At 64.7% G+C, this 56,326-nt stretch carries 52 protein-coding genes and 1 pseudogene (1 of these 53 running past the window's edge); 21 read left to right on the top strand and 32 right to left on the bottom strand.

What is annotated here, in order from left to right; all coding sequences use genetic code 11:
- The 13 genes from ACVIHF_RS39185 to urtA all read right to left on the bottom strand — a co-directional run.
- Nucleotides 1-257, bottom strand: partial view of an urease accessory protein UreE gene (locus ACVIHF_RS39185; protein ID WP_456793605.1) — the beginning only. 361 nt of this gene lie to the left of the window's left edge; 257 of the gene's 618 nt are visible here — the first part of the coding sequence; it begins with the start codon at nt 255-257; the stop codon falls past the left edge of the window.
- 7 nt (nt 258-264) lie between these two features.
- Nucleotides 265-564 (bottom strand): putative quinol monooxygenase, encoded by a 300-nt coding sequence (locus ACVIHF_RS39180; RefSeq protein ID WP_028342270.1) that lies wholly within the window; start codon nt 562-564, stop codon nt 265-267.
- A gap of 24 nt (nt 565-588) precedes the next feature.
- A complete protein-coding gene (locus ACVIHF_RS39175) occupies nt 589-888 on the bottom strand; it encodes a putative quinol monooxygenase (protein WP_024581875.1) in 300 nt (99 codons plus the stop codon).
- Nucleotides 889-999: 111 nt separating this feature from the next.
- Nucleotides 1,000-2,715, bottom strand: coding sequence for an urease subunit alpha (gene ureC, locus ACVIHF_RS39170; protein ID WP_310882008.1), 1,716 nt, complete (start codon nt 2,713-2,715; stop codon nt 1,000-1,002).
- Nucleotide 2,716: 1 nt separating this feature from the next.
- Nucleotides 2,717-3,271: an HD domain-containing protein gene (locus tag ACVIHF_RS39165; protein ID WP_456793604.1), complete on the bottom strand. Its 555-nt coding sequence runs from the start codon at nt 3,269-3,271 to the stop codon at nt 2,717-2,719.
- Between the two features lie 4 nt (nt 3,272-3,275).
- Complete coding sequence (locus ACVIHF_RS39160) at nt 3,276-3,581, bottom strand: urease subunit beta (protein ID WP_028334688.1); 306 nt, start codon at nt 3,579-3,581, stop codon at nt 3,276-3,278.
- A gap of 109 nt (nt 3,582-3,690) precedes the next feature.
- Nucleotides 3,691-3,993 (bottom strand): urease subunit gamma, encoded by a 303-nt coding sequence (locus ACVIHF_RS39155; RefSeq protein WP_028342275.1) that lies wholly within the window; start codon nt 3,991-3,993, stop codon nt 3,691-3,693.
- Between the two features lie 28 nt (nt 3,994-4,021).
- Nucleotides 4,022-4,858: an urease accessory protein UreD gene (locus ACVIHF_RS39150; RefSeq protein WP_456793603.1), complete on the bottom strand. Its 837-nt coding sequence runs from the start codon at nt 4,856-4,858 to the stop codon at nt 4,022-4,024.
- Nucleotides 4,859-4,906: 48 nt separating this feature from the next.
- The gene (urtE, locus tag ACVIHF_RS39145; RefSeq protein WP_018269603.1) at nt 4,907-5,602 is read right to left on the bottom strand and encodes an urea ABC transporter ATP-binding subunit UrtE; all 696 of its coding nucleotides are present in this window, start codon (nt 5,600-5,602) and stop codon (nt 4,907-4,909) included.
- A gap of 4 nt (nt 5,603-5,606) precedes the next feature.
- Nucleotides 5,607-6,368 carry an urea ABC transporter ATP-binding protein UrtD gene (gene urtD / locus ACVIHF_RS39140; protein WP_016842654.1) on the bottom strand — a complete coding sequence of 254 codons (762 nt, stop codon included), beginning with the start codon at nt 6,366-6,368 and terminating at the stop codon, nt 5,607-5,609.
- Nucleotides 6,369-6,372: 4 nt separating this feature from the next.
- Entirely contained in the window at nt 6,373-7,542 is a 1,170-nt protein-coding gene (gene urtC / locus ACVIHF_RS39135; protein WP_456793602.1) for an urea ABC transporter permease subunit UrtC, read from the bottom strand.
- Nucleotides 7,539-9,137, bottom strand: a complete 1,599-nt coding sequence (gene urtB / locus ACVIHF_RS39130; protein ID WP_375167117.1) for an urea ABC transporter permease subunit UrtB — start codon at nt 9,135-9,137, stop codon at nt 7,539-7,541. The genes urtC and urtB overlap by 4 nt, the downstream gene beginning before the upstream one ends.
- Nucleotides 9,138-9,281: 144 nt before the next feature.
- Nucleotides 9,282-10,577, bottom strand: coding sequence for an urea ABC transporter substrate-binding protein (gene urtA, locus ACVIHF_RS39125; protein ID WP_371852088.1), 1,296 nt, complete (start codon nt 10,575-10,577; stop codon nt 9,282-9,284).
- A gap of 523 nt (nt 10,578-11,100) precedes the next feature.
- Between urtA and ACVIHF_RS39120 the strand changes: the two genes are divergently transcribed.
- The 3 genes from ACVIHF_RS39120 to ACVIHF_RS39110 all read left to right on the top strand — a co-directional run bounded on the left by ACVIHF_RS39120 (nt 11,101) and on the right by ACVIHF_RS39110 (nt 13,383).
- Entirely contained in the window at nt 11,101-12,573 is a 1,473-nt protein-coding gene (locus tag ACVIHF_RS39120; protein WP_430641161.1) for a DEAD/DEAH box helicase, read from the top strand.
- Between the two features lie 24 nt (nt 12,574-12,597).
- Nucleotides 12,598-12,891 (top strand): translation initiation factor IF-1, encoded by a 294-nt coding sequence (gene infA / locus ACVIHF_RS39115; RefSeq protein ID WP_016842649.1) that lies wholly within the window; start codon nt 12,598-12,600, stop codon nt 12,889-12,891.
- Nucleotides 12,892-13,170: 279 nt separating this feature from the next.
- Nucleotides 13,171-13,383, top strand: a complete 213-nt coding sequence (locus ACVIHF_RS39110) for a cold-shock protein (protein WP_016842648.1) — start codon at nt 13,171-13,173, stop codon at nt 13,381-13,383.
- Between the two features lie 221 nt (nt 13,384-13,604).
- Here the strand turns inward: ACVIHF_RS39110 and ACVIHF_RS39105 are convergent, their stop codons facing one another.
- The 5 genes from ACVIHF_RS39105 to ACVIHF_RS39085 form a co-directional block, all read right to left on the bottom strand.
- Entirely contained in the window at nt 13,605-14,234 is a 630-nt protein-coding gene (locus ACVIHF_RS39105; RefSeq protein ID WP_225645084.1) for a TadE/TadG family type IV pilus assembly protein, read from the bottom strand.
- Between the two features lie 8 nt (nt 14,235-14,242).
- Nucleotides 14,243-14,812, bottom strand: a complete 570-nt coding sequence (locus tag ACVIHF_RS39100; protein WP_225161336.1) for a TadE/TadG family type IV pilus assembly protein — start codon at nt 14,810-14,812, stop codon at nt 14,243-14,245.
- A 171-nt stretch (nt 14,813-14,983) separates the two neighbouring features.
- Nucleotides 14,984-15,490 (bottom strand): pilus assembly protein N-terminal domain-containing protein, encoded by a 507-nt coding sequence (locus tag ACVIHF_RS39095; protein ID WP_456793601.1) that lies wholly within the window; start codon nt 15,488-15,490, stop codon nt 14,984-14,986.
- A 196-nt stretch (nt 15,491-15,686) separates the two neighbouring features.
- The gene (locus ACVIHF_RS39090) at nt 15,687-17,132 is read right to left on the bottom strand and encodes a hypothetical protein (protein WP_456793600.1); all 1,446 of its coding nucleotides are present in this window, start codon (nt 17,130-17,132) and stop codon (nt 15,687-15,689) included.
- A gap of 15 nt (nt 17,133-17,147) precedes the next feature.
- The gene (locus tag ACVIHF_RS39085) at nt 17,148-17,978 is read right to left on the bottom strand and encodes a sterol desaturase family protein (protein WP_026192176.1); all 831 of its coding nucleotides are present in this window, start codon (nt 17,976-17,978) and stop codon (nt 17,148-17,150) included.
- A 280-nt stretch (nt 17,979-18,258) separates the two neighbouring features.
- Between ACVIHF_RS39085 and ACVIHF_RS39080 the strand changes: the two genes are divergently transcribed.
- From ACVIHF_RS39080 to ACVIHF_RS39040, 9 genes are all read left to right on the top strand, one after another.
- Complete coding sequence (locus tag ACVIHF_RS39080) at nt 18,259-18,423, top strand: Flp family type IVb pilin (RefSeq protein ID WP_016842642.1); 165 nt, start codon at nt 18,259-18,261, stop codon at nt 18,421-18,423.
- 172 nt (nt 18,424-18,595) lie between these two features.
- Nucleotides 18,596-19,120 carry an A24 family peptidase gene (locus ACVIHF_RS39075; protein WP_310882015.1) on the top strand — a complete coding sequence of 175 codons (525 nt, stop codon included), beginning with the start codon at nt 18,596-18,598 and terminating at the stop codon, nt 19,118-19,120.
- Between the two features lie 127 nt (nt 19,121-19,247).
- On the top strand, nt 19,248-20,042 hold the full coding sequence (gene cpaB / locus ACVIHF_RS39070) for a Flp pilus assembly protein CpaB (RefSeq protein ID WP_225161339.1): 795 nt from the start codon (nt 19,248-19,250) through the stop codon (nt 20,040-20,042).
- Between the two features lie 2 nt (nt 20,043-20,044).
- On the top strand, nt 20,045-21,523 hold the full coding sequence (locus tag ACVIHF_RS39065; RefSeq protein WP_456794166.1) for a type II and III secretion system protein family protein: 1,479 nt from the start codon (nt 20,045-20,047) through the stop codon (nt 21,521-21,523).
- An 8-nt stretch (nt 21,524-21,531) separates the two neighbouring features.
- Complete coding sequence (locus ACVIHF_RS39060; protein ID WP_310882016.1) at nt 21,532-22,284, top strand: CpaD family pilus assembly protein; 753 nt, start codon at nt 21,532-21,534, stop codon at nt 22,282-22,284.
- On the top strand, nt 22,281-23,549 hold the full coding sequence (locus tag ACVIHF_RS39055) for an AAA family ATPase (RefSeq protein ID WP_018269598.1): 1,269 nt from the start codon (nt 22,281-22,283) through the stop codon (nt 23,547-23,549). Before ACVIHF_RS39060 ends, ACVIHF_RS39055 begins: the two co-directional genes overlap by 4 nt.
- A gap of 24 nt (nt 23,550-23,573) precedes the next feature.
- Nucleotides 23,574-25,037 carry a CpaF family protein gene (locus ACVIHF_RS39050; protein WP_310882017.1) on the top strand — a complete coding sequence of 488 codons (1,464 nt, stop codon included), beginning with the start codon at nt 23,574-23,576 and terminating at the stop codon, nt 25,035-25,037.
- Nucleotides 25,038-25,048: 11 nt separating this feature from the next.
- Nucleotides 25,049-26,026: a type II secretion system F family protein gene (locus ACVIHF_RS39045; RefSeq protein ID WP_092086635.1), complete on the top strand. Its 978-nt coding sequence runs from the start codon at nt 25,049-25,051 to the stop codon at nt 26,024-26,026.
- A gap of 9 nt (nt 26,027-26,035) precedes the next feature.
- Entirely contained in the window at nt 26,036-27,010 is a 975-nt protein-coding gene (locus ACVIHF_RS39040) for a type II secretion system F family protein (RefSeq protein ID WP_225161343.1), read from the top strand.
- Between the two features lie 174 nt (nt 27,011-27,184).
- Here ACVIHF_RS39040 and ACVIHF_RS39035 read toward each other — a convergent pair whose 3' ends face one another.
- On the bottom strand, nt 27,185-27,982 hold the full coding sequence (locus ACVIHF_RS39035; protein ID WP_310882018.1) for a tetratricopeptide repeat protein: 798 nt from the start codon (nt 27,980-27,982) through the stop codon (nt 27,185-27,187).
- Nucleotides 27,983-28,189: 207 nt separating this feature from the next.
- Between ACVIHF_RS39035 and ACVIHF_RS39030 the strand changes: the two genes are divergently transcribed.
- Both ACVIHF_RS39030 and ACVIHF_RS39025 read left to right on the top strand, forming a co-directional pair.
- Complete coding sequence (locus tag ACVIHF_RS39030) at nt 28,190-29,569, top strand: leucyl aminopeptidase family protein (RefSeq protein WP_456793599.1); 1,380 nt, start codon at nt 28,190-28,192, stop codon at nt 29,567-29,569.
- Complete coding sequence (locus ACVIHF_RS39025; RefSeq protein WP_456793598.1) at nt 29,562-30,404, top strand: C40 family peptidase; 843 nt, start codon at nt 29,562-29,564, stop codon at nt 30,402-30,404. The genes ACVIHF_RS39030 and ACVIHF_RS39025 overlap by 8 nt, the downstream gene beginning before the upstream one ends.
- Nucleotides 30,405-30,583: 179 nt before the next feature.
- Here the strand turns inward: ACVIHF_RS39025 and ACVIHF_RS39020 are convergent, their stop codons facing one another.
- From ACVIHF_RS39020 to ACVIHF_RS38995, 6 genes are all read right to left on the bottom strand, one after another.
- Nucleotides 30,584-32,209 carry an ABC transporter ATP-binding protein gene (locus tag ACVIHF_RS39020; protein ID WP_253604717.1) on the bottom strand — a complete coding sequence of 542 codons (1,626 nt, stop codon included), beginning with the start codon at nt 32,207-32,209 and terminating at the stop codon, nt 30,584-30,586.
- 3 nt (nt 32,210-32,212) lie between these two features.
- A complete protein-coding gene (locus ACVIHF_RS39015) occupies nt 32,213-33,397 on the bottom strand; it encodes an ABC transporter permease (RefSeq protein WP_253604719.1) in 1,185 nt (394 codons plus the stop codon).
- Nucleotides 33,397-34,506 (bottom strand): microcin C ABC transporter permease YejB, encoded by a 1,110-nt coding sequence (locus ACVIHF_RS39010; protein WP_016842625.1) that lies wholly within the window; start codon nt 34,504-34,506, stop codon nt 33,397-33,399. Before ACVIHF_RS39010 ends, ACVIHF_RS39015 begins: the two co-directional genes overlap by 1 nt.
- A gap of 3 nt (nt 34,507-34,509) precedes the next feature.
- Nucleotides 34,510-36,378, bottom strand: a complete 1,869-nt coding sequence (locus ACVIHF_RS39005; protein WP_310882067.1) for an extracellular solute-binding protein — start codon at nt 36,376-36,378, stop codon at nt 34,510-34,512.
- 17 nt (nt 36,379-36,395) lie between these two features.
- On the bottom strand, nt 36,396-38,252 hold the full coding sequence (locus tag ACVIHF_RS39000) for an extracellular solute-binding protein (RefSeq protein WP_253625059.1): 1,857 nt from the start codon (nt 38,250-38,252) through the stop codon (nt 36,396-36,398).
- Nucleotides 38,253-38,515: 263 nt separating this feature from the next.
- Nucleotides 38,516-39,064: a c-type cytochrome gene (locus ACVIHF_RS38995; RefSeq protein ID WP_028342300.1), complete on the bottom strand. Its 549-nt coding sequence runs from the start codon at nt 39,062-39,064 to the stop codon at nt 38,516-38,518.
- 200 nt (nt 39,065-39,264) lie between these two features.
- On the opposite strand from ACVIHF_RS38995, the gene ACVIHF_RS38990 reads away from it, so the two are divergent.
- Together ACVIHF_RS38990 and ACVIHF_RS38985 are read left to right on the top strand one after the other, a co-directional pair.
- Nucleotides 39,265-40,005 carry a 3-deoxy-manno-octulosonate cytidylyltransferase gene (locus ACVIHF_RS38990; protein WP_229190896.1) on the top strand — a complete coding sequence of 247 codons (741 nt, stop codon included), beginning with the start codon at nt 39,265-39,267 and terminating at the stop codon, nt 40,003-40,005.
- A 21-nt stretch (nt 40,006-40,026) separates the two neighbouring features.
- A complete protein-coding gene (locus ACVIHF_RS38985) occupies nt 40,027-40,887 on the top strand; it encodes a prephenate dehydratase (RefSeq protein WP_076824865.1) in 861 nt (286 codons plus the stop codon).
- A gap of 86 nt (nt 40,888-40,973) precedes the next feature.
- Here ACVIHF_RS38985 and ACVIHF_RS38980 read toward each other — a convergent pair whose 3' ends face one another.
- Complete coding sequence (locus ACVIHF_RS38980; RefSeq protein WP_310882022.1) at nt 40,974-41,993, bottom strand: LLM class flavin-dependent oxidoreductase; 1,020 nt, start codon at nt 41,991-41,993, stop codon at nt 40,974-40,976.
- Nucleotides 41,994-42,382: 389 nt separating this feature from the next.
- Between ACVIHF_RS38980 and metF the strand changes: the two genes are divergently transcribed.
- From metF to maiA, 3 genes are all read left to right on the top strand, one after another.
- Nucleotides 42,383-43,297 carry a methylenetetrahydrofolate reductase [NAD(P)H] gene (gene metF, locus ACVIHF_RS38975; RefSeq protein WP_016840922.1) on the top strand — a complete coding sequence of 305 codons (915 nt, stop codon included), beginning with the start codon at nt 42,383-42,385 and terminating at the stop codon, nt 43,295-43,297.
- 3 nt (nt 43,298-43,300) lie between these two features.
- Nucleotides 43,301-47,155: a methionine synthase gene (metH, locus tag ACVIHF_RS38970; RefSeq protein ID WP_456793597.1), complete on the top strand. Its 3,855-nt coding sequence runs from the start codon at nt 43,301-43,303 to the stop codon at nt 47,153-47,155.
- A gap of 381 nt (nt 47,156-47,536) precedes the next feature.
- Nucleotides 47,537-48,196, top strand: coding sequence for a maleylacetoacetate isomerase (gene maiA / locus ACVIHF_RS38965; RefSeq protein ID WP_253604724.1), 660 nt, complete (start codon nt 47,537-47,539; stop codon nt 48,194-48,196).
- A gap of 84 nt (nt 48,197-48,280) precedes the next feature.
- Here the strand turns inward: maiA and ACVIHF_RS38960 are convergent.
- From ACVIHF_RS38960 to ACVIHF_RS38935, 6 genes and pseudogenes are all read right to left on the bottom strand, one after another.
- Nucleotides 48,281-49,267: pseudogene (locus tag ACVIHF_RS38960) on the bottom strand (IS30 family transposase); the annotation flags it as partial.
- A 42-nt stretch (nt 49,268-49,309) separates the two neighbouring features.
- A complete protein-coding gene (locus ACVIHF_RS38955) occupies nt 49,310-50,344 on the bottom strand; it encodes an IS481 family transposase (protein WP_456793596.1) in 1,035 nt (344 codons plus the stop codon).
- Nucleotides 50,345-50,655: 311 nt separating this feature from the next.
- Nucleotides 50,656-51,744, bottom strand: coding sequence for a Cj0069 family protein (locus ACVIHF_RS38950; protein WP_456793595.1), 1,089 nt, complete (start codon nt 51,742-51,744; stop codon nt 50,656-50,658).
- A gap of 166 nt (nt 51,745-51,910) precedes the next feature.
- Nucleotides 51,911-52,981 carry a nickel/cobalt efflux transporter gene (locus ACVIHF_RS38945; protein ID WP_456793594.1) on the bottom strand — a complete coding sequence of 357 codons (1,071 nt, stop codon included), beginning with the start codon at nt 52,979-52,981 and terminating at the stop codon, nt 51,911-51,913.
- Between the two features lie 5 nt (nt 52,982-52,986).
- Entirely contained in the window at nt 52,987-53,265 is a 279-nt protein-coding gene (locus ACVIHF_RS38940) for a metal/formaldehyde-sensitive transcriptional repressor (RefSeq protein ID WP_016847064.1), read from the bottom strand.
- A gap of 96 nt (nt 53,266-53,361) precedes the next feature.
- Nucleotides 53,362-53,718, bottom strand: coding sequence for a hypothetical protein (locus ACVIHF_RS38935; RefSeq protein ID WP_225164498.1), 357 nt, complete (start codon nt 53,716-53,718; stop codon nt 53,362-53,364).
- Between the two features lie 343 nt (nt 53,719-54,061).
- On the opposite strand from ACVIHF_RS38935, the gene ACVIHF_RS38930 reads away from it, so the two are divergent.
- The gene (locus ACVIHF_RS38930) at nt 54,062-54,880 is read left to right on the top strand and encodes a chromate resistance protein ChrB domain-containing protein (RefSeq protein WP_225164497.1); all 819 of its coding nucleotides are present in this window, start codon (nt 54,062-54,064) and stop codon (nt 54,878-54,880) included.
- Nucleotides 54,877-56,268, top strand: coding sequence for a chromate efflux transporter (gene chrA / locus ACVIHF_RS38925; protein WP_456793593.1), 1,392 nt, complete (start codon nt 54,877-54,879; stop codon nt 56,266-56,268). Before ACVIHF_RS38930 ends, chrA begins: the two co-directional genes overlap by 4 nt.
- The last annotated feature ends 58 nt before the right edge of the window (nt 56,269-56,326 follow it).

The following is a 56,326-nucleotide window of genomic DNA, read 5'->3' as shown; positions in this document are numbered from 1 at the left end:
TGATGCGGATCGCTGCCGCGGATTTCCGCCAGCGGCTCGGGAGCTGCGACCACCTCGACGAGGCGGCCGTCCTCCAGCACCAGGGCATCGCCGCCGCGCAGCGCGACGGCGTTTTCGAGATCAAGCAGGAATTCGAGCCCGCGCGTCCCTGACATCACCATCCGCCGCCGGTGCCGGTCGTCGAAATCGAGCACGACGGTGTCGGCTGGCGCTTCCTTCCAGCGGTGCTGTCCCAGGAGCTTGGTGGCGCGGATCATCGATGCCTCAGAGCTTCTCGACCTTGGCGTCGCTGATGATCTCGATCACCGTCGGCCCGGTCTTCATGTTAGCGGAATATTCGCGCCATACCTTCATGTGCGGCGCCCTGGCATGGCCGTTGAGATCCTCGCGGCTCTCCCAGCGCTCGACCACCACATAGAGGTTGGGATCGTTGACGCTGACATTGCCGTCATAGGAGATGCAACCCTTCTCCTTGCGGGTCTCGACCGTGCAGGCCTTGTGCCCCTTGATGAAGTCGTCCTTGTTCTCCGGCTTCATCGGCGTGGTGGCGATGACATAGATCATGGATTATCTCCCTTCTTTTTCTCGTTAGCGGACGTCGACCTTCTCGGGCGTGATCACCTCGATCTTCGGCGGCGCGGCCATGCATTTCACCGCGACCCGGCCGAACGTCTTCATGTGCTCGGCGGTGCGATGCGGCACCAGCGCCTCCGCGTTCTCCCACTGCTCGACGAACACCATCTTGCTGTGGTCGGTGACGCTCTCATGCAAATCGTAAGCGATGTTGCCGGGCTCCTTGCGGGTTTCCTTGATGCAGGCCGTCGCCGCAGCGATGAATTCGGCGCGGGTCTCGGGCTTGATGGTCAGCGTAGCAACGACGTAAATCACGGAAATTCCTCCCGGTTTTCTCTTTTGGCGCGAGCCTTGTTTTGACGCGTTTTCTTTCCGCGAACCGGAAATCCACTTCGCTCGAAAACGCTCTGGTTACCGGGAGCGGTTTTAGAACATAAAATAGCGCTGTGCCATGGGTAGGACCTCGGCCGGCGCGCAGGTCAGCAGCTCGCCGTCTGCGCGTACCTCATAGGTCTCGGGGTCGACCTCGATCTCGGGCGTCGCGTCGTTGTGGATCATGCTCTTCTTGGAGATCTTGCCGCGGGTGTTCTGCACCGCGTAGAGTTTCTTGGCTGTGCCGAGCTTGCGGGCGAGACCGCCGCTCGCCGCGGCCTTCGAGGTGAACACCACCGAGGATGCAGTCAGCGATTTGCCGAAGGCCGCGAACATCGGCTGGTAATGCACCGGCTGCGGCGTCGGGATCGAGGCGTTGGGATCGCCCATCGGCGCCGCCACGATCGAGCCGCCCTTGATGATGCAATCCGGCTTGACGCCAAAAAACGCCGGCGACCACAGCACGAGGTCGGCCAGCTTGCCTTTCTCCACTGAACCGATCAGCTTCGACACGCCGTGCGCGATCGAGGGGTTTATGGTGTACTTTGCGATGTAGCGCTTGACGCGGAAATTGTCGTTGTCGTTGCCCTTGTCCTGCGGCAACGACCCGCGCTGCTTCTTCATCTTGTCCGCGGTTTGCCAGGTGCGGATGATGACCTCGCCGAGCCGGCCCATCGCCTGCGAGTCCGACGACATCATCGAGAGCGCGCCGAGATCGTGCAGGATGTCCTCGGCGGCGATGGTCTCCTTGCGGATCCGGCTCTCGGCGAAGGCGAGGTCTTCGGCGATCGACGGATCGAGGTGATGGCACACCATCAGCATGTCGAGATGCTCGTCGATCGTGTTGCGGGTGAACGGCCGGGTCGGATTGGTCGACGACGGCAGCACGTTCTTCAGGCCGGCAATCTTGATGATATCCGGCGCATGGCCGCCGCCGGCGCCCTCGGTGTGGAAGGCATGGATGGTGCGGCCCTTGAAGGCCTTCACAGTATCCTCGACGAAGCCGGATTCGTTCAGCGTGTCCGAATGCAGCATCACCTGGACGTCGTAGTCGTCGGCCACCGAGAGACAGGTGTCGATCGCCGACGGCGTCGTGCCCCAATCCTCGTGCAGCTTCAGCGCGCAGGCGCCGCCCTTGATCATCTCGACCAGCGCCGCCGGACGCGAGGCGTTGCCCTTGCCCGAAATGCCGAGATTGACCGGGAAGGCGTCGAACGACTGGATCATCCGCCCCATGTGCCACGGACCCGGCGTGCAGGTGGTGGCGAAGGTGCCGTGCGAGGGGCCGGTGCCGCCCCCTAACATCGAGGTGACGCCAGACATCAGCGCGTGCTCGATCTGCTGTGGGCAGATGAAATGGATGTGGCTGTCGAAACCGCCGGCGGTGAGGATCTTGCCTTCGCCGGCGATCACGTCGGTGCCGGGACCGATGACGATGGTGACATTGGGCTGGATGTCGGGATTACCGGCCTTGCCGATCGCCGCGATCATGCCCTCCTTGATCGCGACGTCGGCCTTCACGATGCCCCAGTGATCGACGATCAGCGCATTGGTGATCACGGTATCCGCCGCGCCCTGCGCGTTGGTCACCTGCGACTGCCCCATGCCGTCGCGGATCACCTTGCCGCCGCCGAACTTCACCTCCTCGCCATAGGTGGTGAGATCCTTCTCGACCTCGATGATCAGATCGGTGTCGGCAAGCCGAACCCTGTCACCGGTGGTTGGACCGAACATGTCGGCATAGACGGAACGCTTGATCTTCACGGACATGTCAGCCCCCAGTTTCAGTCAGCGCGGCCTTGGCGCGCGCAATCGTGTCGTCGAAAATGCGGTCGAGCCGCGGATTGATGCCCCGGCAACCGGCAACGACCTTGTCGGCCCAGGCCGCATAGTCGGCGAGATCATCGCGCTCGTCCTTGCTCGGATGCGGCACGATCCGCGCGCCGATATTGCTGATCTTGTCGGCGATCTTGATCAGCTTTGCACCGGGAGATTTGTGCGGAGCATCCTCGATCTGCTTTTGCCGGCGGGCAGGCTTTGGCAGGCTCATGTCATCGGTGCACTCGACAACGAGATCGGCAACGCGCGCGCTGAACTTCTGCGCGAGCTCCTCGCGCGTGGTCTCGGTGTCCTCGATGGTGTCGTGCAGCCAGCCGGCAGCCACCAGTTCGGCATCGGTGCCGTCAGTGACCTGCGCGAGCAGATTCGCGACCTCGGCGAGATGGTTGATGTAAGGCTCACTCCCCCGCCCCTTGCGCGCCATCCCGTTATGACGGTGCGCGGCAAGCTCGGCAGCTTCGGAGACCATGCGGACAGCGGGAAGCATGGCGCTACAGCTTCCCCTTCACCTCGGCGCGAAAGCCGTAGATCACGCGCTTGCCGGCGAGTGCGACGAGCTGGACGTCGCGGGTCTGGCCGGGTTCGAAGCGGACGGCGGTGCCGGCGGCGATGTCGAGGCGCATGCCGCGGGCCTTCTTGCGGTCGAATTTCAGCGCCGGATTGGTCTCGAAGAAATGGTAGTGCGAGCCGACCTGGATCGGGCGGTCGCCGGTGTTGGCGACCGAGAGCGTCACGGTCTTGCGGCCGGCATTGAGCTCGATCTCGCCGTCCTTGATGAAGAGTTCGCCGGGGATCATGTCCTTCTCCTCGTCATTCCGGGGCATGCGAAGCATGAACCCGGAATCTCTTGAAACAACCTCTGGATTCCGGGTTCGGCCTTCAGCCGCCCCGGAATGACGCTCGTGGCTATCGGATCGGCTCGTGCACGGTGACGAGCTTTGTCCCGTCGGGGAATGTCGCCTCGACCTGAATGTCGTGGATCATCTCCGGGATGCCATGCATCACCTGCGCGCGGGTCAGGACCTTGGCGCCGGCCTGCATCAGATCGGCGACGGTGCGGCCATCACGCGCGCCCTCGACGATGAAGTCGGTGATCAACGCGACGGCTTCGGGATGGTTCAGCTTGACGCCGCGCTCGAGCCGGCGGCGCGCCACCATGGCCGCCATCGATACCAGGAGCTTGTCCTTTTCGCGGGGAGACAAATTCATGCGAGCACTCTGATCGTTCTTGAAAGGTTTAGTTGAGCCACAGCCGCGGCAGCGGGACAGTGGAGGCGCGGCCGAGCACCATCATCATGTCGGCGCGCAGCCGGGCCGCATCTTGGGCACAGAAGCGGGCCATTGCAAAGCCATTCCAGGCGGAGATGCCGACTTCGCCGCCGAAGCTTTCCGACGCCTCGCGGATGCGCTCGACCAAGGCCTCGTCGCCCGGCACGATCAACGCCGTGCCGATCGCGCAGCCGCCGCCCGCGATCGCGGGTCGCGCGAGCTTCTCGCCGATCTCGCCGTCGAGGCGGATGGTCTCGGCAAACACCAGCCGGCCGCCGCGTCGCATCCGCCAGCGGTCGACGAACTCGCCGTGGCGCATGGTCTCGCCCATCGCGGCGCGGCCGAACACCACGATCTCGCAGAGCAGGAGCGAGGCACCCTCGGCGAAGTCGATGTCGAAGCCGCGGTGAATGCGGGCACGGTCGAACAGGATGGTTTCCTGCGGCAGCCAGGCAAGATGCGCGCCTGCGGCAACGGTCAGCGCGATGTCGAGCCGTGCCGCCGCTGCCGGTGCACGGTAGACTTTCTCAGCCGCCGCGGTGGTCAGCGTCAAACGCGCGCCCTCGCCGGCCGCGACCGCGATCTCGAAGCGGTCCCCGCCGCCAATGCCGCCGGCGGTGTTGACGAACATGGCCGAGAGACCGTCGTCCTCCGGCGATGGGAAGCGGACGCGCAGCGAGCCGGACTCATGCAGGTCGCCGCGGCGGGTGGCGCCGTCTTTCAGATGCACGCCGAACCTGACAGCACCCTGGGCGCGGTTTGCCGCAAACGTCGCCGCTGCCGCGCCTGCGATCCCGGTCCGCATTCCCCCGACGCTCCCTTCGCGCGCCACAACAGGCGGCTCACATCCTGTTCACAGCGCCATCTGGCGGCTGATCTCGGCGGGATCGAGGCTTGCGCGGTCGCAGGCATATTTCACCGCACCCCGGTCCATTACGGCAAAACTGTCGCCGAGTTCGCAGGCAAAGTCGAGATATTGTTCGACCAGCACGATCGCGATGTTGCCGAGGTTGCGCAGATAGGAGATGGCGCGGCCGATATCCTTGATGATCGAGGGTTGAATGCCCTCGGTCGGCTCGTCGAGCAGCAGGAGCTTCGGCCGCATCACCAGCGCCCGGCCGATCGCGAGCTGCTGCTGCTGGCCGCCGGAAAGGTCGCCGCCGCGGCGGCCCAGCATGGTCTCCAACACCGGAAACAGCGAGAACACGTCGTCGGGAATGTTGCGGTCTTCGCGCTTGAGCGGACCGAAGCCGGTCTTCAGGTTCTCTTCCACCGTCAGCAGCGGAAAGATCTCGCGGCCCTGCGGCACGAAGCCGATGCCGCGACGCGCCCGCTCATAGGGCTTTAGCGCGGTGATGTCCTTGCCGTCGAAATTGATCGTGCCGGAGGCGATCGGATACTGGCCGACCATCGCGCGCAGCAGCGAGGTCTTGCCGACGCCGTTGCGGCCGAGCACGCAGGTGACCTTGCCCGGCTCGGCGGTCAGCGACACGCCGCGCAGCGCCTGCGCCGCACCGTAATAGAGATTGATGTTGTCGATCTTCAGCATCGCGCTAGCGCCCCAGATACACTTCGACCACGCGCTCGTTCGACGACACCTGGTCGATCGAACCTTCGGCGAGCACCGAGCCCTCATGCAGGCAGGTCACCTTGACGCCGAGCTCGCGCACGAAGGTCATGTCATGCTCGACCACCATGATGGTGTGATTCCTGTTGATCTCCTTCAGGAGCTCCGCGGTCAGATGGGTCTCGACATCGGTCATGCCGGCGACCGGCTCGTCGACCAGCAGCACCTTCGGGTCCTGCGCCAGCAACATGCCGATCTCGAGCCACTGCTTCTGGCCGTGCGACAGACTGCCGGCGAGGCGGTTGCGCGCATCGGTCAGGCGGATGGTCTCGAGCACCTTGTCGATGCGCTCGGACTCAGCCTTGCTGCCGCGCCAGAACAGCGTGCCGCGCACGGAATGATCGACATTGAGCGCGAGCAGCAGATTGTCCTGCACGGTCTGGCTCTCGAACACCGTCGGCTTCTGGAATTTGCGGCCGATGCCGAGCTCGGCGATACGGGTCTCGTCGAGCCGGGTCAGGTCGACGGTGCCGTCGAACAGCACCGTGCCCTCGTCGGGTTTGGTCTTGCCCGTGATGATGTCCATCATCGTGGTCTTGCCGGCGCCGTTCGGGCCGATGATGGCGCGCATCTCGCCGGGCTCGAGCGCCAGCGACAGATTGTTGATGGCGTGAAAACCGTCGAACGAGACGTGCACGCCGTCGAGGTAGAGCATGGCCGAAGTGGCGCGGGTGTCCATGACGTTCATCTGCCTACTCCGCCGGGTTCGGTGCGCCGATGCCGTCTTCGCGCGCGGCACTCTCGGCGTCGGGTGAGTTGCGCCGCGCCTTCAGCGGCTCCCACCAGGCGTTGAAGGTACCGACGATGCCCTTGGGCAACAGCAGCGTGACCAGGATGAACAGCGCGCCCAGCATGAACAGCCAGTACGGCGCGAGCGGCCCCGAGGTGAAGAACGTCTTGGCATAATTGACGACGACGGCGCCGAGCGCCGCGCCGACCAGCGTGCCGCGGCCGCCGACCGCGACCCAGATCACCGCCTCGATCGAGTTGGCGGGCGCGAACTCGCTCGGATTGATGATGCCGACCTGCGGCACGTACAGCGCACCGGCGACGCCGGCCATGCACGCCGACAGCGTGAACACGAACAGCTTGTAGGATTCGACACGATAGCCAAGGAAGCGGGTCCGGCTTTCGGCGTCGCGCACCGCGATCAGGACCTTGCCGAGCTTCGAGGTCACGATCGCGCGGCAGATCAGGAACGCGATGATCAGCGCAAGGCAGCTCAGCAGGAACAGCGCCGCGCGGGTGCCTTCGGCCTGCACGTTGAAGCCGATGATGTCCTTGAAGTCGGTCAGCCCGTTATTGCCGCCGAAGCCGAAATCGTTGCGGAAGAACGCCAGCAGCAGCGCATAGGTCATCGCCTGCGTGATGATCGACAGATACACGCCGGTGACGCGCGAGCGGAAGGCGAGCCAGCCGAAGCAGAAGGCGAGCAGACCCGGCACCAGCAGCACCATCAGTGCGGCGAACCAGAACTGGTCGAAGCCGTACCAGTACCAGGGCAGCTTGCTCCAGTTCAGGAACACCATGAAGTCGGGCAGGATCGGATTGCCGTAGACGCCGCGGCTGCCGATCTGGCGCATCAGGTACATGCCCATCGCGTACCCGCCGAGCGCGAAGAACGCCCCGTGGCCGAGCGAGAGGATGCCGCAATAGCCCCAGATCAGATCGATCGAGAGCGCGAGGATGGCGTAGCAGACATATTTGCCCCACAACGCGACCAGATAGGTCGGCACCTGGAACATCGAGCCCTGCGGCAGCAGCAGGTTCGACAACGGGATCAGCACGCCGATCGCGGCGACGATCAGGACGAACGCGGTCGCGGCGCGATCGAGCGAACGGGTGAGGATGTGCGGCGTCATGCTTCCACCGCCCGACCCTTGAGCGCGAACAGGCCGCGCGGCCGCTTCTGGATGAACAGGATGATCAGCACCAGGATCGCGATCTTGCCGAGCACCGCGCCCGCGACAGGCTCGAGGAACTTGTTGGCGATGCCGAGCGTGAAGGCGCCGACCAGCGTGCCCCAGAGATTGCCGACGCCGCCGAACACCACGACCATGAAGCTGTCGATGATGTAGCTCTGGCCGAGATTCGGGCTGACATTGTCGATCTGCGACAGCGCCACGCCGGCAATGCCGGCGATCCCCGAGCCGAGACCGAAGGTCAGCGCGTCGACGCGCGAGGTGGCGATCCCCATCGAGGCCGCCATGCGGCGGTTCTGGGTCACCGCGCGCATCTCGAGGCCAAGCGCGGTGTAGCGCAGCATCGCCAGCAGGATGGCAAACACCGCGAGCGTGAAGCAGAGGATCCACAGCCGGTTATAGGTGATGGTGATCTGGCCGAGCTCAAAGGCACCGCTCATCCAGGAGGGATTGCCGACCTCGCGGTTGGTCGGGCCGAACGCGGTGCGCACCGCCTGCTGCAACACCAGCGACAGGCCCCAAGTCGCGAGCAGCGTCTCCAGCGGACGGCCGTAGAGGAAGCGGATGATGGTGCGCTCGATCACGACACCGATCAAGCCGGCGACCAGGAAGGCGAGCGGCACCGCGATCAGCAGCGAATAGTCGAACAGCGCAGGATAGCGGCTGCGGATCACCTCCTGCACCACGAAGGTGGTGTAGGCCCCGAGCATCACCATCTCGCCATGCGCCATGTTGATCACGCCCATCACGCCGAAGGTGATGGCAAGCCCAATCGCGGCGAGCAGCAGCACCGAGCCGAGTGATAGGCCGTACCAGGCATTCTGCACCATCGACCACATCGCCAGATTGCTCTGGATCGAGGACACCGCGCTTGCGGCCGCGTTGGCGACCAGCGGCGGCTGGTCGGCGCCGAGGCCGGTGAGCAGCGCCAGCGCCTCCTGATCGCCGCGCGCCTTGACCACGGCGACGGCGTCGAGCTTGTCGCTGTCGGATGCGTCCGACTTGAACAGGATGATGGCGGCGCGCGCCTCGGCGAAGGCCTGCTTGACCGACTTGACGTTCTCCTTGGCGAGCGCAGCCTCCACCGTCGGCAGCAAATTCTCCTCGTGGCTCTTGAACACCGACTGCGCGGCGGCGAGGCGTTTGGCCGGATCCGGCGACAGCAGCGTCAGGCCGCCGAGCGCAGCCTCCACGGTGCGGCGCAGGCGGTTGTTGAGGCGGACGGCGGCGGCGTTGTCAGGCAGCTTGTCGACGGCAGCACCCGTGGCGGCGTCGACGATCTTGCCGTCGGTCCGCGTGATGAAGACCTTCTTGCTGTCGGGATCGGCCGAGAGCCGGCCGTCCTGCAGCGCGCTGATGATGGGCGAGGCCAGCGCATTGCCCGAGGCGGCGACCTCACCGATCGCAGCCTCGGTGTCGGAGAACTCGTCATTGGCGAATTTGGCGACCGAATCCTCGAACGGACCAGCCAGCGCCGGCACAGCAAGGCAGCTCAGCAGCAGGATCGAGAGAAACAGCGCACGAAAACGATCAATACAATTGGCGAACACGTCAGTACCCCGGCAGGAGTGTGAGGAGAAGGCGGCGAGCTGTGCCGCCTTCTCCAGGTTCTTGGATGGTTGTGTTGTGTCGTCGATCAGGTCAGGAGCTCAGGAGCCCTGTTGTCAGGAGCCCTATTGTCAGGAGCCCTGGCCGCCGCACTTGTTGGTCTTGGTGTTGAAGTTGCCGCACTTCTTGCCGACCCAATCGCCGATCAGGTCCTTGGAGCCTTCGAGCTCCTTCGACCAGGCGTCGCCGGCCACCAGGCCCGGGGTCTTCCAGACCACGTCGAACTGGCCGTTGCCCTTGATCTCGCCGATGAACACCGGCTTGGTGATGTGGTGGTTCGGCAGCATCTGCGACACGCCGCCGGTCAGGTTCGGCGCCTCGATGCCGGGAAGCGCATCGATCACCTTGTCCGGATCGGTCGACTTCACCTTCTCGACCGCCTTCACCCACATGTTGAAGCCGATGTAGTGCGCTTCCATGGGATCGTTGGTCACGCGCTTCGGGTTCTTGGTGTAGGCCTGCCACTCCTTGATGAACTTCTCGTTCGCCGGGGTCTTGATCGACTCGAAGTAGTTCCAGGCGGCGAGATGGCCGAGCAGCGGCTTGGTGTCGATGCCGGCGAGCTCTTCCTCGCCGACCGAGAACGCGACCACCGGGATCTCGGTCGCCTTGATGCCCTGGTTGCCGAGCTCCTTGTAGAACGGAACGTTGGCGTCGCCGTTGATGGTGGAGACCACCGCGGTCTTCTTGCCGGCCGAGCCGAACTTCTTGATGTCGGCCACGATCGTCTGCCAGTCGGAGTGACCGAACGGCGTGTAGTTGATCATGATGTCGTCCTGGGCGACGCCCTTCGACTTCAGATAGGCTTCCAGGATCTTGTTGGTGGTGCGCGGATAGACGTAGTCGGTGCCGGCCAGCACCCAGCGCTTCACCTTCTCTTCCTTCATCAGATAGTCGACCGCCGGGATCGCCTGCTGGTTCGGCGCCGCGCCGGTGTAGAACACGTTGCGCTCGGACTCCTCGCCCTCATACTGTACCGGGTAGAACAGGATGTTGTTCAGCTCCTTGAACACCGGGAGCACGGATTTGCGCGACACCGAGGTCCAGCAGCCGAACACGACCGCGACCTTGTCCTTGGTGATCAGCTCGCGGGCCTTTTCGGCGAACAGCGGCCAGTTCGAAGCGGGGTCGACCACGACGGGCTCGAGCTTCTTGCCGAGCACGCCGCCCTTCTTGTTCTGCTCGTCGATCAGGAAAAGGATCGTGTCCTTCAGCGTGGTTTCGCTGATGGCCATGGTGCCCGACAGCGAGTGAAGGATGCCAACCTTGATGGTGTCGTCGGCCGCTTGCGCGGGCGCGAGGGACGAGGACGCAGCCAGACCCAAAACCAGGCCGGCCGTCGCCGCGAGCGCGCGGCGGCGGGTCATCGTCGTTATTTTGTGAGAAAGCTGAGTAAGCATGAAATGTCGTCTCCCTGACGCAGGCGTGGAACGCTGCGAACGGCCGCTTGGCCGCCTGCGGTTAAGGGAATCGCAAGAACTGTGCCACGGTGCGCAGCCCCTGTAAGCCGATGAACCGGTTAGATAATTTCATCGGTTCCGGGCAAATACGGAAGCCGACTGCTCAATCATTGAGCCGCCAACTTGACTGCCGAAAGAGCAATCAGATTATTTTGTAGGCAAAATCGCCGCCTTGGCTAAATTTCCGGCATCGATTTGTGACAGTTTGCGCGATGGTTCAGCGAACTCCGGGCACCAAAGACGGCAATCTCATCTTGAAACCGCCCAGTTCCTGGTCCATATCCTCGCCATGCCCGCGAGAGTCGCGGTGCCTTCGCGAGCTGCGTGTTCAAGCTGCCCCAAGCGGCTTCTGGCTCGCCTTTCAGCTAACCCAGCTTGACGCCCCAGACACGCGGGTGTCCCCGAATGCCTTCACACGCTTCCGGCCGATATGGGCCGGGACGACGACGGCTTTTATGGAAAGAACCACCTTTTGACCTCCTTTCAGGATTTCGGCCTCGCCGATCCCATCGCCCGCGCGCTCCGAGAAGAAAATTATCTCACGCCGACCCCCATCCAGGCCCAGACCATCCCGCTAGCCCTTGCCGGCCGCGACGTCGTCGGCATCGCCCAGACCGGCACCGGCAAGACCGCCTCCTTCGCGCTGCCAATCCTGCACCGGCTGCTGGAGAACCGCGTCCGCCCGCAGCCCAAGAGCTGCCGCGTGCTGGTGCTCTCGCCGACCCGTGAACTGTCCGGCCAGATCCTCGACAGTTTCAACACCTATGGCCGCCACATCCGGCTGTCCTCGACGCTCGCCATCGGCGGCGTGCCGATGGGCCGCCAGGTCCGTTCCCTGATGCAGGGCGTCGAGGTGCTGGTCGCCACCCCCGGCCGCCTGCTCGATCTCGTGCAGAGCAACGGCCTGAAGCTCAACCAGGTCGAGTTCCTGGTGCTCGATGAAGCCGACCGCATGCTCGACATGGGCTTCATCAACGACATCCGGAAAATCGTCGCCAAGCTGCCGATCCGGCGCCAGACGCTGTTCTTCTCGGCCACCATGCCCAAGGACATCGCCGAGCTCGCCGAGGCGATGCTGCGCGACCCGGCCCGCGTGGCGGTGACGCCGGTGGCCTCGACGGTGGATCGCATCGCCCAGCGCGCGATCCAGGTCGATTTCGCGGCCAAGCCGACGGTTCTCGCCCAGTTGCTGAAGCAGGAGCCGGTCAACCGCGCCCTGGTCTTCACCCGCACCAAGCACGGCGCCGACAAGGTGGTGAAAAGCCTTGCCAAGGCCGGCATCGAGGCCAATGCGATCCACGGCAACAAGTCGCAGAACCACCGCGAGCGCACGCTGGCGGCGTTCCGTTCCGGCGAGATCCGCACGCTGGTGGCGACCGATATCGCCGCCCGCGGCATCGACGTCGACGGCGTCAGCCACGTGGTGAATTTCGACCTGCCCAACATCCCGGAGACCTACGTCCACCGCATCGGCCGCACGGCACGCGCCGGCGCCGACGGCGTCGCGATCTCGCTGATCGCCGGTGCCGAGGAGATGGGCTATCTGCGCGATATCGAGCGGCTGATCCGGATTACCGTGCCGCGGGAAGACCGCCGCACGCAAGGCAGCTCCTCTGGCGGCCGCGAGGCCGCCGGGCCGGCGCAGGCCACCCACCCGCACCGGGGCGGCCGCTCTGCGCCCCGTGCGCATAATGTCCGTGGGAATGAGGCCGCTCCGGGCGCAAAAGGCCCTCGCCGCCGCCGCCGTCGAGGTGGTAATAATGGCGCGCCGCAGACGAGCCGGGGCGAGTCGCCGCGTCCGTCGCAGGCCGGCAACAGCGAAGGCATTCAGGGCGTCGCCTTCTTGCATCGCGAGAGCCGGCCGAATCCGCAATCCAACCGCAACAACCGACCGAAGCACTAGCCGTCGCTCGATCTGGAGAAACATATGGCTAAGGAAGAGCTGATCCAGTTCGAAGGACTGGTGACCGAAATCCTCCCCGACGCTCGTTACCGGGTGCAACTCGATGCCGGGCACGAGATCGTCGCCTACACCGCCGGCAAGATGAAGAAAAACCGCATCAAGACGCTGGCCGGCGACCGCGTTACGATCGAAATGTCGCCCTACGATCTCGAAAAGGGGCGCCTGATCTTCCGGCACAAGGACGAACGTCCGAGCGGCGCGCCCGGCGGCCCGCCGCGGGGCGGAGCCCAGCGCGGCGGCCAGTTCCGCCGCCGATAAGCGGGGTATTGCAACCGCTGCGGGCATGACGTCCTGATGTCCTGCGCACAATTGGCCGGCGGCTGCGCCGGCCAAAAAATCGCGCACGTCAGGATTGTTTTCAGGATTGTTTTGAAGCCTTCTATCGAATAATATCCTACCCATCGATTTTCGGCCGGACGACATTAGCCAATACCGGTACAGCCGGTTCAGACGCTGACGACCCTTCCAAAAATTCGATCTCACCACCCCGCCGATCAGCGGGTCTTGAACTTGTATATCTGAGAAGGGACTACCCACGTGAGCATGGGAACCGTGAAGTGGTTTAACGCGACCAAGGGCTACGGCTTCATCCAGCCGGATGAAGGCGGGAACGACGTGTTCGTGCACATCAGTGCAGTCGAGCGCGCCGGCCTTGGCACTCTGCGTGAAGGCCAGAAGATCTCCTACGAGATCGTGGCTGACCGCCGTTCCGGCAAATCCTCGGCCGACAATCTGCGCGCCGCCGGATAAGCCGATTTCCCGGGAGCGCGAAGCTCCAGGAAATTGTCGCTAAAGCATCAAGGGCCGCACCTTCGGGTGCGGCCCTTTTTGTCTGGATTGCCAACCGGCGTCCGCGTCGTTCGAAAGCTCTAGAGCTTTTCCCGTTCCGATGGAATCGGAACGGGGCTCTAGATTCTTGTTTTGACGCGTTTTCTCCACGCGAACCGGTATCCACTTCGCTCGAAAACGCTCTAATAGGTCGAGCAGGTCGTCGGCATCGTGGCAGACGTTGGGGCGTAGAACACGCAAACCGACTGCCGCGGCCTTGTGAAGGCGACATCGGTGAGATTGATGCCGCTCTTGGCCATCACATAGCCGACCGTCGGAACGTATTTGTAGCTGACTTCGCTGAAGATCAGATATGTGCCCGCAACCAGCAGCGCCGCCGGAACGACGCTGGTCACGACATCACCCTGGCTGCGGCTCGAGGCCGTCAATGTGGCCTGGGTGGCGCCCGTGGCCATCACCCCCGCCTTGCTCCACTGGATCCGCGCGACCTTCGAGGCATCGACGTAGATTTCCGACAACGTGACCTTGGTCGGCGTCGGATCGTACGGCGTCATGATGCCGACGCTGGCACTGAAGAAGTTCTGCAGGTCGGCATCCACCACCTGCGTCGACTGCGAGGTCAGGTCCGACGCGGCGCGCGCCATAAGCGTGACCTTGCGGTCGACCGCGACACCGGATGAAAACTCGACGGTGCCGAAGAACAGCACCAGCATCAGCGGCAGGACGAAAGCGAACTCGACGGCAGCAAGGCCCCGGCGGTCATTGCAGAGGGCCACGACGGAGCGCAGCAAGGCCGCTGCCTGGGTTTTCATGACGTTGCTCATGAGCATGTCGCCCCGGCGGTCCCGGATGGCTCGTTCTTGAATGTCGCGGTCGCGGTCAGCAGCCGCTTGCCATTGGCGAGGTTGGCGACATTGAAGCCAAGCTTGGTGACGAACAGCGGCCACTGATAGAACAGCCGGACCACCACGACGTCGCCGTCCTTGCCGGGACACCATTTCATGGCCGGAATGAATGCGTTGTTGGAATCGATTGGAGGCGCGATGTTGACGCTGCTGAAGCCCGTCGCAGCGGGATAGCTGCGCACGTCGACCGATATGCCGTTGGCGCAATCGAACAGCGGGTTGACCTGGCCGCAGACGAAGTCCTTGAACTGCTGCTGGGTATAGCTGGCGCCCTGCGCCTGACCGGTCATGATCATGCGCGCCGAATCCTGCGTCACCGTCTCCAGCACCTGGCTCGCAAAGAAGATCATCGCCACTTCGATGATCGCAAACAGCAGTCCGAAAAACAGCGGCGCGACCATCGCGAATTCGACCGCGGTCGCGCCACGGCGGTTTCTGCGAAAGCGATGGAGGAGGCGCGTGAAAGAATGAGCGGGTAGCGGCATCAACGACCCCGGATCAACATAGCGGCAACAACTACCCAAGACTCATTGTCGAAGTATTTCGCCGGATCGAGACAGGGCGACCCGATCCGTCAGGCTTTTCTTAACCATGTCGGATGAACCGCCCGCGGCCGGCGGCTGCCCCGGCGTGTGAAACGCCGGCGCGGACACGCGCTAGTTCTGCGGCTTCGCGACCGCGCCCGAGCCGGAGGCCTGGCTGTTGAGCGAGCCGGCCTGGTCCATGGTCGACTTGAAGTAGGTCTCGCCGTCGCCGAGGGTGATGCGGCGCTGGCAGACCGGCATGCAGCTGTAGGTCTCGCGATCGACGCCGCGATAGACGGTGACAAGCTGGTCGGTCGGACCTTCGACCTGGATCTGGCGATCCACCAGCACCTGGCCGGTGCGGTCGAGTGCGATGAAGTTGGTCGCGCCGTAGCCCTTGCCGGTCACGACGACAACGCCGCCATTCTGCAGGGTGACGTCGGCGATCAGCGGGTTGCCGACCACGATGGTGGAAATGCCGCCGGGCAGCTTGACGAGCTTGGCCTGATCGACATTGACCGCAATCCGGTCCGGATCCGGCGCGGCCGTTGCGAATGCGGGCCACAGCAGAACGGCTGCGGCCAGCGAGATGAATCCAATGCGCGCGACGGCGCCAATACGCTGGAATTGAAACGACATACCTTACCCCGGGACGTTAACAAGCCGGCAAAAGCGATACGCAGCGGACCGGCGCCCGACGCAGGCAAATCTGACGGCAATTCATTTAAGAAGAGCAAAAATCGACCGCTGAATTGCGCGGATGTCACGACTTCCGGAACGGATCGACCAACGGCCCGGTGATCCCGCGGAAAAACGCCCCCGCGGGGACCGCCGCCTAGCCGGCACCACGCACATGCACCACCACGCGATCGTCGGCGTAGAGGCGCTGCCATCCATCGATGTGATCGAGAAACTTGGAGGCGGGCGTTGCTGGATCGAGCATCACCGCATCGATTCTGTAGGTCTTGAGCAGGTCGAGGAAGCCGTTGACGTCCTTGAGCTGGAGCGCACGGTAATACGTCATCTCGAATTTCTCGCCGTAAAGCTCGGCACGGCCGTCGACGAACACCGGCACCTGGCGCCAGATCAGATAGCCGCCGAACTGCAGATCATTGAGCACGCGCTGCACGTTTTGCGCCTTCAGCGCGTCGACGGCGGCAGCGGGCGAATGGATCGTCGGCGGCGACATGTCCCGACGCGCCGCGATGAACCAGGTCGCGGCGCAGAGCACGGCGATCAGCATCACGGCCGGCGTGGCCTTCAGCCGGACCACGCTTGCGGCACGCAGGCCGAACTGGGTTGCCACCGGCGTCAGCACAGCCAGCGGCAACAGCAGGGCGAAGAGCTCGAGATTCCTGACATGGGATAGCGCCATGTGCAGCAGGCCCAGCGCCAGGGCGATCCGCGGCAGCGGCAGCTTCACCCCGCAATAGAGCGCCCCCCCGATCAGGCCGAGAATGGTCAGTTCGAATGCATCGACGTGGCTGAAACTCGCCGGCATCCACTCCGTGATGAGATGCAGCAGTTCACCGAGGCTGAGAATCTTCAGCGAGGCGAGGATCGTTCCCCAGCCATAGGGCGTCACGCAGCACGCGGCCAGCGCGCCGAGGCCGAATGCGGCCCAGCGCAGCGCCAGCGGCAATCTTTGCGCCGGCGCGGCGTTCCACAGCGCATCGAGCGCGAAGGCGCCGGCCAGCACCAGGCCAAACAGAAAGCCGCCATGCAGATTGGCCCAGAGCGCGATCAACGGCAGCAGCCAGAACGAGGGGGCCTCGCGGCGTTCGCTGGCGACCATCAGGCCGTTCGCCCAGACCATCATGATCGGCAGCGCAAGCACATGCGGACGGGCCAGCAGATGCGCGCATGTCAGCACCAGCGCCGCCAGCGCGATCAGGCTGGCGTAGATCGCCGGCAGCGCGCGGCTGAGGATGGCGGTGAGCAGCGCGAAGGTGGCGGCACCGCAAGCCGCGGCCAGCACCGCAGGCCCGGTCCACCCGGCAAGGTCGTAGGCCTTCGCGAACAGGACCTGCGCCAGCCACGACGACGACACCCAAGGCTCACCCGCTTTGGTGAAGGAATAGATATCGACCGACGGCAATGCGCGGTGGTCGAGGATCCACCGGCCGACGGCAATCTGCCAGTAGGTGTCGGAATCGGCGAGCAGCCTGTCGCCGACGACCAGCAGCAACGCATAGACGCCGCACGCCATCCAGAACCAGGCCGGGACTTCGGCGAACACCGAGGCCCGCGCCTGTGGGATGGTTGCGGTCTCAGCACTCATGCGCGCGCAGTCCGGTCAATGACGGAACGGATAGGCCAGCTGTCCGCCGATTTCGGCCGGCACGCCCTGCTCGGCGTCGACGCCGTAATCATCCGGAAGCTTGCCTTCGGGCATGCGGAATGTCCCGAACAGAATGTCCCAGAGCGGAAACGTGCCGGCGAAATTGGTGTCGCCACCCTCCTCGAGCGCGGTGTGATGCCAGCGATGAAACACCGGCGTGGCGATCACATATTTGAACGGGCCGAGCGTCCAGTTCAGGTTGGCGTGCACGAAGGCGGAATGGAATGTGGTGAAGGGACCGACCCACAGCATGATGTTCGGCGAGATGCCGGCCATCAGCAGGATCACGTCGACCGAGATCGTACCGATCAGCAGATTGACGGGATGGAAGCGCGCCGCCGAGATCCATTCGAGATCCTCGGAGGAATGATGAATGGCGTGGTACTTCCAGAAGCCGCCGCCGTGAAACATCCGGTGCAGCCAATACAGCATGAAGTCGGAGGCGACCAGGAAGATGATCGATTGCAGCCAGAGCGGCAGCTGCGCCAGCGGGCCGTGTCCGTTCTCGTAGAACGAGATCAGCTCGTCGGCACCGTGCACATCGAACACCGCGGCCGCGCCCACCACCAGCAGCCCGATCCGCAGCACGCGGGCGAATACCGGCACGAAGAACCAGTAGCAGATGTCCGTGACCAGCTCGCGCTTCTGCCACCACGGCTTGCCGGGATTGCAGGCCCAGAAGTGGGTCAGCACCGTGAAGAACAGCGCGAGGCCGATCGTGATCGGCACCACCCTCATCATCGTCTGGCCGAGCATCTCGATGACTTCGATCGGAAGGGTGGACATGGCAGCCTCATACTACGGAAGCCCCATGGGTATAGATGTGCGCTTAAGGAGCCGTGAATGGGCGCCGGACGCCGGGTCGCAGCAACAATCTGCAATTTGAGCGGACCGTTTAATGCCAAATTTACTGTGCGCAACATCAGCGGGTTCCCGCAGAGTTTATGCGATCAAATTAACTGCGCCGAAATCGTCCAACACTAGGGTGCCGCAATGGTCACGGTGCTGAGAACGCCGGCGAGACCAAATCTAGTTCGACCAGCCACGTGTACACAGGAGTGATTTTATGAAGAACCTCGTTTCGCGCTTCGTGAAGGACGAATCGGGCGCGACCGCCATCGAGTACGGCCTGATCGCCACCGGTATCGCCATCGCGATCATCGCTGCAGTCAACGGCGTCGGCACGAAGCTCTCGGGTACCTTCAACTCGATCTCGGGCTCGCTGAAGTAAGCCGGCTTCGACGAATTCGCATCAAAGGTCCCGGCAATCCCGGGACCTTTGCTATTTGTCGGGGGCCGATCGGCAGCCTCTGTTGAAGGTGCCGGCAATCCTTTTCCGATTGTTCACCATTGGCCGCTAGCGTCGGGTCTCGACCGCAGCTCCAGCTTGACGGCATGAATTCATGATCCTCGACATCGCACGCTTGATGCTGTTTCCGGCCCTGATGGCCTTTGCGGCGGCGAGCGATCTCCTGACCATGACGATCCCGAACCGGATTTCGCTGGCGCTGGTGGCGGGCTTCTTTGTCCTGGCGCCGCTGACCGGGATGGCCGTCCACGAGATCCTCACCCATGCCGGCGCAGGCGCGCTGGTTCTGGTGGTGGCGTTCGGCATGTTCGCGATGGGCTGGGTCGGCGGCGGAGACGCCAAGGTCGCGGCCGCCGCCAGCCTGTGGTTCGGGTTCGAGCACCTGCTGCCCTATCTGGTCTTTGCCTCGCTGTTTGGCGGTGCGCTGACCGTGCTCTTGCTGCAGCTGCGGCAATGGCCACTGCCCTACCCGCTCGCGTCCCAGGCCTGGCTCAGCCGCCTGCACGACAAGCAGACCGGAATTCCCTACGGCATCGCACTCGCCCTTGGGGCCCTCCTGATCTATCCCGAGACGGACTGGATCAAGACGATCGATCTCGCGCACTTCGCCATGCGCTGAGAAAGCAGCGGTAACCGCCCGTTAAGGCGATTTAGATACGCCTCATTAACCATGCTTTGACGAATAGCTGGTCAACTCCCATCACGGCGGCGGCAGCGTCGCGGCGTCATGTGGAAAGTGAAGCGTAATGGATAAGGCCCGCATTCTGGTCCTGGCAATTGCAGGCTGCGCCGGCCTTGCGGCGCTTTATTTGGCGAGCGGAAGCGACGACAAGCCGGCGGCTCCTCCGCCAGTTGCGCAGCTGCCGACCGTCGACATCCTGGTCGCGCGCTCGGACATCGGCCTCGGCCAGGCAGTGAAGGCCGAAGATCTGCAGTGGCAGACCTGGCCGGCGGCGACCGCCAGCGCCAGCTTCATGCGCAAGGACAGCCACGCCGACGCCATCAAGGACGTCACCGGCTCGATCGCGCGCGCCCCGTTCATCCAGGGCGAGCCGATCCGCGAGCAGAAGCTCGTCAAGGCCGACGGAAGCGGCTTCATGGCCGCGATCCTGCCGACCGGCATGCGGGCGGTATCGACTGAAATCTCTCCCGAGACCGGTGCCGGCGGCTTCATCCTGCCGAATGACCGGGTCGACGTCCTGCTGTCGAAGCGCGACAAGAATCCCGACCGCAACGGCGCCGACATCGTCAATTCCGAGGTCATCCTGACCAATATCCGCGTCCTTGCGATCGACCAGGCGCCGAAGGAGAAGGACGGCACCAACGCACTGATCGGCAAGACCGTGACGCTGGAGCTGAAGCCTGACCAGACCGAGACGCTGGCGCGCGCGCGCCAGAGCGGCGTCCTGTCGCTGGCGCTGCGCAGCATCGCCGATAACAACGGGACCGACGTCAGGACCGAAGACAACCACCAAAGACGCGGTGAGACGATCAACGTCATCCGCTTTGGCGTTGCCAACCAGGCAACGATGCAGAAGTGACCATGAGGACACAGGTGATGAAGGGCGGGGCAACTCAACGGACGATGCGGGCCTTCATGGTCCGCGCATTGTCGTTCTCGGCCGTCGCGGCGCTCACGCTCAACCCGGCACTGACGCCGGTGGTGGCGGGCGACTACCGCGCCGCTCCCGCCGCGGCCGACGGCCAGATGAACGCCCGCTTCCTCTCACTCGGCGTCGGCAAATCGGTGGTGATCGATCTGCCGAGGGACATCAAGGACGTGCTGGTCGCCGATCCCAAGATCGCCAATGCCGTGGTCCGCTCGGCGCAACGCGCCTACATCATCGGCGCGACGGTCGGCCAGACCAACATCGTGTTCTTCGACGCCGCCGGCCAGCAGATCGCGGCCTATGACATCGCGGTCAAGCGCGACCTCAACGGCGTGCGCGCGGCCCTGCGCGCAGCGCTGCCGAATGCCGATATCCAGATCGAGGGTGTCGGCGAGGGCGTCATGCTGACCGGAAACGCGGCGAGCCCGATCGAAGCGCAGCAGGCCGGCGAGATCGCCACGCGGCTGGTCGGCAGCGCCGACAAGGTCGTGAACTCCATCACGGTTCGCGGCCGCGACCAGGTGATGCTGAAGGTGACAGTCGCCGAAGTCTCGCGCAGCCTGATCAAGCAGCTCGGTATCGACCTCACCGCGAACCTCAACTACGGCACCACCGTGGTGAAGTTCACCAACAACAACCCGTTCACGGCGAACAACGCACCGCTGGTGCCCGGTAACGCCCTCACCACATCGTTCGGCGCCGCTCCATCGGTGTCGGCGACGCTACGCGCCATGGAAAGCGCAGGCGTGGTGCGGACGCTCGCCGAGCCGAACCTGACTGCGATCTCCGGCGAATCGGCGACCTTCATCTCGGGCGGCGAGTTTCCAATTCCGACCGGCGTGACCTGTCAGACGACGACGGGAGGCGCGATCGGGAATTGCGTTCAGACCGTCAGCTTCAAGAAATTCGGTATTTCGCTCAACTTCACGCCCGTGGTGCTGACCGAGGGACGGATCAGCCTGCGCGTGATGACGGAAGTGTCGGAAGTCTCGACCGAGAACTCGCTGACCGGCGGCGCCGGCGGAACAACGATCCCCTCGATCAAGACCCGGCGCGCCGAGACCACGCTGGAAATTCCCTCGGGCGGCTCGATGGCGATGGCCGGCCTGATCCAGGACCAGACCAAGCAGGCGATCAATGGCCTTCCCGGACTGGCGTCGCTGCCGGTGCTCGGAACGCTGTTCCGCAGCCGGGACTTCGTCAACAACCAGACCGAAATGATGGTGCTGGTGACGCCCTATGTCGTTCGCGCGGTGGCGCAGAAGGACCTGTCGCGTCCGGATGACGGCTTCGCCAACGCGTCCGATCCGCAGGCCGACCTGCTCGGCAGCATCAATCGCGTCTACGGCGTGCCCGGCCGCACCGAGCCGGCGCGGAATTACCGCGGCACTTACGGCTTCATTACGGACTGAGGCGGACGATGACACAGATCACATCCAGGACATCCGCCGGTTACCAGCGCGGCATCGCTCTCGCCGGAGCGCTCGTCAGCCTCGCGATGACGCTGGGCGCCTGCCAGCACGCCGCCGACAACAGTTTCGCGATGGTGAACGCACCGGCCGACTATCGCCAGCGCCATCCGATCGCGGTCACCGAGGCTGATCGCTCGATCGTGGTCTTCGTCGGCCGCAGCCGCGGCGGCCTGACTGCGGAGCAGCGCGCCGAGGTGATGGGGATGGCGCAGGACTGGATGCGCGAGGGGACCGGCGCCGTCACCATCGACGTTCCCGCCGACACGCCGAACGCACGGACCGCCCAGGAATCGCTGCGCGAGATCCAGGCCACGTTCGCCGCCGCCGGCGTGCCGCCGCGCGGGATCCTCGTTCGCAAATACCATCCCGAGGATCCGCGCCAGATGCCCGCGATCCGCGTGAACTATCCAAAGATGAAAGCGGTCGCCGGGCCGTGCGGTCTCTGGCCGGAAGATCTCGGCCCGTCGATCCACAACGGGTCCTACATCGAGAACAAGCAGTACTACAATTTCGGCTGCGCCAATCAGCGCAACCTCGCAGCCATGGTCGAAGACCCGACCGACCTCGTGCAGCCGCGCGCGGAGACCCCTGCCTATACGTCGCGTCGTAACATCGCCTTCGACAAGTATCGCAAGGGCACCACCACCGCCACGAGTTATCCCGAGTCCGACAGGGCCAAGCTAAGCGACACAGGAAAATGATCACCTACGCGCAGCAAAACTCCGAAGAGCAGACGGACGCCCCGCCGCAGGCCGTGGACGACCATATTGCTCCGGCGCCACGGGTTTCGGTCCAGGCGTTCTGCGAAACGGTCGAGACCGCTGCCGCCGTGCAGTCGGCGGGCGAGGATCGCCGGCTGGCCAAGGCTCACCTCAAGATCCAGATGGGCGGCATGGCGGCCGCCATCGAGGCCTATCGCTCGGCGCCGACGCCCAACGTCATCATCCTCGAGACCGAGGGCCGCGGCGACATCCTGGCCGGCCTCGATCAGCTCGCAACAGTGTGCGACGCCGGCACCCGTGTGGTCGTGATCGGCCGCGTCAACGATGTGACGCTGTATCGCGAGCTGGTGCGCCGCGGCGTCAGCGACTACGTGATCGCGCCGGCCCATGCGATCGACGTGGTGCGCGCGGTCTGCAACCTGTTCTCCGCGCCGGAAGCCAAGGCGGTCGGCCGCATCGTCGCCGTCGTCGGTGCCAAGGGCGGTGTCGGCGCCTCGACCATCGCCCACAACGTCGCCTGGGCGATTGCCCGCGATCTGGCGCTCGATTCCGTGGTCGCCGACCTCGACCTCGCCTTCGGCACCGCCGGCCTCAACTACAACCAGGATCCCGCGCAGGGCATCGCCGACGCCGTGTTCTCGCCGGACCGCGTCGATACCGCCTTCGTCGACCGCCTGCTGTCGAAATGCACCGACCATCTGAGCCTGCTGGCGGCGCCGGCGACGCTCGACAAGGTCTACGATTTCGGCGCCGAGGCGTTCGATGCGATCTTCGATACGCTGCGGACCACGATGCCCTGCATCGTGCTCGACGTGCCGCATCAATGGTCCGGCTGGACCAAGCGCGCGTTGATCGCGGCCGACGACATCCTGATCGTGGCGGCGCCCGACCTCGCCAATCTGCGCAATGCCAAGAACATGTTCGACCTGCTGAAGGCCTCGCGGCCCAACGACCGCGCACCGCTTTATTGCCTGAACCAGGTCGGCGTGCCGAAGCGTCCCGAGATCGCGGCCGGTGAGTTCGCCAAGGCGATCGAAAGCCAGCCGATCGCCGCCATCCCGTTCGATCCGCAGATCTTCGGTTCGGCCGCCAACAACGGCCAGATGATCGCCGAGATTTCCGCCAATCACCGCGCGGTCGAGATGTTTCTGCAGATGGCGCAGCGGCTGACAGGCCGCGGCGAGACCAAGAAGCCGAGGGGGTCCTTCCTGTCGCCCCTGCTCGAAAAGCTGCGGTCCAAATAGTGGTCCGCGTGGAGTCAAGACGTCGTGTTTGGTAAGCGTAGCGGAAACGATGGGGACGTGCGGGCACCCAAGCCCGCGTTTCAGGCGCCGGAGCCTGCCGGCGCGCCGGCGATGTCGCGCGAGTCCGTCGCACCGGCGATCTCGTCACCGCCGCTGGCACCCAGCAAGCCACCCCCTGCCCCCGTCGTCGAAGCCCGCCGCTCGGACAACTACTACCAGGTCAAGGCGACGATCTTCGGCGCCCTGATCGAGGCGATCGACCTCGCCCAGCTCGCCAAGCTGGACAGCGAATCGGCGCGCGAGGAAATCCGCGACATCGTCAACGAGATCATCGCGATCAAGAACATCGTGATGTCGATCGCCGAGCAGGAGGAGCTGCTCGACGACATCTGCAACGACGTGCTCGGCTACGGCCCGCTGGAGCCGCTGCTGTCGCGCGACGACATCGCCGACATCATGGTCAACGGCGCAGGCACCGTGTTCATCGAAGTCGCCGGCAAGATCCAGCGCACCGGCATCCGCTTTCGCGACAACCAGCAGCTGCTCAACATCTGCCAGCGCATCGTCAGCCAGGTCGGCCGGCGCGTCGACGAATCCTCGCCGATCTGCGACGCCCGCCTCGCCGACGGTTCGCGCGTCAACGCCATCGTGCCGCCGCTGGCGATCGACGGGCCCGCGCTCACCATCCGCAAATTCAAGAAGGACAAGCTGACGCTGGAGCAGCTCGTCAAGTTCGGCGCGATCACCCCCGAAGGGGCGACCATCCTGCAGATCATCGGCCGCGTCCGCTGCAACGTGATCATCTCCGGCGGCACCGGCTCGGGCAAGACCACGCTGCTGAACTGCCTGACCAACTATATCGAGCACGACGAACGCATCATCACCTGCGAAGACGCCGCCGAGCTTCAGCTGCAGCAGCCGCATGTGGTGCGGCTGGAAACCCGGCCGCCGAACATCGAGGGCGAGGGCCAGGTGACGATGCGCGAACTGGTCCGCAACTGCCTGCGTATGCGCCCGGAGCGCATCATCGTCGGCGAAGTCCGCGGACCCGAAGCGTTCGACCTGTTGCAGGCCATGAACACCGGCCACGACGGCTCGATGGGCACGCTGCACGCCAACAATCCGCGCGAAGCACTGTCGCGCTGCGAATCCATGATCACCATGGGCGGCTTCTCGCTTCCGTCACGCACCATTCGCGAGATGATCTGCGCCTCGGTCGACATCATCGTGCAGGCCGCGCGCCTGCGCGACGGTTCGCGCCGCATCACCCACATCACCGAGGTGATGGGCATGGAAGGCGATACCATCATCACCCAGGATATCTTCCTCTACGACGTGGTCGGGGAAGACGCCAACGGCAAGATCATCGGCAAGCACCGCTCGACCGGCATCGGCCGGCCGCGCTTCTGGGAACGTGCGCGCTACTACAACGAAGAGAAGCGGCTTGCGGCGGCGCTGGATGCCTCCGACGCGCCGGCGCCGGTCTAGGGGAACGCAGGATGCAGATGCAAACTCTGGCTCTCGCCTTCCTCGCCGCCACGACGGTGGGCGGCATCGCCTGGGTCTTCCTGTACCCCTACCTTTCGGGGGAGAAGAAGGCCGAGTCGCGGCGCGCGTCGGTGGCGCGCAGCGAACCCACGACGACACGAAATGCCGACCGCACGCAGCGCTCCCGCCGCGAGCAGGTCGAAGGATCGTTGAAGGAGCTCGAGGCGCGGCGACAGAAGGACAAGAGGGTCCCGCTCGGCGTGCGGATCTCGCAGGCCGGACTGGGGTGGTCGGAGCAGAAGTTCTGGATGATCTCCGGCGCTCTCGGCCTGTTCGGGTTCGGCGCGGCGTTCCTGGCCGGCGGCGGCATGCTCGGCGCGGCCGGCATCGGCTTTGCCATGGGTCTCGGCGCGCCGCGCTGGCTGCTCGGCTTCCTGAAGAAGCGGCGGGAAAAGGCTTTCCTGAAGGCACTGCCTGACGCCGTCGACGTCATCGTGCGCGGCATCAAGGCCGGCCTGCCGCTGTTCGAATCGCTCAAGGCGGTCGTCAACGACGCGCCGGAGCCGCTGCGCAGCGAATTTCTCGCCATCATCGAGACCCAGGCGATCGGCATGCCGCTCGGCGAAGCCTGTTCCCGGCTCTACGAGCGGATGCCGCTGCCGGAGGCCAACTTCTTCGGCATCGTGATCGCGATCCAGCAGAAGTCCGGCGGCAATTTGTCGGAAGCGCTCGGCAACCTGTCGAGGGTGCTGCGCGACCGCAAGAAGATGGCCGAGAAGATCCAGGCGATGTCGATGGAAGCGAAGGCCTCCGCCGCCATCATCGGCTCGCTGCCGCCGATCGTGATGATCCTCGTGTTCCTGACGACGCCGGACTACATCGCCCTGCTGTGGACGAATTCGATGGGCCAGCTCATGCTGGTCGCCTGCGCGATCTGGATGTCGATGGGCGTGCTGGTGATGAAGAAGATGATCAACTTCGATTTCTGACGGTGCAGCATGATTGATTTTCTGGTCGCCAAGCTCCACGACGTCAGGTTCATGACCATGCTGCTTGCCTTCTTCGCGGCAAGCGCGACGGTCTACACGCTGGTGATGCCGCTGCTCGCCGGCGGCGATCTCAACAAGCGCATGAAGGCGGTCGCCAGCGAGCGCGAGCGTCTGCGGCAGCGCGAGCGCGAACGTCTCTCCAAGACCGAGAAGGTGGCGCTGCGGCAGTCGCCGAAGCAGGTCGTCTCCCGGGTGGTGGACGATCTCAACCTCACCAAATGGCTGGCCCAGGAAGCGGCGCTCGAGAAGCTGGTGATGGCGGGCTATCGCGGCCACGCTCCCTACGTCACCTTCCTGTTCGCCCGCGCGGTGACGCCGATCGTGATGCTGCTCGGCGCGATCATCTATACGTTCTTCATTGCCGGTGCGAACTGGTCGCTCACGCTCAAGATCGGCATTTGCGTCGGCGCGGCCTATGCAGGCCTGCAGGCGCCGATGCTGTTCCTGAAGAACGCGATCGCCAAGCGCCAGCTCCAGATCAAGCGCGCCTTCCCGGATTCGCTCGATCTGCTGCTGATCTGCATCGAGTCGGGCATGTCGGTCGAGGTCGCGTTCCGGAAAGTGGCCAACGAGATCGCCGGGCAATCGGTCGCGCTGTCGGAGGAATTTGCGCTGACGACCGCGGAACTGTCCTATTTGCAGGATCGCAAGACCGCCTACGAGAACCTGGCGCGCCGCACCGGCCTCGAAGGCGTGAAGTCGGTGTGCATGGCCTTGCAGCAGTCCGAACGCTACGGCACGCCGCTCGGCCAGAGCTTGCGCGTGATGGCGCAGGAAAACCGCGACATGCGAATGAACGAGGCCGAGAAGAAGGCCGCAGCATTGCCGCCGAAGCTGACGGTACCGATGATCCTGTTCTTCCTGCCCTGCCTGTTCATCGTGATCCTCGGCCCGTCCTACATCAAGATCGCCACGATGCATTGAGTTGCCTCGCCTGCGCCGGCTGCCTCTCTCCTTCCCCCTGAAAGGGGGAAGGCCGGGATGGGGGTCAGCCGCAGACACCGCTCCTCGTGGAGAGATGATCCCCACCCGCTTTGCTCTCACGAGCAAAGCGACCTCCCCTTTTCAAGGGGCGGTGGAGCTGCTGCCGCGTTTGGTTTAGTCGTCCTTGGCGACGACCGGCGCCGCACGCGACGCGGTCCGCGGCCCGTCCTTGCGGTTCAGCATGTCGCGGAGATAAGCGACGTTGGCCGCGGCCTCATCCGACGGCAGGTCGGCCTTGACGATCGTTTCCGCCTCCGCGAAGCGGCCCTGCAGGCCGACGACCAGCGCAAGGTTCTGCCGGATCCGGGTGTCGGCGCGAGCGCTGGCATAGGCCTGGCGCAGCGTCTCTTCCGCTTTCGGCAAATCCTTGGTCAGCATGTAGGACAAGCCGAGATTGGACAGCACCGACGGCTCGTCCGGAGCCAGCCTGAGCGCACTGGCGTAATAGCGCCGCGCCTCCTCGTGCCGGTTCATCTTGTCGAGCGTGGTGCCCTGCACGGACAGGATCCGCCAGTCCGGATTGTCCGGGCTGTGCGCGCGGCTCAGCACGTCGAATGCAGCCTGCGAATTGCCGTTGTCGGCCAGCGCGCGGCCATAGGCGGCGAGCAGCGCCTTGTTGCCGGGGTTGGCGATCGTGGCCTGCTCGAGCACGGCGCAGGCCTGCGAGCGCTGTCCGGTCATCCGCAGGGCCTGGCCGTAGCCGACCGCGGCGGCGACATCCTTGGGATTCTTGCGATAGCGCTCGCCATAGACCTCGACGGCGCGGCGGGGATCATCGGGCGTGGGATCGGACCGGGACGTGATCGATCCCGCCACGTCGGACATGGTCTGGCAACCGCCAAGCCCTGCGGCCAGGACCGCCAGGAGGGCTGCGGAAGCAAGATGCCGGGTCAGATTGGACTGTCGACACATGGCACTGTGACTCACGAAATCGGGCGAACGGTTCCAGCCGAGCGTGCCAGCAATAGACTGTTAACCCTAACGTCTGGTTAACTGGCGTCGCCGGCAGCCGACGCTCCGGTTCCGGCCCTGCATGTCGCGTGAACGGTTGGCGCGCTACCATCCGCGGCGAAAGGCGTGTAGTAGCCCACCAACGACGCCAGAACAGCCGAGAGCCGCATGCCATCCGTGTTCGAGACCGCGCCCACGACCGCCGCCACGCCGATCACCTTCGTCACCAAGGCGACATGGGATGCGATTCAGGGCGAGCTGCCGGCGCCGGCGCGCCAGTTCGCGGTGGCCAATGGCTTCGTGGCCAAGGCGGGAAAATTGCTCGTCCTGCCGGCGGCAGACGGCGGCATCGCGCAGGTGCTGTTCGGTCTCGAGGACGCCGACCACAAGGCGCGCGATCCGTTCCGGCCCGGCGCTCTGCCCGGCCTGCTGCCGCCGGGCGTCTACCGCTTCGCCAATGCGCCGCACGACACCAGACTTGCCGCACTCGCCTTCGCGCTCGGCTGCTATCGCTTCGGCCGCTATCGCGCCAACAAGGTCCCCGAGGTCCGCCTGGTACCGCCCGACGGCGTCGACACGGCGGAGATCACCCGGATGGCGGATGCCGCGGCGCTGGCGCGCGACCTCATCAACACGCCGTCCAACGACATGGGACCGGCCGAGCTCGCCGAGGTGGCGCGCGACCTCGCGACGCGGTTCGGCGCTGCCTTCAATTGCATCGACGGCGACGAGCTCGCGCAGAACTTCCCGCTGATCCACGCCGTCGGCATGGCGTCGACGCGGTCGCCGCGATTGATCGAGCTGAGCTGGGGCGACCCCGCCCATCCGAAGGTGACGCTGGTCGGCAAGGGTGTCTGCTTCGACACCGGCGGGCTCGATCTCAAGCCTTCGAGCGGCATGCTCATCATGAAGAAGGACATGGGCGGCGCCGCCAACGTGCTGGCGCTGGCCCAGATGGTGATGGACGCGAAGCTCAAGCTGCGGCTGCGCGTGCTGATCCCGGCGGTCGAGAACGCGGTTGCCGGCAACGCGTTCCGCCCGCTCGACATCTTCAAGTCGCGCAAGGGCATCACCGTCGAGATCGGCAACACCGACGCCGAAGGGCGGCTGGTGCTCGCCGACGCGCTGGCGCTCGCCGACGAGGAGACGCCCGATCTTTTGGTCGATCTGGGCACGCTGACCGGCGCCGCGCGGGTGGCGCTGGGCCCGGATCTGCCGCCGTTCTACACCAATGACGAGGCGCTTGCCGGCGACGTCGCATCCTGTGCGAGGAGCGAGAACGACCCGTTGTGGCGGATGCCGCTGTGGCCGGCCTACGACGCCTGGCTCGACTCCAAGACCGCCGACATCACCAACGCACCGTCAGGCGGTTTCGCGGGCTCGATCACCTGCGCGCTGTTCCTGCAGCGCTTCGTCGAGCACGCGAGGAGCTGGCTGCACGTCGACATCTACGGCTGGACGCCGTCGGCAAAGCCCGGCCGTCCCGAAGGCGGCGAGTGCCAGGCGGCGCGCGCGATCTACAAATTGCTGAGCCAGCGCTATGCATGACCCCCGTCTGACACCGGCCCGCGACGACCTCGCGGCGAAGTATCTGGAGGGCAAGGTCCAGGCGTTGCGCTTCGTCGAAGGCGAAGTGCTCGAGGTCGGCGACGCCATCGCGCCGCTACGCCAGGCGCCGGCGAGCGATGCCGAACAGATGACGCAGGCGCTCCGGGGCGAGCGCGTCACGGTGTACGATCGCAACGGCGAAGGCTGGGCCTGGGGCCAGCTCGCCGATGACGGCTATGTCGGCTGGATTCCCGAGGCCGCGCTGGCCAAGCCCGGCGCCGCCCCGACGCACAAGGTCACGGCGCTGCGCACGCTGGCGTTTCCGGGCCCGTCGATCAAGCTGCCGCCGGTCGAGGCACTGGCGATGGGGACAAAGCTCGCCATCGTCCGCGAGGACGGTGCGTTCGCGGTGACCCGCGAGGGCTGGCATCTGCCACGCCAGCATCTCGCGCCGCTCGACACGATGGCAGGTGATTTCGTTGCGATCGCCGAGCAATTCGTCGGCTCACCCTATCTGTGGGGCGGCAAATCGAGCCTCGGGATCGATTGCTCTGGCCTGGTGCAGATCGCGCTGACCGCCGCCGGCACCGGCTGCCCGCGCGACAGCGACATGCAGCAGGAAGGCCTCGGCCGCGAATTGACGGTCGCGGAATCCAAGCAGCTGCAGCGCGGCGACCTGATGTTCTGGAAGGGCCATGTCGCCATCGTGCGCGACGCGACAACGATCGTGCACGCCAACGCGCATCACATGGCAACGGTGGTGGAGAACACGCAGGCTGCGATCGCGCGGATCAAGACCGCCGGCAGCGAAGTCCTGGCGATCAAGCGGCTTTGAGCAATATACATTCCCGTCATCCTGAGGAGCGCGAAGCGCGTCTCGAAGGATGGACGGCCCCAGTCCGGCCACGCCACCCTTCGAGGCTCGCCCAGCGGCGCAATTGCGCCGCAAGGCTCGCACCTCCAGCGACAACGGCAAAGCCGTTGCGCGGGGATGACGTGGAACGACGAAGATGCCTACGTCGCTACCGCCCCGTCGCCGGCCGCTTCGATGCGGAACGCGGCGGCGAACAGCGCGCGGGTGTAGTCGCTCTTCGGATTCTTGAACAGCTCGGAGGCCGGTCCCTCCTCCTCCACCTTGCCCGATTTCATCACGATCAGATGGCTCGCCAGCGAGGCGACCACACGCAGATCGTGCGAGATGAACATGTAGGTGAGGTCGCGCTTGCGCTGCAGGTCGCGCAACAGGTCGACCATCTGGGCCTGCAGCAGCATGTCGAGCGCGCTGGTCGGCTCGTCCAGCACGACGAAGTTCGGCTCCAGCACGACCGCGCGCGCGATCGAGATGCGCTGGCGCTGGCCGCCGGAGAATTCGTGCGGATAGCGGAAGCGCCAGTCCGGATCGAGCCCGACATCCTTCATTGCCTTGATCACCCGCGCCTCGCGCTCCTCGCGCGACAGCTGCTTCTGGTGCACCTCAAGGCCCTCGGCAATGATGTCGGCCACCGACATGCGCGGGCTGAGCGAGCCGAACGGGTCCTGGAACACGATCTGCATGTCGCGGCGGAACGGCCGCATCTGCTTGAAGCGCAGGCCCTGGATGTCGTTGCCGAGGAAAACGATCGGACCATCGGACGAAATCAGCCGGAGCAGCGCGAGCCCGAGTGTGGTCTTGCCGGAGCCGGATTCGCCGACCACGCCGAGCGTCTCGCCCTTGCGCACCGCGAGGCTGACGCCATCGACCGCCTTGATGTGGCCGACGGTCGAGCGCAACAGCCCGCGCCTGATCGGAAACCAGACCTTGAGATTGTCCGCCGACATCACGACCGCTGCGCCCGGCTGCGGCGGCGCCGGATCGGGCTTCGGCTCGGCCGCGAGCAGCGCCTGGGTATAGGCGTGCTTCGGCGCGGTGAAGACCTGCTCGACCGGCCCCTGCTCGACGATCTTGCCGTTGTTCATCACGCAGACCGTGTCGGCGATGCGGCGGACGATGCCGAGGTCGTGGGTGATGAACAACAGGCTCATGCCGAGCCGCGCGCGGATCTCGGCCAGCAGCGCCAGGATCTGCGCCTGCACGGTGACGTCAAGCGCGGTGGTCGGCTCGTCCGCGATCAACAGATCGGGCTCGTTGGCGAGCGCCATCGCGATCATCACGCGTTGGCGCTGGCCGCCGGACAATTGGTGCGGATAGCTCTTGAGCCGGGTCTCCGGCTCGGGGATGCCGACCTGGCCCAATAGCTCCAGCGTCCGCGCCCGCGCCGCCGCGCCACTGACGCCCCTGTGCAGGGACAGGATCTCGCCGATCTGGGTCTCTATGGTCTGGAGCGGATTGAGCGAGGTCATCGGCTCCTGGAAGATGATCGAGATGTCGTTGCCGCGAACCTCGCGCATCTGCTGATCGGACGCGGTCAGGAGGTCGCGGCCGCGGAAGCGGATCGCGCCTGAGGGATGCGAGGCCGTCGGATAGGGCAGCAGCTTCAGCACCGACAGCGCGCTGACGGATTTTCCCGAACCGGATTCACCGACCAGCGCGACGCACTCGCCGCGCTTGATCGAGAATGAGATGCCGTCGACCGCAAGCGAGCGGCCGAAAGCGACCGAGAGGTCGCGGACATCGAGCAAAGGCTGGTTGATCGCGTCCATGCCTCAGCCCTTCGAGAACGTCTTGCGTGGATCGAAGGCGTCGCGCGCGGCTTCGCCGATGAAGATCAGGAGCGACAGCATGATCGCGACCGAGAAGAAGCCGGTGAGGCCGAGCCACGGCGCCTGCACGTTGGCCTTGCCCTGCGACAGCAACTCGCCGAGCGAGGGCGAGCCGGGCGGCAGGCCGAAGCCGAGGAAATCCAGCGCCGTCAGCGTCATCACCGAGGACGAGACGATGAAGGGCAGGAAGGTCATGGTCGCGACCATCGCGTTCGGCAGCAGATGGCGGAACATGATCACGCCGTTGGAGACGCCAAGCGCGCGCGCCGCCTGGATGTATTCGAAATTGCGGCCGCGCAGGAACTCGGCGCGCACCAGCCCGACCAGCGAGACCCAGGAGAATAGCAGGAGGATGCCGAGCAGGATGAAGAAGCCCGGCGGCAGCACCGCCGAGATGATCAGCAGCAGATAGAGCGAGGGGATCGCGGTCCAGATCTCGATCAGCCGCTGGAAGATGAGATCGGTCCAGCCGCCGAAATAGCCCTGCACGCCGCCCGCGGCGATGCCGATGATCGAGGACAGGATGGTCAGCGTCAGGCCGAACAGCACCGAGATGCGGAAGCCGTAGATCAGCCGCGCGACCACGTCGCGGCCCTGATCGTCGGTGCCGAGCCAGTTGTATTCGAGGTCGCGGCAGCCGGTCAGGCCCTTGCGCTTCACCACGTCCTTGCACTGCTCTTCGGTCAACAGCCAGGTCGGCTTCGACGGCACCGCCGTCGGCGGGTCGAGGTTGCGGCTGTCGTAGGAGTAGCGGATCGGCGGCCAGATCATGCTGCCGCCCTTGGCGGCGATCTGCTTCTGCAAATAGGGATCGCGATAATCGGCCGCGGTCTCGAAGTCGCCGCCGAACGTGGTCTCGGCGTAGGTGAAGATCACCGGCCAGTACAGGCGGCCATCATATTTGACCATCAGCGGCTTGTCGTTGGCGATGAAATTGGCGAACAGCGACGCCACGAACAGCACGAGGAAGATCCAGAACGACCAGTAGCCGCGGCGATTGGCCTTGAAGTTCTGCCAGCGTCGCTTGTTCAGCGGCGACGGCGAAAAGGCGTGGTGCGTGGCGGGCACCGCTTCGCCGAGCGGCGATTGCGTCGTGGTCTCGACCGGCTGGGGCGCGAGCATCGTCATCAGACCTCCCGCGCTTCGAAGTCGATCCTGGGATCGATCCACATATAGGCGAGATCGGAGAGCAGATTGACCACCAGTCCGACCAGCGAGAAGATGAACAACGTCCCGAACACCACCGGATAGTCGCGGTTCAACACGCTCTCGAAGCCAAGCAGGCCGAGCCCGTCGAGCGAGAAGATGGTTTCGATCAAGAGCGAGCCGGAGAAGAACGCGTGAATGAACGCGCCCGGGAAGCCTGCGATCACGATCAGCATGGCGTTGCGGAAGATGTGGCCGTACAGCACCTGGCGCTCGCTGCAACCCTTGGCGCGCGCGGTCATCACATATTGCTTGCGTATCTCGTCGAGAAACGAATTCTTGGTCAGCAGGGTCATGGTGGCGAAGGCGCCGAGCGCCATCGACACCAGCGGCAGCGTCAGGTGCCAGAAATAGTCGATAATCTTCCAGTACCAGGGGAATTGCGCCCAGCCGTCCGAGGTCAGGCCGCGCAGCGGGAAGATGTTGAGGAATGAGCCGCCGGCAAACAGCACGATCAGGAGGATCGCGAACAGGAAGCCCGGGATCGCAAAGCCGATGATGATCACCGCCGAGGTCCAGGTATCGAACCGCGAGCCGTCCTGCACCGCCTTGCGGATGCCGAGCGGGATCGAGATAAGATAGGTCAGCAGCGTCATCCAGATGCCGAGCGACATCGAGACCGGCAGCTTCTCCTTGATCAACTGCAGCACGCTGACACTGCGGAAATAGCTGTTGCCGAAATCGAACCGCGCGAAGTTCCAGACCATCAGCGCGAACCGCTCCGGCGCCGGCTTGTCGAAGCCGAACTGCACCTCGAGCTTCTTGATGAAATCCGGGTCGAGCCCCTGCGCGCCGCGGTATTTCGAGTTGATGGCCGCGCCTGCGCCCGCGCCCTGGCCGCGCTGCGCGCCGAAATCGCCGCCGCCTCCCGACACGCGCGATGTGCCGCCGGTGTCGGCGCCGTTGATCTGCGCGATGACGCGCTCGACCGGACCGCCGGGAGCAAACTGCACGACCACGAAGGAGACGAACAGGATGCCAAGCAGCGTCGGCAGCATCAGGAAGATACGTCGGGCGATATAGGCGCTCATCGGCTACTTCGCCTGCTCGAGCTTCGCGGCCTTGGCCGCATCATACCACCAGTTCTCCGGGGCGCCGACACCCGCATATTTCGCCGGCTTCTCCGGATGCCCGAACTGGTCCCAATAGGCGACACGGTGCTTGTTAGAATACCATTGCGGCACCCAATAGCGGCCGGCACGGAAGACGCGATCGAGCGCGCGGCAGGCAAAGGTTAAGTCCGCCCGCGTCTCGGCAGCGATAGCTTTTTCGATCAATGCGTCGATCGCCGGGTTGGCAACGCCCGCCAGATTGTAGGAGCCCTTGGTGGTCGCAGCCTGGGACGAGAAGTAAGGCCTCAGGCTGTCACCCGGCGTCGCCGACATGGATATACGCTGGGTCGTCACCTCAAAATCGAAAGCCTCAACACGCGCACGATACTGCACTGCGTCGATCTGCCTGATGTTGGCATCGATGCCAAGCGGCTTGAGATTCTTGATGAAGCTGGCGTGATGCGGCTGGAAAGTCGGCTCATCTAGCAGGAACTCGATCGTAAGCGGGTCGCCGTTAGGCAATCGCCGCTTGCCATCCTTGACGACGCATCCTGCATCGTTGAGCAACTGCGTCGCCTTTCGCAGCAGTGCGCGGTCCTGTCCCGATCCATCCGACACCGGCGGCACAAAGGGCTCGCCGAACATCTCATCCGGCACTTGGCCGCGGAATGGTTCGAGCAGTTTCAATTCCTCGGGCGAAGGTAGTCCACTAGCCACCATGTCCGAATTCTGGAAAGGCGAGACGCTGCGCGCGTAAGCGTCGTACATGATGGTCTTGTTGGTCCATTCGAAATCGAAGGCATAGATTAGCGCTTCGCGAACGCGCGGGTCTTTGAACTTGTCGAGACGGGTGTTAATGAACCAACCCTGCCCACCGGACGGTGTTTCGTCCGGCAATGTCTCGCGCTTGACCCGCCCGTCCTTGATAGCCGGGAAATCGTACCGCGTCGCCCAGACACGGGACGTGAATTCCTCGCGAAACAGATAATTTTTGCCTGTGAAGCCTTCGAACGCGACATCGCGATCACGGTAGAACTCGTAGCGCACGGTGTCGAAATTGTAACTGCCGCGATTGACCGGCAAGTCGGCTGCCCACCAATCCTTGAGGCGGTTATACTCGACGTAACGATTGACCTCGAACTTGCCGACCATGTACGGCCCGGAGCCCAGCGGGACTTCGAGCGTGGACTCATCAAACTGCCGCTTCGCGTAATAGGCCTTCGAGAAGATCGGCAGACCCGCAACATAAAGCGGCACGTCGCGCGCGCGATTAGGCGCGAAGGTCACGATCACGGTGCCGTCGTCGGGCGCCTCGGCCTTCACGAAATCGCGCAGTTGCACCACGATCAACGGATGCCCCTTCTCCTTCAGCGTATTGAGCGAGAACGCGACATCCTGCGCAGTCAGCTTCGAGCCGTCGTGAAAGCGAGCCTCGGGCCGCATCGTGAAGCGGTAGGTGAGCTTGTCGGGAGAAATCGAGACCGATCTTGCGGCCAGGCCGTACATCGCGTCAGGTTCATCGCCCGCGCGTGCCATCAACGAATCGAAGGTCATCTCCATGCCCTTCGCGCCTTCACCCTTGAGGATGAACGCGTTGAACGAACTGAACGTAAAGAAGGACTGGTTGTAGGCACGGGTCGAAGGGATCATTGAGAACGCCCCGCCCTTCGGCGCCTTCGGATTGACGTAGTCGAAGATCTTGAAATCCGCCGGATATTTCAGGTCGCCGAACACCGACATGCCGTGCATCTCGGTTCCGTTGTCGGCCACCGCCGGCGCAGCACGCAAGCCTGCAGCACTCAACGCACCGATGCCGAGGCCGAGTGCGTGCCGACGGGAGAATAGCGCCATGCGCGAATCCTTGAGTTTTATGAACGCTTGAGCTTGGCCGCCTTGTCGGCGTCGTACCACCAAAGATTTGGGAATCCCGAAACAGCGTATTTCGGCAGCGGGTCGGGATGGCTGAAGCGATCCCAATAGACATAGCGCTGCTTGTCGTAATTGAAGTGTGGAACGCAATAGAAGTTCCAGAGCAAGACCCGATCCAGCGCCTTGGCGGCGGCGATCTGATCGGCGCGGCTGTTGGCGAAGATGATGCGCTCGATGATGGCGTCGACGGCCGGATTCTTGATGCCGGGGAGATTGTTCGAGCCCGGACGATCGGCAGCCTGTGAGCCGAAATTGTCGCGTTGCTCGTTGCCGGGAGAGATCGATTGTCCCCACACCTGGGTGACCATCTCGAAATCGAAATCGCGCACCCGGTTCTGGTACTGCACGGTGTCGACGGCGCGCAGGTTGACGGTGATGCCGAGGCGCTCCAGGCTCGGCTTGTAGAACAGTGCGATCCGCTCCATGCCGGAATCGCCACTGTTGCCGAGGATCTCGACCGTGAACGGCTGGCCTGAGGAATCCACCAGTTTGCGGTCGCGGATCTCGAAGCCGGCTTCCTTCAACAGCCGCGTCGCCTCGCGCAGATTGGCGCGCACGTTTTCCGGCGTGCCGCCGACCGGATCCTTGTAGGGCGCCGTGAAGACTTCCGGCGGCACCTTGTCGCGTAGCGTCTCCAGGATCTCGAGCTCCTTGCCCTCCGGCAGGCCGGTCGCCATCAAATCGGGGATGCCGTCGAAATAGCTTGAATCGCGATGATAGTCGCCGGTCGAAAGCACGCGGTTCATCTCTTCGAAATCGAAAGCATAGTTGAAGGCGCGGCGCAGTCTGGGGTCGGCGAATTTCGGGCGCCTCAGGTTGAACACCCAACCCTGCATCCGGCCTTGATTGCGGACGGTGAAGAGCTCCTTGAGCAGCCGCTTCTCACGCACCGGCGGAACGTCGTAGGCCGACGCCCACTCCTTCGCGCTGCGCTCGCCGTACCAATCGAACTGGTCGGCCTTCAGCGCCTCGCGCGCGACGGTGTCGTCGCGGAAATATTCGTAGCGCAGCTCGTCGAAATTGTTCTGTCCGATCGCGATCGGGATATCCTTGCCCCAGTAGTCCTTGACGCGCTCGAGCACCACCGATCGTCCGGCAACGAACTCCTTGATCCGGTAGGGACCCGAGCCAAGCGGCGGCTCCAGCGTGCTCGCGGTGATGTCACGCTTCTTGCCCTGCGCGTCGGTGCCTTCCCACCAATGCTTGGGCAGGATGACGAGCTGACCGGTGATCATCGGCAGCTCGCGGTTGCCCGGGCTGTCGAAGGTGAACTTGATGTCGCGATCGCCGACCTTCTCGGCCTTTTCGATGTGCCGGTAGTAGGCGCTGAACATCGGGCTGTTCGCCTTCCACGCCTCGAACGAGAAGATCACGTCCTCCGGCGTGACCGGCTTGCCGTCGTGCCAGCGTGAGCCGGGCCGCAGGCGGTAGATCACGTAGGAGAAATCGTCGGGGAAGGCTGCCGCCTCGGCGAGTTCGCCGTAATACGTATCGGGCTCGTCGAGCGAGGCCTCCATCAGCGAATCGTAGATGCGGGTGACGGAAGAGGCGACCGTGCCCTTCAACCCCGCAACGACCAGGTTGAAGCTGTCATAGGTGCCGGGCTGGAACAGCCGCACCACGCCGCCCTTCGGCGCGTCCGGCTTGACGTAGTCGTAGCGCTTGAAGTCGGCGGGGTATTTGATTTCGCCGTAGGTCGAGAGGCCGTGCCGCCATTTCAGCCCGTTGGGGGCTTCGTCGGCGAAGGCCGGCGTGATCGCCGACAGGCCGGGGGTGAGTCCGAGCGCCGGAGCCATTGCCGCCAGTGCGCTGCCTTGAAGGAGGTGTCGTCGGGTGATCGCCAAATTCGGTCTTCCTGCTTGCGGCCCCGCTTACATGGGACCCAATATAAGGCAACGGTTCGACAAATTACGTTGCTTTTTCCTCATGATATTGGTCCGGGAACAATATCGGTGCGGCGAAACGTCCCGATAACAACCCCGCGACAGCGGATTCCCCATGCGAAAACGGCCAGGCAATGCCTGGCCGTTTCATCCGCATGCTTGCGCGAAGCAAATCGTTACTTCGAGGCGGTCGGGAGCGGAGCCGGGTGCTCCGAGTTCGAATTCAGATAGGCGATGATGTCGGCGCGCTCGCTGTCCTTCGGCACGCCGGCAAAGCCCATCGCGGTGCCCGGGATGAAGCCCTTCGGGTTGGTCAGGAACTTGTTGAGGTCGTCGAAGGACCATTCGCCGCCCTTGCCCTTCATCGCGGCCGAGAAATTGAAGCCACGGCCCTCGCCCTTCTTCTCGCCGACGACGCCGAACAGGTTCGGACCGACGCGGTTGGGACCGCCCTTCTCGAAGGTGTGGCAGGCCTGGCACTTCTTGGCGGCCGCCGCGCCCTTCTCGACGGAAGCGGTCTGCAGCAGCTTCTCGATCGGCTCGGATGCGGCCGCAGCGGCCTCGCCGCCACCGCCATGGGACTCTTCCTTCACAGCGATCTCAAAACCCGGCTTCTCCGGCAGCTTCGGCGCGAATTTCGCGCTGGCGGCAAAGCTCATCACCAGGACGACGATGCAGGTGCCGAGAACCGCACCGAGGATTTTGTTGAGTTCGAAGGAGTCCATTTTGGGTCAGGCTCCGGGCCTTGAATGTCGACTTCAGGCCGGGAATACGGCCGCGGGGAAAGACCTGGGAATCGGCCTTATCGCACCGCCCCAAGCAGGGTTGAGATATCGGTTTGCCCGCGCTCTGGCAACCCGTATAAACGCGCCGAATTCAACCTCCTCCCCGGCAATTTCCGCAGGCCGGACGGGCTCCGACACGAATGACCCAACCCCGTACCTTGGTGCTGATTCCGGCCCGCATGGCCGCCACTCGCCTTCCGGGAAAGCCGCTGCTCGAGATCGCCGGCGTGCCGATGATCGTCCATGTGCTGCGGCGGGCCGAGGCGGCGGGCATCGGCCGGGTTGCGGTTGCGACCGACACGGCCGAGATCGCTGCAGCGGTGAAGGCTGCGGGCGGCGAGGTCGTAATGACCCGTCCCGACCATCCGTCCGGCTCGGACCGGATTTATGAAGCGATGACGACCCTCGACCCCGACGGCCATGCCGAGATCGTGGTCAATCTGCAGGGCGATTTCCCGACCATCAGCCCCGAGACCATCCGCAGCGTGATGCCGGCGCTCGACGATCCCGCAGTCGACATCTCGACCCTGGCCTCGCGCATCCATACCGAGGAGGAGGATCAGGCCCCCAGCGTCGTCAAGGCAGTCGGCTCGCCGATCGGGCCGAACCGGTTGCGCGCGCTGTATTTCACCCGCGCCACCGCGCCTTATGGCGACGGGCCGCGCTACCATCATATCGGCCTCTACGCCTACCGCCGCGCCGCGCTGGAGCGGTTCGTGGCGCTGCCGCCCTCGCCGCTGGAGCAGCAGGAAAAGCTCGAGCAACTCCGCGCGCTGGAGGCCGGGATGCGGATCGACGTCACCATCGTCGATACCGTCCCGCGCGGCGTCGACACCCCGGCCGATCTCGAAACCGCCCGCAGAATACTTTCCAAAGCCTGACCGGCTGGTAAAAGGCCACCCATGACCAAGAAGCTGAAAATCGCGTTCCAGGGCGAGCCTGGCGCCAATTCCCATATCGCGATCGTCGAGGCCTATCCCGACGCCGAGCCGATGCCCTGCCCGACCTTCGAGGACGCGCTGGCCGCGATTTCCTCGGGCGAGGCCGATCTCGGCATGATCCCGATCGAGAATTCGGTCGCCGGCCGCGTCGCCGACATCCACCATCTCTTGCCCGCTTCGGGCCTGTTCATCGTCGGCGAATGGTTCTTGCCGATCCGCCACCAGCTGATGGCGATCAAGGGCACCAAGCTCGCCGACATCAAGAGCGTGGAGAGCCATGTCCACGCGCTCGGCCAGTGCCGCCGCGTCATCCGCAAGCTCGGCATCAAGCCGATCGTCGCCGCCGACACCGCCGGCAGCGCCCGCGACATCTCCGAGCGCGGCGACAAGAGCGTGGCGGCGATCGCCTCCCGCCTCGCCGCCGACATCTACGGTCTCGACATTCTCGCCGAGGACATCGAGGACGAGGCCCACAACACCACCCGCTTCGTGGTGCTGGCGCGCGAGGCCAAATGGGCCACGCAGGGTTCGGGGCCGCTGGTCACGACTTTCGTGTTCCGGGTGCGCAATTTGCCCGCCGCGCTGTACAAGGCGCTGGGCGGCTTTGCCACCAACGGCGTCAACATGACCAAGCTCGAAAGCTACATGGTCGACGGCAATTTCTTCGCCACGCAATTCTATGCCGATGTCGACGGTCACCCCGATGAGCGCGGCCTCGCGTTTGCGATCGAGGAATTGAAATTCTTCTCGCGCGAATTCCGCATCGTCGGCGTCTATCCCGGCCATCCGTTCCGCGCGACTTTCAGCGAGACGCAGGATTGACGCAGTCATTCCGGGGCACGCGAAGCGTGAACCCGGAATCTCGAGATTCCGGGTTCGATGCTGCGCATCGCCCCGGAATGACGGGGTCAAGCCGCCGCCGTCTTCGCAAGCCCGAACGCCTCGGCGAGCAGGCTGTACGACTTCTTCCGCGCGGCATGGTCGTAGACCGCTGATATCACCATCAGCTCGTCGGCCTGGGTCGCCGCGATCAGCGGCTCCAGCTTCGTCATCACGGTTGCGGGGCTGCCGACGAAGAGGCGGGCGCGGTTGCGCGCGATCGAGGCGCGCTCGGCGTCGGTGTAGGGATAGGCCTCTGCCTCCTCGACGCTCGGCAGCGGCAGATACTGGCCGCGGTCGCGGCGCAGCCGGTTGAGATCCATCGACAGCGCAAGCCGCTCGGCTCCAGCGTCGGTCTCCGCCGCAACAACCGCAACCGCCAGAATCGCCTGCGGCGTCGCGCGCCAGTTCGACGGCTTGAAATGCGCGCGGTAGTTGGTCATCGCCGCAATTGCGTCGTGAGTGGCAAAATGATGCGCGAATGCAAAGCCCATCCCGACCTGGGCTGCGAGCTCGGCGGAATAGTCGCTCGAGCCGAGCAGCCAGATCGGCGGCAGCGGCGAATCATCCGGCATCGCCACCACATTGTTGTAGGGATGGCCGGGTGGGAAATCGCGCGTCTCCCACAAGGTCAGCTCGTGCAGCCGCTCGAGGAAATCATCGCCTTCGCGGCGATCGAGCCGGCTGCGCAGTGCGTAGGCGGTGGCGCCGTCGGTGCCGGGCGCGCGGCCGAGGCCGAGATCGATGCGGCCGGGAAACAGCGCCTCGAGCATCTTGAAGCGCTCGGCGACGACCAGCGGCGCGTGGTTGGGCAGCATCACGCCGCCGGAGCCGACACGGATATGCGACGTCACCGCCGCGATCTGCCCGATCATCAGATCGGGCGCCGGGCTCGCCACGGAAGCGAGGTTGTGGTGCTCGGCGAGCCAGTAGCGGACGTAGCCAAGGCCATCGACATGGCGTGCCAGGTCGATGCTGTTGCGGAGCGCAACAGCCGGCCTGGTGCCAGTGGTGACGACCGACAGGTCGAGGACGGACAGCGGAATCATGGCCGTCAACCTAGTGTGGCGCCACGAGGCGACAAAGGCCCCGGCCACGCAGACCAGTCCCGCGGCGGAACGCCGGCGCCGGCAGCCGCTGATTTTGGGACGATATACGACGGTTCATTGACGCACCAAGCTACCCACAATCGATTTCGATCTCCAATCACTTGCAGAATCCTTATTATATCAATATTTTCAATATATTCATGCTACCGTCGCGAAACCAACGGGTTGCCCACCAAGCGTCCACGATAGTCAATTTTTGCCGAATCTGCGCCACGAATGGGCAATTTCCCATATCCGATGGGCTGTTTGATTCGACGCGTTTGGCTTATCTTGGGGCCTTCATATCCAGGCCGGATGTCTGCCCTCCAGTTGCGGAGCCTTTGCGTACCATGACCGAGACCATTTCCTCCGTGCCGAACGCACCACGTGCGCCCAAAGCGCCGAAAATCTCCTTCGAGTTCTTCCCGCCGAAGACCGAGGAGATGGAGCGCAATCTCTGGGAGACCATCAATCGCCTGGCGCCGCTGACGCCGAACTTCGTCTCGGTCACCTACGGCGCCGGCGGCTCGACCCGCGAGCGCACCCATTCGACCATCACCCGCATCCTGCGCGAGACCGATCTGCTGCCGGCCGCGCATCTGACCTGCGTCAGCGCCTCGCGCGGCGAGATCGACGACATCGTCGACCGCTATCATGAGGTCGGCGTCCGTCACATCGTCGCGCTGCGCGGCGATCCGCCCGGCGGCATCGGCACGCCCTACTTCACCCATCCGGACGGCTACCAGAGTTCGGCCGAGCTTGTCGCCGGCATCAAGCGGCGCCACGCCGACATCGAGATCTCGGTGTCCGCCTATCCCGAGAAGCATCCGGAAGCGAAGGATTTCGACGCCGACATCGACACGCTGAAGGCCAAGGTCGACGCCGGCGCGACGCGCGCGATCACTCAGGTGTTCTTCGACAACGACCTGTACCACCGCTATGTCGACCGGGTGCGCGCGCGCGGCATCGAGATTCCGATCGTGCCGGGCATCATGCCGATGCACAATTTCAAGCAGGCCCGCAATTTCGTGACGCGCGCCGGCACCAGCGTGCCGGACTGGCTCGCCGAGAAGTTCGAGGGCCTCGACAACGACGCCGAGACCCGCAAGCTGGTTGCCGCCACCGTCGCCGCCGGCCAGGTGCAGAAGCTGTTCAAGCACGGCGTCGACACCTTCCACTTCTACACCATGAACCGCGCGGACCTCGTGTTCGCGATCAGCCACCTGCTCGGCATCCGGCCGAACGGTGCCCAGAAAGCTGCCTGACACATGTCCGTTCCCGTTTCCCCCAAGCGTAACGCTTTGCTCGCGGCTGCCCGCGAGCGCATCCTGGTGCTCGACGGCGCCATGGGCACGATGATCCAGGGCCTGCAGTTCGACGAAGCCGCGTTCCGCGGCGCGCGCTTTGCGGACTTCCACCGCGACATCAAGGGCAACAACGATCTGCTGATCCTGACCCAGCCCGATGCGATCACGGACATCCACGCCGCATATTTGCGCGCCGGTGCCGACATCGTCGCGACCAACACCTTCTCCTCGACCTCGATCGCGCAGGCCGACTACGACATGTCGGACCTCGCCTATGAGCTGAACCTGCAGGGCGCCCGGCTGGCGCGCACCGCCGCCGAGCGGGTGAGCGCCGAGGACGGCAAGCCGCGCTTTGTCGCCGGCGCACTCGGCCCGACCAACCGCACCGCCTCGATCTCGCCCGACGTTTCCAATCCCGGCTATCGCGCGGTGACCTTCGACGATCTGCGCAAGGCCTATGGCGAACAGGCCAAGGGCCTGCTCGACGGCGGCGCCGACCTGCTGCTGGTCGAGACCATCTTCGACACGCTGAACGCCAAGGCGGCGCTGTACGCGATTTCCGAGATCATCGAGGAGCGCGGCATCGACGTGCCCGTGATGATTTCCGGCACCATCACCGACAAGTCCGGCCGCCTGCTCTCCGGCCAGTTGCCGGAGGCGTTCTGGCATTCGGTGCGGCACGCAAGGCCGATCACGATCGGCTTCAACTGCGCGCTCGGCGCCGAGGATCTGCGCGCGCATATCGCCGATATCGGCCGCGTCGCCGACACGCTGGTCTGCGCATATCCTAACGCCGGCCTGCCCAACGAATTCGGCCAGTATGACGAGACGCCGGACTACATGGCGCGGCTGATCGGCGAGTTCGCGGCCGCCGGCCTCGTCAACATCGTCGGCGGCTGCTGCGGCACCACGCCCGACCATATCGCCGCGATCGCCAAGGCCGTCGCCCCGCACAAGCCGCGCGTGGTGCCCGAGATCGCACCGCGGCTCAGGCTCTCCGGCCTCGAGCCGTTCACGCTGACCGACGCCATCCCGTTCGTGAATGTCGGCGAGCGCACCAACGTCACCGGCTCCGCACGCTTCCGCAAGCTGATCACCGCCGGCGATTACACCGCCGCGCTGCAGGTCGCGCGCGACCAGGTCGAGAACGGCGCCCAGGTCATCGACGTCAACATGGACGAGGGCCTGCTCGATTCCGAAGCGGCGATGGTGACGTTCCTCAACCTCGTCGCCGCCGAGCCCGACATCGCGCGCGTGCCCGTGATGGTCGATTCCTCGAAATTCCACGTCATCGAGGCCGGCCTGAAATGCATCCAGGGCAAGCCGATCGTGAACTCGATCTCGCTCAAGGAAGGCGAGGAGAAGTTCATCCATGAGGCGACCGTCGCCAAGCGCCACGGCGCCGCCGTGGTGGTGATGGCGTTCGACGAGACCGGCCAGGCCGACACGTTCAAGCGCAAGACCGAGATCAGCAAGCGCGCCTACGACATCCTGGTCGGCCGGCTCGACTTCCCGCCCGAGGACATCATCTTCGATCCGAATATTTTTGCGATCGCGACCGGCCTCGAGGAGCACAACAATTACGGCGTCGACTTCATCGAAGCGACGCGCTGGATCCGGGCGAACCTGCCGGGCGCCCACATCTCCGGCGGCGTCTCCAACCTGTCGTTCTCGTTCCGCGGCAACGAGCCGGTGCGAGAGGCGATGCACTCGGTGTTCCTGTATCACGCGATCCATGCCGGCATGGACATGGGCATCGTCAATGCCGGGCAGATGATCGTCTATGACGACATCGACCCCGAGCTGCGCCAGACCTGCGAGGACGTGATCCTCAACCGCGATCCCGGCGCCTCCGAGCGGCTCCTGGCGCTGGCCGAGAAATTCCGCGGCAAGGAGAAGCAGACCAAGGAGCAAGATCTCGCCTGGCGCGAATGGCCGGTCGAGAAGCGGCTGTCCCACGCGTTGGTGCACGGCATCACCGAGTTCATCGAGCAGGATACCGAGGCCGCCCGCCAGAACGCGTCCCGTCCGCTCGACGTCATCGAGGGGCCGCTGATGGCCGGCATGAACGTGGTCGGCGACCTGTTCGGCGACGGCAAGATGTTCCTGCCGCAGGTCGTGAAGTCGGCCCGCGTGATGAAGCAGGCGGTCGCCTATCTGATGCCGTTCATGGAGGAGGAGAAGGCGCGCAACCTCGCCAACGGCATCACCGGCGGCCGCAACGCCGCGGGCAAGATCGTGCTCGCGACGGTGAAGGGCGACGTCCACGACATCGGCAAGAACATCGTCGGCATCGTGCTCCAGTGCAACAATTTCGAGGTCATCGACCTCGGCGTCATGGTGCCCGCCAACAAGATCATCGAGACCGCGAAGGCCGAGGGCGCCGACATCATCGGCCTGTCCGGCCTGATCACGCCCTCGCTCGACGAGATGAGCTTCCTCGCCGGCGAGCTGCAACGGCAGGGCATGAATCTGCCGCTTTTGATCGGCGGCGCCACCACGAGCCGCGTGCACACCGCCGTGAAGATCGACCCGAACTATCCGGGCGGCCCGGTCGTGCATGTCAACGATGCGAGCCGCGCGGTCGGCGTCGCTTCCTCGCTGCTGTCGGCCGAGAAGAAGCAGGCCTACGCCGCCGAGGTGCGGGCCGAATACGCAAAAATCTCGACGGCGCATTTCCGCGCCCAGGCCGACAAGAAGCGGCTGAAGCTTGGCGAGGCCCGCGCCAACAAGGTCGCGATCGACTTCGCCGCGGCGCCGCCGAAGAAGCCGGCTTTCTTCGGCCTGAAGAGCTTCGACGCCTACGATCTTGCCGAGCTCGCCGACTACATCGACTGGACGCCGTTCTTCCAGACCTGGGAGCTGACCGGCCGCTTCCCGGCGATCCTCGACGACCCCAAGGTCGGCGAGGTCGCCCGCTCGCTCTATGCCGACGCGCGCAAGATGCTGGACACCATCATTAAGGAGAAGTGGTTCACCGCCCGCGCCACCGTCGGCTTCTGGCCGGCGAACGCCGTCGGCGACGACATCGAGGTCTATGCCGACGAGACGCGGAAGCAGAAGATCGCGACCTTCCACACGCTGCGCCAGCAGCTCGAGAAGCGCGAGGGCCGCTTCAACGCCGCGCTGTCCGATTTCATCGCGCCGAAGGAAACCGGCATCGCCGACTATATCGGCGGCTTCGTCGTCACCGCGGGGATCGGCGAGGATGCGGTCGCCGACCGCTTCAAGAACGCCAATGACGACTACTCCTCGATCCTGTGCAAGGCGCTGGCCGATCGCCTGGCGGAGGCCTTCGCCGAGCGCATGCACCAGCGCGTGCGCAAGGAGTTCTGGGCCTATGCGCCCGACGAGGCGTGGTCGGCGGACGAACTGATCCTCGAGAAATATGACGGCATCCGCCCCGCGCCCGGCTATCCGGCGCAGCCCGACCACACCGAGAAACGGACGCTGTTCGCGCTGCTCGACGCCGAGAACACCGCCGGCGTGAAGCTGACCGAGAGCTTTGCGATGTGGCCGGGCTCGTCGGTCTCGGGCCTGTACTTCTCGCATCCCGAAAGCTTCTACTTCGGCGTCGGCAAGATCGAGCGCGACCAGGTCGAGGATTACGCCGCGCGTAAGGCCATGACGGTCGCCGAGATCGAGCGCTGGCTGGCGCCGGTCTTGAACTACATCCCCGCGCAGGACGGCGCCAAGGGACCGGCGATCGCGCCCGCCGCGACGCCCGCCAACGACGCGGAGCTGGCCTCGCATCCGCAGGGCTGCACCTGCGCCGTGCATCTCGCCTGGCGCAAGAAGAAGGTGGGGGCTGGGTAGGCCTCCTCGACACGTGTCATCGCCGGGGTTGACCCGGCGATCCATCTTCAAAAACACTTCTGAAGATTGATGGATGCCCGGGTCAAGCCCGGGCATGACGTATTGGAGTGCCGTAGCCCGGATGCAGCGAAGCGTAATCCGGGATAGACTGCGACGGAACGACGGACCGGCCCCGGATTTCGCTTGCGCTTCATCCGGGCTACGGGTCTGGATAGACCTTTCTTCCCTTCTCCCCTTGTGGGAGAAGGTGTCGCGGACAAAGTCCGCGACGGATGAGGGGTCTCTATCCCCGGAGACAGACCCCTCACCCGTCCGCGATGCCTTGCATCGCGTCCACCCTCTCCCACAAGGGGAGAGGGGAAGAAATGCGGGGTGCACTCCATGCAGTTCTTCTCGTTCTGGCGCTCGCTGGCGAGCTTTCGGGTGCGGGTCGCGCTCAACCTCAAGGGCGTCGCCGCCGACGTCGTCTTCGTCGATCTCGATGCGGACGCGCATCGCACTGATGCCTACCGCAAGATCAATCCGCAGATGGCGCTGCCGGCGCTGGTGACCGACGACGGCACGGTGCTGTTCCAGTCGCTCGCGATCATCGACTGGCTCGACGAGACTTTTCCGACGCCGCCGCTGCTGCCGGCGGATGCGCTCGGCCGCGCCCGGGTGCGCGGGCTGGCGCTGATCGTCGCCTGCGAGGGCCATCCGCTGCTGACGCCGCGGGTGCGGCGCTATCTCGACCGCGAGCTCGATCTGCGCGACAGCCAGCAGAACGCGTGGCGGCGGCACTGGACGGTCGAGACGCTGGCGGCGCTCGAGGGGCACCTCGCCGGCCACAAGGCGACCGGCCGGTTCTGTCACGGCGATGCACCCACCCTTGCCGACATCTGCCTGGTCGGCCATGTCACGGCGGCGATCAACCAGCAGATCAGCCTGTCGCCCTGGCCGACCGTGAAGCGCATCCACGAGACCGCCATGGCGCTGCCGGAATTCGCCAAGGCGCATCCGTCCGCGCAGCCGGATACGCCGGAAGCGATGCGGGCGAAGTAGTTTGCGGACGCGCTGCAAAGGACGGGCAGAGGCGCAAACGTGTGCGCGGTTCTCTCTCGACCGTCGTCCCGGCGAAGGCCGGGAGGTGGATTCACATTCGAAGTGCAACACTTGAGCAAAGGACTCGGCAGGCGTGCGGTAGTCAAGGCATTTGCGCGGGGTGTTGTTGTAGGCGGCGATGAACTGGCGGAATCTGGCGGTCGAGAGGGTTACGAGATCCGTCTTGCGGGGAATAAAGCGGCGCATCCTGCCGATGGCGTTCTCGATGCCACCCTTCTGCCAGGGGGCATGGGGATCGCAGAAGAAGGTCGCGATCGAGAGGCGGTGCAGCGCCAGGTGACCGGCGAACTCGGTGCCGTTGTCGAAGGTAACGCTCTGGCGCAGCTCTTGTGGAAGGGGCGCGAAGAAGCCCACGAGATGGCGGGCGACACCGCGCGCGACCTTGCTGGCAAGGCGGATGCCGAGCAGCAGCCGCGAGGTGCGCTCGTGCACGGCCAGCACGGCCTGACCGTATTTCGAGAACATCATCAGGTCGGCCTCCCAGTGTCCGGGCACGCTGCGGTCGGCCGCTTCGAGCGGCCGATTTGCCAAGGGTACACGGCCTTCGATGAAGCTTGCGGGGCTGCCGCCCCGCTTGCCGCGGCAGCCGCGCTTGCTCTTGGCGCGCGGCAGATAGCGCCGCCAGTTGAAGTCCGTGGTGCGCCTGAGTTGGCCATAGATGAAGCGGTAGATGGTCTCGTGGGAGATCACCTTGCGCCCGCACTCGCGGGCCAGCCGGCCAGCGACCTGCTCGGGCGACCAGCCGCGGCGAAGGCGTTGCAACACCGCGCGGCGCAGGCCGGGCTCCCGTTCGAGGCGTCCGCCCGTCCAGCGCCGCGCTCGCATCTGGTGCTGGGCATAGCTCGGCTTGTAGCCGACCTGGCTCCCCCGATTGCGCCTCAGTTCCCGAGAGATCGTTGATGGCGAGCGATCCAGAGCTGCCGCGATTTGCCGGACCGAGCTGCCATTGGCCGATAGGCAGGCAATCTCGCATCGGTCGTCCAGAGAGAGCTGCTTGTAAGTCCGCCCCATGGCAACACCTCCTCAAGGAAGTGTTGCACTTCGTTTGTGAACTCAGGGGACCCATACGCCGCGGCGGATGTTGTGGATGGGACTCGTCGTTGCAGCACTGCTCAATAATGACCATCGGTGGTTATGGGTCCCTGCTTTCGTGTTTGGTCCCGTATGATTGGCGAGGGCCCGCATTGGGGCCTGGTAGCGGAGGCATTTGAGCCTGGTTCGATTGTAGTCGTGGACGAATTTGGCGATGAAGGTGTCTCGATCGGCGTGATCGATGAAGGTCCGCCGGGCGCTGCCACGCTTTGTTTCGCGGCCAATGGCTTCGGCGATGCGCCGGTTGAAACGTTCGACGAGTCCGTTGGTCTGCGGATGGTAGGGCTTGGTCAGGCGATGCTGGATGCCGCACTGTCGGCAGAGTTGATCAAAGGGGTGGTCGCCGGAAGGCTTCCCGGGCGGCTTGTTCTTCTTGTCGACGGCGAAGCGGTCGGTGAACTCGGCACCGTTGTCGGTGAGGATAGTGTGAACCTGGTGCGGAAAATCAGCCAGGAAGCGCTTAAGGAAACCGGTCGCGGTCGCTCCGTCCCGCCTGGAATGGACCTCGACAAAGACGTAGCGGGTGGCTCGGTCGATGGCGACAAAGGCATAGCTGGTGCGGCGCTGCAGTGCCGGCAGATACTTCACGTCGATATGGATGAAGCCGATACTGGCATTCTCGAAGACGCCGGCTTTGGGCTTGTCAGGCTTGGCAAGCCGGCTGATGCCATTGCGCTGCAGGCAGCGGTGAATAGCACTACGGGACAGCTTGGCGTTGATGCATCGCCGCATCACCTCAACGATGTCGTCCAGCGGCAATTGGAGCGACGTCCGCAGTTCACAAACGGCCCTTTCTTCAACCGCGGAGAGGCTGGTCGTGAGGTTCTTCGGCCGGTGCGAGCGGTCTTCGACCGTCGTGCGGCTGCGCCAGCGATAAATCGTGGTCTCGCTGACCCCCAATTCGGCCGCCAACTGAGCGACCGACTTCCGGCTGCGCTGGATGTAGGCACGTGTCTTCGGCGTCGTCGTGGCGTTCGCGTGCAAGCTCAGTTCCATGACACGAGGCGCTCCCTAACAAAGGCCACGCCTCGTTCTACACCGATTCCATCCAACCAATCTGCAGGGACCAAACACTTTCGCAGGGACGACACCGAATGTGTGGCGTCGTCTGTGACACACTTCCGCGTTCTCGCGACATGATTTGTCCGAGCTTTGTCTTTCGCTCCGCCCTCTCTTGAACGGAGGGCGCAGGGAAAGCCGGGTGCCGATCGGCCCGCACGTGGCTCAAGCATCGGCGGCGGGCTCGCTCCCCTGCTATCCGCCGAAGCCTCTTGGCGGATGCGGGAGAGGGAGCCTGTAGGGCGTGCTCACCTCACGCTCGCCATGTTCCGACCGATGCGATCCCTGACCGTTCGCGCGATCGCCGCCGGAGCTTCGGCGGGAATCGCGAAGCACGAGCTCGCGTTGATCTCGCAGAGCACGTAGGTGTCGGCGCCATCAGCATCGCGTGGACCGTAGAGGAAATCGGCATCCCAGATCACCGGCAGCGACGTCTCATCGATCGTCAGCGCGGCCATCATTTGCGGGATCCATTCGTCCTCCATCAACCTTCGCAGTGCCTGGAATTGCGGCGCATCGGGGCCGTGCATGATGCGCGGTCCGGGTTGGGCTTCCGGAGAATCCGGGCCTTGCGGGGGCGGCGGGATCAGGGCCTTGATCAATTGATGCCCGAAGCCTGCGACCTTCGCTCCGCTGACATAGCAACGGATCATGCCCTCGGGCAGGCGCGGCTGGAACGCCTGATCGATGATGCAGCCGCCCCAGCCGAAATACGGCGCGCAGCGCCCCATGAAGTCCTCCAGCGGCATCTCCTCCGGCTGGCTGCCGCGCAGCGCATGCAGCACGCGAATCGTCGCGTCGGTGTTCGGCACCGTTTCCACCTTCCAGACGCCCTGCCCGCCATTGCCGCGGTTCTGCTTGAGCACGCGCGGACCACCCGCGCGCAAGCGCGAGGGAAATTCGGCGCGGAACGCATCGACCGTGGCGTATCGATGGATGTCGGCGCCCCAGCCGAGGTGTCGCGTCCGGTACAGCACGTCCTTGACGCCCATCTTGAGGATGATGTCGGGATGCGCGCTGACCCATGGTCCCGCCGCCGCGACCTCGCGCAGCAGCGGATCGAGGGCGGCGCGCGTCTTGCCCTGATGGATCGGATCGACCCAGACCAGAACGCCGTCCATCGTCAGCAATTGGTCGCGAACGGCATCGGCGAATGTCTCGTCATAGACGACGGGAACGGCCTCGATGCCCGAAGCGGCGAGCGCTTCGAAGACGCGGACGAAACGGCTGCTTTGTGGGGTCGCCTCCCGGCGCGACGCGGCGTCGCCACGCGACAGGATAGCGATTTTGCCAGGACGATTTTCGGAACGAAGACGTGTGTGTGGTTGGGTGTCCATGTGAAAGCTCCACGACGGTGAGTGTCGCGCAGAGCTTGGACCGAGGTCTCACGGGGAGTCTGCCTTGTCCCCTTGAGGCAAATCTAGACCACCGCGCGCAGGTTTCAAGATGGAAGTGGAGCGAAGCGGATCTGGCCACGATCCCGGATCACGCCGTGATCCCGGATCAGGCCGTGATCCCGTGCAACCCGAGCCAGCCCGTGTAGAGGCCGACGAGCACGATCAGCGCGGCCGACACGTAGGGGGCGCGATGGGCAAAGCGGCTGAAGCCGGCCCAATGACGTTCGACATGACGCAGGCTCAGCGCGGCCGCAACGCCGGCAGAGACCATGGTGAGCGCAAGCCCGATGCCGAAGCAAAGCACCAGCACGAAGCCGAGGCTGAACTGCTTGAGCTGGAGACAGAGCAGCAGCACGGTGATCGCCGCCGGACACGGAATCAGCCCGCCGGTCAGGCCGAACAGGATGATCTGCCATGTCGTGACGGTGCGTCCGGCAAAGCGCTTGCGGATGTCGGCGGCGTGCGCGCGCGCATGCGCGTCGTCCTCGTCGCCGAGATTCATGTGCGCATGGTCATGCTCCTCGAACAGGACTTCCGCCATATCCGCCCGCACCGAGACGCGCACCTTGAAGGCATGCGGCTCCGGAATTTCGTCGATGCTTTCCAGATAACCACCCCTGTCGGCGAAGCGAAAGCGTTGCTCGCTGCCGTCGGGACGGATCGTCACGACGTCAACGTCGCCGGCCGCCGGCAGCGCTCCGGCCTCGCTTCGCAACCGCCAGCGCGGCGGCACGCCGTCCTCGAAGACCTCGAGCGACAGCGATTGTCCGGCCAGGACAAGCTGGCGCGTTTCGTCGTGATGATGGTGGTGATCGTGATCGTGTTCGGCAGCCTGCTCGCGCCAGGTGCGCCAGGCCATCCAGGCCGCGATCGCGATGATGATCACCGCCGACGCCAGTTGCAGCCAGGCTTCGCTGCGTTCTCCGGACCATTGCTGGCCGAAATGAAGTCCGGCGAGCGCGACCAGCCAGACGATGGCGGTATGCGAGATCGTCGCCGCCAGGCCGAGCAGCACCGCCTGCACCACCGTGCCGCGGATCGCGATGATGAAGGCCGCCATCATCGTCTTGGAGTGGCCGGGCTCGAGCCCGTGCAGCGCGCCGAGCAGGATCGCGCTGGGCACGAACAGCCACGCATGCGCGCTGCTCTGCTGGAGCAGCTGAGACAGGTCGGTCATGGCACTCACTTCAAATAGGTACGAACGACGTCGATCAGGTCCGCGGCGCCCTGCGCCTTCTCGGGATCCTTTTCCCGGGCAGGATCCACGACATGGTGGCGGATATGGTCCTCGAGCAATTCCGCGGTCAGCCCGTTGATGGCGCCGCGGACCGAGGCCACCAGCATCAGCACGTCGGCACAACCAATCTCGGACTCCAGTGCACGCTCGACGGCCTCCAGCTGGCCCTTGATGCGGCGAACCCGGCCGACGAGCTTGGACTTGTGCTTGATGGTATGCGACATCAATGTAATATAGGGGGGTACCCTATATTGGTCAACCATGCTGTCGGCCAGCCGGGCGCGCATCGAGGCATGGCGGCGGGATGTCAGCGGCGGGCGTCAGCCCATGCTGCCAGGCATGAAGCAGCGCGCCTTCGGATGACCGTCTATGTAGTAGGGCCACACGATGGGTCGGCCGGACAGGTTCGGCCCGGGCACGACGGCTTCGTTCGGAACGTCAACCCACTCGCCGTCGATGCGCACCCGATAATGGCCGTTCCTGGTTTCCCAGTCGACGTCGTCGATGTGCTGCGCATCCGTGCCGTCGCAGCAGGGACCCTTGCTGCTATGCAAGCCCTCGTACCAACCATTCAAGTCGGGGTGCTGGTGATCGTGGGCGAGAGCGCCGCCGGTTGTTGTGATGAGCAGCATAACGACAAGAGCAACAGGCGTCGCATGCCAATAATGACTGTCCATCAATCGGCATTGCTCCAATGAATGCAGGCGGGAGCGCGACACGATCGCGGTGTCGGCATCTACCTGAGTTGGTCCCTGCCACCGCGCAACTCGGCAGCGAATTGTATGTTCCTATTCGCAACTCGCCGCAGATGGAGAGATGACCCATCGGCCAGAGTCCACGAATGCTTGTTCCAAGCTGCGCGATGAAGTTTTCGTGACTATCGATCGGCGATTGCTGCTGGATTTGGCAAAGTCAGGTTGACAGCCCGGAAATCGGGGTTTTTGATGCGGCTACGGGGATGTGCGATCTCCCCGCGAGGCGACATGCCCAAGAATCGCGTCCTGTCACCAAGGGCGCACCATGTCGTCATACACATCGATCTCATCAGAAAAATTGTCCCGTCTCATCGGTACGGCGAAGGCGCCGACGCTCGTCGACGTTCGTCTCGATGAAGATTTCGCTGCCGATCCGCGCCTGATTCCGGGCGCGGTCCGCTACTCCCATCTCGACGTCCAGGACTGGGCTTCCCGTTTCACCGGGCAGTCCGTGGTCGTGGTCTGCCAGAAGGGACAGAAGCTTTCCGAAGGCACCGCCGCCTGGCTGCGCTGCAGCAACATCGCGGCCGAGATTCTCGAGGGCGGCCACCTCGGCTGGCGGGAAGCGGAGCTACCGACCGTTCCCGCCGACAAGATTCCGAAACGCGACGGGCGGGGCCGCACCGTCTGGGTGACGCGATCGCGGCCGAAGATCGACCGCATCGCCTGTCCATGGCTGATCCGCCGCTTCGTCGATCCCGCGGCCGTGTTCCTGTTCGTCACATCGGCGGAGGTCGAGGCGGTCGCCGAACGGTTCGACGCCACGCCGTTCGACATCGAGAACGTGTTCTGGAGCCATCGCGGTGAGCTCTGCACCTTCGACGTGATGGTCAAGGAATTCGGCCTCGCGACGCCGGCGCTGGAGCGGCTCGCGACGATGGTGCGGGCGGCCGATACCGCGCGGCTCGAGCTTTCGCCGGAGGCGCCCGGGCTGCTCGCCGCCTCGCTCGGCCTGTCGCGCATGTTCGACGACGACCTCGAGCAGTTGAGCGCCGGGCTGCTGCTCTACGACGCCTTCTACCGATGGTGCCGCGACGCGACCAAGGAGACGCACAACTGGCCGACCAGCAAGGTGAAGCCATGACCGACGTCGCAACGACAGCGAAAGCGCGCGGGCATGAACCCGCGCACGGCATCTCCTTCAACGAGGCGCTGCTGGTCTGGATACGCGTCGCCATCCTGAGCTTTGGCGGACCGGCCGGCCAGATCGCGGTGATGCATCGCATCCTGGTCGAGGAGAAGAACTGGATATCCGAGGGGCGTTTCCTGCACGCCCTCAATTACTGCATGCTGCTGCCGGGGCCGGAGGCGCAGCAGCTGGCGACCTATATCGGCTGGCTGCTGCATCGGACGCTCGGCGGCATCGTGGCGGGCGGGCTGTTCATCCTGCCCGGCATCTTCGCCATCATGGGCCTCAGCTATATCTACGCGGCGTATGGCAATGTCGGGTTTGTCGAAGCGCTGTTCTTCGGCCTGAAGGCCGCGGTGCTCGCCATCGTCATCCAGGCCGTGGTGCGGGTCGGCAAGCGCGCGCTGCGCAACCGGGTGATGATCGCGCTCGCGGCGATCGCCTTTGTCGCGATCTTCTTCTTCGCCGTGCCGTTTCCGCTGATCATCGGCGCCGCCGCGGTCACAGGGCTGGTGGGCGCACGTCTCGGCCGGAGCGAATTTGCGGCGATCGAGCATGGCGGCAAGAATTCCGCCGTGATCGACAGCATGCTCGGTGAAGCGGTGTCGGACCATGTCCGTCCCAACGCATCGCGCACTTTGCGGGTCGGCGCCATCTGGCTCGCGCTCTGGCTGGTGCCGGTGTTCGCCCTGCTGATTGCGCTCGGGCCCGGCGACGTGTTCACCCAGATCGCGATCTTCTTCAGCAAGATGGCGATGGTGACGTTCGGCGGCGCCTACGCCGTGCTCGCCTATGTCGCGCAACAGGCCGCCGACTATTATCACTGGGTCAGCCCGCGCGAGATGCTGGACGGACTCGGCATGGCCGAGACCACGCCCGGACCGCTGATCATGGTGGTGCAGTTCGTGGGCTTCATGGCCGCGTTCCGCAAAGCAAGCGGGCTGTCGCCGATGTTGGCCGCCACGCTCGGCGGCTTGCTCGCGACCTGGGTGACGTTCACGCCGTGCTTCCTGTGGATCTTCGTCGGGGCGCCCTATATCGAGGCGCTGCGCGGCAACAAGGCGCTGGCGGGCGCGCTTTCGGCGATCACCGCCGCCGTGGTCGGCGTGATCCTCAATCTGTCGATCTGGTTCGCGCTGCACACGCTGTTTCGGCAAACATTCCCGGTGCACGGGTTAGGCCTGTCGTTCGACGCGCCGGTGCCTGCCAGCCTCGACTGGCCGGCGCTGGCGCTGTCGATCGCCGCCGCGATCGCGATCTTCCGCTTCAATGCGGGGATGCTCAGCGTCCTCGCCGCCTCCTGCATCACGGGCGCACTGCTGCGCCTTGTCGGCATCATCTGAGCGGAACGGCGCGCAGCTTGAGAACCTGGGGCAGCACAACACAACCAGGAGAACAACC

It is taken from the genome of Bradyrhizobium sp. USDA 4506 (genome assembly GCF_054058795.1).
The sequence above is the reverse complement of the archived record's forward strand: the minus strand, read 5'-3'. Positions and strand labels throughout refer to the sequence as shown.

What these genes read in the sequence shown, in the direction of transcription:
- ACVIHF_RS39105 (WP_225645084.1), bottom strand. Translation starts at nt 14,234, where the DNA reads ATGAAAACCCAGGCAGCGGCCTTGCTGCGCTCCGTCGTGGCCCTCTGC.
- ACVIHF_RS38985 (WP_076824865.1), top strand. Translation starts at nt 40,027, where the DNA reads ATGACCAAGAAGCTGAAAATCGCGTTCCAGGGCGAGCCTGGCGCCAAT.
- ACVIHF_RS39160 (WP_028334688.1), bottom strand. Translation starts at nt 3,581, where the DNA reads ATGATCCCCGGCGAACTCTTCATCAAGGACGGCGAGATCGAGCTCAAT.
- ACVIHF_RS38940 (WP_016847064.1), bottom strand. Translation starts at nt 53,265, where the DNA reads ATGTCGCATACCATCAAGCACAAGTCCAAGCTCGTCGGCCGGGTTCGC.
- urtE (WP_018269603.1), bottom strand. Translation starts at nt 5,602, where the DNA reads ATGCTGAAGATCGACAACATCAATCTCTATTACGGTGCGGCGCAGGCG.
- ACVIHF_RS39030 (WP_456793599.1), top strand. Translation starts at nt 28,190, where the DNA reads ATGCCATCCGTGTTCGAGACCGCGCCCACGACCGCCGCCACGCCGATC.
- ACVIHF_RS39000 (WP_253625059.1), bottom strand. Translation starts at nt 38,252, where the DNA reads ATGGCTCCGGCGCTCGGACTCACCCCCGGCCTGTCGGCGATCACGCCG.
- ACVIHF_RS38995 (WP_028342300.1), bottom strand. Translation starts at nt 39,064, where the DNA reads ATGGACTCCTTCGAACTCAACAAAATCCTCGGTGCGGTTCTCGGCACC.
- ACVIHF_RS39060 (WP_310882016.1), top strand. Translation starts at nt 21,532, where the DNA reads ATGACACAGATCACATCCAGGACATCCGCCGGTTACCAGCGCGGCATC.
- infA (WP_016842649.1), top strand. Translation starts at nt 12,598, where the DNA reads ATGGCTAAGGAAGAGCTGATCCAGTTCGAAGGACTGGTGACCGAAATC.
- ACVIHF_RS38950 (WP_456793595.1), bottom strand. Translation starts at nt 51,744, where the DNA reads ATGGACACCCAACCACACACACGTCTTCGTTCCGAAAATCGTCCTGGC.
- ACVIHF_RS38930 (WP_225164497.1), top strand. Translation starts at nt 54,062, where the DNA reads ATGTCGTCATACACATCGATCTCATCAGAAAAATTGTCCCGTCTCATC.
- ACVIHF_RS39085 (WP_026192176.1), bottom strand. Translation starts at nt 17,978, where the DNA reads ATGTCCACCCTTCCGATCGAAGTCATCGAGATGCTCGGCCAGACGATG.
- ACVIHF_RS39150 (WP_456793603.1), bottom strand. Translation starts at nt 4,858, where the DNA reads ATGCGGACCGGGATCGCAGGCGCGGCAGCGGCGACGTTTGCGGCAAAC.
- urtD (WP_016842654.1), bottom strand. Translation starts at nt 6,368, where the DNA reads ATGAACGTCATGGACACCCGCGCCACTTCGGCCATGCTCTACCTCGAC.
- ACVIHF_RS39015 (WP_253604719.1), bottom strand. Translation starts at nt 33,397, where the DNA reads ATGACGATGCTCGCGCCCCAGCCGGTCGAGACCACGACGCAATCGCCG.
- ACVIHF_RS39020 (WP_253604717.1), bottom strand. Translation starts at nt 32,209, where the DNA reads ATGGACGCGATCAACCAGCCTTTGCTCGATGTCCGCGACCTCTCGGTC.
- ACVIHF_RS39065 (WP_456794166.1), top strand. Translation starts at nt 20,045, where the DNA reads ATGAGGACACAGGTGATGAAGGGCGGGGCAACTCAACGGACGATGCGG.
- ureC (WP_310882008.1), bottom strand. Translation starts at nt 2,715, where the DNA reads ATGTCCGTGAAGATCAAGCGTTCCGTCTATGCCGACATGTTCGGTCCA.
- ACVIHF_RS38955 (WP_456793596.1), bottom strand. Translation starts at nt 50,344, where the DNA reads ATGGAACTGAGCTTGCACGCGAACGCCACGACGACGCCGAAGACACGT.
- ACVIHF_RS39090 (WP_456793600.1), bottom strand. Translation starts at nt 17,132, where the DNA reads ATGAGTGCTGAGACCGCAACCATCCCACAGGCGCGGGCCTCGGTGTTC.
- ACVIHF_RS38945 (WP_456793594.1), bottom strand. Translation starts at nt 52,981, where the DNA reads ATGACCGACCTGTCTCAGCTGCTCCAGCAGAGCAGCGCGCATGCGTGG.
- ACVIHF_RS38980 (WP_310882022.1), bottom strand. Translation starts at nt 41,993, where the DNA reads ATGATTCCGCTGTCCGTCCTCGACCTGTCGGTCGTCACCACTGGCACC.
- ACVIHF_RS39075 (WP_310882015.1), top strand. Translation starts at nt 18,596, where the DNA reads ATGATCCTCGACATCGCACGCTTGATGCTGTTTCCGGCCCTGATGGCC.
- ACVIHF_RS39155 (WP_028342275.1), bottom strand. Translation starts at nt 3,993, where the DNA reads ATGAATTTGTCTCCCCGCGAAAAGGACAAGCTCCTGGTATCGATGGCG.
- cpaB (WP_225161339.1), top strand. Translation starts at nt 19,248, where the DNA reads ATGGATAAGGCCCGCATTCTGGTCCTGGCAATTGCAGGCTGCGCCGGC.
- urtA (WP_371852088.1), bottom strand. Translation starts at nt 10,577, where the DNA reads ATGACCCGCCGCCGCGCGCTCGCGGCGACGGCCGGCCTGGTTTTGGGT.
- ACVIHF_RS39100 (WP_225161336.1), bottom strand. Translation starts at nt 14,812, where the DNA reads ATGCCGCTACCCGCTCATTCTTTCACGCGCCTCCTCCATCGCTTTCGC.
- ACVIHF_RS39180 (WP_028342270.1), bottom strand. Translation starts at nt 564, where the DNA reads ATGATCTATGTCATCGCCACCACGCCGATGAAGCCGGAGAACAAGGAC.
- ACVIHF_RS39095 (WP_456793601.1), bottom strand. Translation starts at nt 15,490, where the DNA reads ATGTCGTTTCAATTCCAGCGTATTGGCGCCGTCGCGCGCATTGGATTC.
- metF (WP_016840922.1), top strand. Translation starts at nt 42,383, where the DNA reads ATGACCGAGACCATTTCCTCCGTGCCGAACGCACCACGTGCGCCCAAA.
- ACVIHF_RS38990 (WP_229190896.1), top strand. Translation starts at nt 39,265, where the DNA reads ATGACCCAACCCCGTACCTTGGTGCTGATTCCGGCCCGCATGGCCGCC.
- ACVIHF_RS39005 (WP_310882067.1), bottom strand. Translation starts at nt 36,378, where the DNA reads ATGGCGCTATTCTCCCGTCGGCACGCACTCGGCCTCGGCATCGGTGCG.
- ACVIHF_RS38935 (WP_225164498.1), bottom strand. Translation starts at nt 53,718, where the DNA reads ATGGACAGTCATTATTGGCATGCGACGCCTGTTGCTCTTGTCGTTATG.
- metH (WP_456793597.1), top strand. Translation starts at nt 43,301, where the DNA reads ATGTCCGTTCCCGTTTCCCCCAAGCGTAACGCTTTGCTCGCGGCTGCC.
- ACVIHF_RS39080 (WP_016842642.1), top strand. Translation starts at nt 18,259, where the DNA reads ATGAAGAACCTCGTTTCGCGCTTCGTGAAGGACGAATCGGGCGCGACC.
- maiA (WP_253604724.1), top strand. Translation starts at nt 47,537, where the DNA reads ATGCAGTTCTTCTCGTTCTGGCGCTCGCTGGCGAGCTTTCGGGTGCGG.
- chrA (WP_456793593.1), top strand. Translation starts at nt 54,877, where the DNA reads ATGACCGACGTCGCAACGACAGCGAAAGCGCGCGGGCATGAACCCGCG.
- urtC (WP_456793602.1), bottom strand. Translation starts at nt 7,542, where the DNA reads ATGACGCCGCACATCCTCACCCGTTCGCTCGATCGCGCCGCGACCGCG.
- ACVIHF_RS39040 (WP_225161343.1), top strand. Translation starts at nt 26,036, where the DNA reads ATGATTGATTTTCTGGTCGCCAAGCTCCACGACGTCAGGTTCATGACC.
- ACVIHF_RS39035 (WP_310882018.1), bottom strand. Translation starts at nt 27,982, where the DNA reads ATGTGTCGACAGTCCAATCTGACCCGGCATCTTGCTTCCGCAGCCCTC.
- ACVIHF_RS39120 (WP_430641161.1), top strand. Translation starts at nt 11,101, where the DNA reads ATGGGCCGGGACGACGACGGCTTTTATGGAAAGAACCACCTTTTGACC.
- ACVIHF_RS39010 (WP_016842625.1), bottom strand. Translation starts at nt 34,506, where the DNA reads ATGAGCGCCTATATCGCCCGACGTATCTTCCTGATGCTGCCGACGCTG.
- ACVIHF_RS39055 (WP_018269598.1), top strand. Translation starts at nt 22,281, where the DNA reads ATGATCACCTACGCGCAGCAAAACTCCGAAGAGCAGACGGACGCCCCG.
- ACVIHF_RS39045 (WP_092086635.1), top strand. Translation starts at nt 25,049, where the DNA reads ATGCAGATGCAAACTCTGGCTCTCGCCTTCCTCGCCGCCACGACGGTG.
- ACVIHF_RS39165 (WP_456793604.1), bottom strand. Translation starts at nt 3,271, where the DNA reads ATGCTTCCCGCTGTCCGCATGGTCTCCGAAGCTGCCGAGCTTGCCGCG.
- ACVIHF_RS39025 (WP_456793598.1), top strand. Translation starts at nt 29,562, where the DNA reads ATGCATGACCCCCGTCTGACACCGGCCCGCGACGACCTCGCGGCGAAG.